Annotated in this window: 51 protein-coding genes (1 of these 51 cut by a window edge); 38 read left to right on the plus strand and 13 right to left on the minus strand. The window is 65.2% G+C overall.

Annotated features, from left to right (window positions below):
- Positions 1 to 85: 85 nt before the first annotated feature.
- Complete coding sequence (gene serB, locus XI04_RS12540) at positions 86 to 991, minus strand: phosphoserine phosphatase SerB (protein ID WP_271610252.1); 906 nt, start codon at positions 989 to 991, stop codon at positions 86 to 88.
- 11 nt (positions 992 to 1,002) lie between these two features.
- Here serB and miaA point away from each other — a divergent pair, with 11 nt between their 5' ends.
- The 9 genes from miaA to XI04_RS12585 all read left to right on the plus strand — a co-directional run bounded on the left by miaA (position 1,003) and on the right by XI04_RS12585 (position 11,103).
- The gene (gene miaA, locus XI04_RS12545; protein ID WP_028145449.1) at positions 1,003 to 1,959 is read left to right on the plus strand and encodes a tRNA (adenosine(37)-N6)-dimethylallyltransferase MiaA; all 957 of its coding nucleotides are present in this window, start codon (positions 1,003 to 1,005) and stop codon (positions 1,957 to 1,959) included.
- A 329-nt stretch (positions 1,960 to 2,288) separates the two neighbouring features.
- Positions 2,289 to 4,064 carry an acetolactate synthase 3 large subunit gene (locus XI04_RS12550; RefSeq protein WP_038947617.1) on the plus strand — a complete coding sequence of 592 codons (1,776 nt, stop codon included), beginning with the start codon at positions 2,289 to 2,291 and terminating at the stop codon, positions 4,062 to 4,064.
- Between the two features lie 25 nt (positions 4,065 to 4,089).
- Complete coding sequence (ilvN, locus tag XI04_RS12555; RefSeq protein WP_028145447.1) at positions 4,090 to 4,632, plus strand: acetolactate synthase small subunit; 543 nt, start codon at positions 4,090 to 4,092, stop codon at positions 4,630 to 4,632.
- Between the two features lie 3 nt (positions 4,633 to 4,635).
- On the plus strand, positions 4,636 to 5,331 hold the full coding sequence (locus XI04_RS12560) for a class I SAM-dependent methyltransferase (RefSeq protein WP_271623703.1): 696 nt from the start codon (positions 4,636 to 4,638) through the stop codon (positions 5,329 to 5,331).
- A gap of 45 nt (positions 5,332 to 5,376) precedes the next feature.
- Complete coding sequence (locus tag XI04_RS12565) at positions 5,377 to 6,267, plus strand: EamA family transporter (protein ID WP_271610251.1); 891 nt, start codon at positions 5,377 to 5,379, stop codon at positions 6,265 to 6,267.
- 7 nt (positions 6,268 to 6,274) lie between these two features.
- Positions 6,275 to 6,877 carry a LysE family translocator gene (locus XI04_RS12570; protein ID WP_271610250.1) on the plus strand — a complete coding sequence of 201 codons (603 nt, stop codon included), beginning with the start codon at positions 6,275 to 6,277 and terminating at the stop codon, positions 6,875 to 6,877.
- Between the two features lie 134 nt (positions 6,878 to 7,011).
- Positions 7,012 to 8,031, plus strand: coding sequence for a ketol-acid reductoisomerase (gene ilvC, locus XI04_RS12575; RefSeq protein WP_028145443.1), 1,020 nt, complete (start codon positions 7,012 to 7,014; stop codon positions 8,029 to 8,031).
- Positions 8,032 to 8,178: 147 nt separating this feature from the next.
- Positions 8,179 to 9,030, plus strand: a complete 852-nt coding sequence (locus XI04_RS12580) for an SDR family oxidoreductase (protein ID WP_095426106.1) — start codon at positions 8,179 to 8,181, stop codon at positions 9,028 to 9,030.
- A gap of 360 nt (positions 9,031 to 9,390) precedes the next feature.
- Entirely contained in the window at positions 9,391 to 11,103 is a 1,713-nt protein-coding gene (locus XI04_RS12585) for a sulfatase-like hydrolase/transferase (protein WP_028145441.1), read from the plus strand.
- A 174-nt stretch (positions 11,104 to 11,277) separates the two neighbouring features.
- Here the strand turns inward: XI04_RS12585 and XI04_RS12590 are convergent, their stop codons facing one another.
- Together XI04_RS12590 and XI04_RS12595 are read right to left on the minus strand one after the other, a co-directional pair.
- Complete coding sequence (locus XI04_RS12590) at positions 11,278 to 12,837, minus strand: ABC transporter permease/substrate-binding protein (RefSeq protein ID WP_271610249.1); 1,560 nt, start codon at positions 12,835 to 12,837, stop codon at positions 11,278 to 11,280.
- Positions 12,834 to 13,616, minus strand: a complete 783-nt coding sequence (locus tag XI04_RS12595) for an ATP-binding cassette domain-containing protein (RefSeq protein WP_028145439.1) — start codon at positions 13,614 to 13,616, stop codon at positions 12,834 to 12,836. The genes XI04_RS12590 and XI04_RS12595 overlap by 4 nt, the downstream gene beginning before the upstream one ends.
- Before the next feature lie 134 nt (positions 13,617 to 13,750).
- On the opposite strand from XI04_RS12595, the gene XI04_RS12600 reads away from it, so the two are divergent.
- Positions 13,751 to 14,569, plus strand: coding sequence for an ABC transporter ATP-binding protein (locus XI04_RS12600; protein WP_038947611.1), 819 nt, complete (start codon positions 13,751 to 13,753; stop codon positions 14,567 to 14,569).
- On the plus strand, positions 14,569 to 15,357 hold the full coding sequence (locus tag XI04_RS12605; protein ID WP_038947610.1) for an ABC transporter permease: 789 nt from the start codon (positions 14,569 to 14,571) through the stop codon (positions 15,355 to 15,357). Before XI04_RS12600 ends, XI04_RS12605 begins: the two co-directional genes overlap by 1 nt.
- A 48-nt stretch (positions 15,358 to 15,405) precedes the next feature.
- Here XI04_RS12605 and XI04_RS12610 read toward each other — a convergent pair whose 3' ends face one another.
- Positions 15,406 to 15,855, minus strand: coding sequence for a cupin domain-containing protein (locus XI04_RS12610; RefSeq protein WP_028145436.1), 450 nt, complete (start codon positions 15,853 to 15,855; stop codon positions 15,406 to 15,408).
- A gap of 138 nt (positions 15,856 to 15,993) precedes the next feature.
- Here XI04_RS12610 and XI04_RS12615 point away from each other — a divergent pair, with 138 nt between their 5' ends.
- From XI04_RS12615 to XI04_RS12705, 19 genes are all read left to right on the plus strand, one after another.
- A complete protein-coding gene (locus XI04_RS12615; protein ID WP_038947609.1) occupies positions 15,994 to 17,019 on the plus strand; it encodes an ABC transporter substrate-binding protein in 1,026 nt (341 codons plus the stop codon).
- Positions 17,020 to 17,049: 30 nt separating this feature from the next.
- Positions 17,050 to 17,754 carry an NUDIX hydrolase gene (locus XI04_RS12620; protein WP_271610248.1) on the plus strand — a complete coding sequence of 235 codons (705 nt, stop codon included), beginning with the start codon at positions 17,050 to 17,052 and terminating at the stop codon, positions 17,752 to 17,754.
- Positions 17,755 to 17,847: 93 nt separating this feature from the next.
- Complete coding sequence (locus XI04_RS12625) at positions 17,848 to 19,158, plus strand: ABC transporter substrate-binding protein (RefSeq protein WP_212428999.1); 1,311 nt, start codon at positions 17,848 to 17,850, stop codon at positions 19,156 to 19,158.
- A 15-nt stretch (positions 19,159 to 19,173) separates the two neighbouring features.
- The gene (locus XI04_RS12630; protein ID WP_028145432.1) at positions 19,174 to 19,941 is read left to right on the plus strand and encodes an ABC transporter ATP-binding protein; all 768 of its coding nucleotides are present in this window, start codon (positions 19,174 to 19,176) and stop codon (positions 19,939 to 19,941) included.
- A gap of 2 nt (positions 19,942 to 19,943) precedes the next feature.
- Entirely contained in the window at positions 19,944 to 20,648 is a 705-nt protein-coding gene (locus XI04_RS12635; RefSeq protein ID WP_028145431.1) for an ABC transporter ATP-binding protein, read from the plus strand.
- A gap of 6 nt (positions 20,649 to 20,654) precedes the next feature.
- On the plus strand, positions 20,655 to 21,536 hold the full coding sequence (locus XI04_RS12640) for a branched-chain amino acid ABC transporter permease (protein WP_028145430.1): 882 nt from the start codon (positions 20,655 to 20,657) through the stop codon (positions 21,534 to 21,536).
- A gap of 11 nt (positions 21,537 to 21,547) precedes the next feature.
- Complete coding sequence (locus XI04_RS12645) at positions 21,548 to 22,567, plus strand: branched-chain amino acid ABC transporter permease (RefSeq protein ID WP_370093429.1); 1,020 nt, start codon at positions 21,548 to 21,550, stop codon at positions 22,565 to 22,567.
- Positions 22,527 to 23,456 carry a polyphosphate kinase 2 family protein gene (locus XI04_RS12650; protein ID WP_028145428.1) on the plus strand — a complete coding sequence of 310 codons (930 nt, stop codon included), beginning with the start codon at positions 22,527 to 22,529 and terminating at the stop codon, positions 23,454 to 23,456. Before XI04_RS12645 ends, XI04_RS12650 begins: the two co-directional genes overlap by 41 nt.
- On the plus strand, positions 23,453 to 24,490 hold the full coding sequence (locus XI04_RS12655; protein WP_028145427.1) for a patatin-like phospholipase family protein: 1,038 nt from the start codon (positions 23,453 to 23,455) through the stop codon (positions 24,488 to 24,490). Before XI04_RS12650 ends, XI04_RS12655 begins: the two co-directional genes overlap by 4 nt.
- An 819-nt stretch (positions 24,491 to 25,309) precedes the next feature.
- Entirely contained in the window at positions 25,310 to 27,649 is a 2,340-nt protein-coding gene (locus XI04_RS12660; RefSeq protein ID WP_028145426.1) for a mechanosensitive ion channel domain-containing protein, read from the plus strand.
- Between the two features lie 101 nt (positions 27,650 to 27,750).
- Positions 27,751 to 28,752 (plus strand): tripartite tricarboxylate transporter substrate-binding protein, encoded by a 1,002-nt coding sequence (locus tag XI04_RS12665; protein ID WP_271610247.1) that lies wholly within the window; start codon positions 27,751 to 27,753, stop codon positions 28,750 to 28,752.
- A 161-nt stretch (positions 28,753 to 28,913) separates the two neighbouring features.
- On the plus strand, positions 28,914 to 30,566 hold the full coding sequence (locus XI04_RS12670) for an NAD-dependent malic enzyme (RefSeq protein WP_080670331.1): 1,653 nt from the start codon (positions 28,914 to 28,916) through the stop codon (positions 30,564 to 30,566).
- Between the two features lie 307 nt (positions 30,567 to 30,873).
- Positions 30,874 to 31,266, plus strand: a complete 393-nt coding sequence (locus XI04_RS12675; RefSeq protein ID WP_028145423.1) for a BlaI/MecI/CopY family transcriptional regulator — start codon at positions 30,874 to 30,876, stop codon at positions 31,264 to 31,266.
- A complete protein-coding gene (locus tag XI04_RS12680; protein WP_152102526.1) occupies positions 31,263 to 33,779 on the plus strand; it encodes a M56 family metallopeptidase in 2,517 nt (838 codons plus the stop codon). The genes XI04_RS12675 and XI04_RS12680 overlap by 4 nt, the downstream gene beginning before the upstream one ends.
- A 119-nt stretch (positions 33,780 to 33,898) precedes the next feature.
- Positions 33,899 to 35,368 (plus strand): DUF1800 domain-containing protein, encoded by a 1,470-nt coding sequence (locus tag XI04_RS12685; RefSeq protein ID WP_271610246.1) that lies wholly within the window; start codon positions 33,899 to 33,901, stop codon positions 35,366 to 35,368.
- 2 nt (positions 35,369 to 35,370) lie between these two features.
- The gene (locus XI04_RS12690; RefSeq protein WP_271610245.1) at positions 35,371 to 36,618 is read left to right on the plus strand and encodes a DUF1501 domain-containing protein; all 1,248 of its coding nucleotides are present in this window, start codon (positions 35,371 to 35,373) and stop codon (positions 36,616 to 36,618) included.
- A 174-nt stretch (positions 36,619 to 36,792) separates the two neighbouring features.
- On the plus strand, positions 36,793 to 37,962 hold the full coding sequence (locus XI04_RS12695) for a serine hydrolase domain-containing protein (protein ID WP_097668389.1): 1,170 nt from the start codon (positions 36,793 to 36,795) through the stop codon (positions 37,960 to 37,962).
- 322 nt (positions 37,963 to 38,284) lie between these two features.
- The gene (locus XI04_RS12700; RefSeq protein ID WP_038947599.1) at positions 38,285 to 38,803 is read left to right on the plus strand and encodes a septal ring lytic transglycosylase RlpA family protein; all 519 of its coding nucleotides are present in this window, start codon (positions 38,285 to 38,287) and stop codon (positions 38,801 to 38,803) included.
- 115 nt (positions 38,804 to 38,918) lie between these two features.
- Positions 38,919 to 39,074 (plus strand): hypothetical protein, encoded by a 156-nt coding sequence (locus tag XI04_RS12705; protein ID WP_018319756.1) that lies wholly within the window; start codon positions 38,919 to 38,921, stop codon positions 39,072 to 39,074.
- A gap of 344 nt (positions 39,075 to 39,418) precedes the next feature.
- Here the strand turns inward: XI04_RS12705 and XI04_RS12710 are convergent, their stop codons facing one another.
- The 3 genes from XI04_RS12710 to XI04_RS12720 all read right to left on the minus strand — a co-directional run bounded on the left by XI04_RS12710 (position 39,419) and on the right by XI04_RS12720 (position 41,142).
- A complete protein-coding gene (locus tag XI04_RS12710; RefSeq protein ID WP_038947598.1) occupies positions 39,419 to 39,724 on the minus strand; it encodes a hypothetical protein in 306 nt (101 codons plus the stop codon).
- Between the two features lie 85 nt (positions 39,725 to 39,809).
- A complete protein-coding gene (locus tag XI04_RS12715; protein ID WP_028145416.1) occupies positions 39,810 to 40,082 on the minus strand; it encodes a hypothetical protein in 273 nt (90 codons plus the stop codon).
- Positions 40,083 to 40,221: 139 nt separating this feature from the next.
- The gene (locus XI04_RS12720; protein WP_271611362.1) at positions 40,222 to 41,142 is read right to left on the minus strand and encodes a LysR substrate-binding domain-containing protein; all 921 of its coding nucleotides are present in this window, start codon (positions 41,140 to 41,142) and stop codon (positions 40,222 to 40,224) included.
- A 9-nt stretch (positions 41,143 to 41,151) separates the two neighbouring features.
- Here XI04_RS12720 and XI04_RS12725 point away from each other — a divergent pair, with 9 nt between their 5' ends.
- Entirely contained in the window at positions 41,152 to 42,636 is a 1,485-nt protein-coding gene (locus XI04_RS12725; RefSeq protein ID WP_271623704.1) for an MFS transporter, read from the plus strand.
- Between the two features lie 87 nt (positions 42,637 to 42,723).
- Here XI04_RS12725 and XI04_RS12730 read toward each other — a convergent pair whose 3' ends face one another.
- Entirely contained in the window at positions 42,724 to 45,411 is a 2,688-nt protein-coding gene (locus XI04_RS12730; RefSeq protein WP_028145415.1) for a flavin-containing monooxygenase, read from the minus strand.
- Between the two features lie 188 nt (positions 45,412 to 45,599).
- Here XI04_RS12730 and XI04_RS12735 point away from each other — a divergent pair, with 188 nt between their 5' ends.
- A complete protein-coding gene (locus XI04_RS12735; protein ID WP_028145414.1) occupies positions 45,600 to 45,848 on the plus strand; it encodes a hypothetical protein in 249 nt (82 codons plus the stop codon).
- A gap of 81 nt (positions 45,849 to 45,929) precedes the next feature.
- Positions 45,930 to 47,432: a carboxylesterase/lipase family protein gene (locus XI04_RS12740; RefSeq protein WP_271596743.1), complete on the plus strand. Its 1,503-nt coding sequence runs from the start codon at positions 45,930 to 45,932 to the stop codon at positions 47,430 to 47,432.
- A gap of 7 nt (positions 47,433 to 47,439) precedes the next feature.
- Here XI04_RS12740 and XI04_RS12745 read toward each other — a convergent pair whose 3' ends face one another.
- Positions 47,440 to 47,619 (minus strand): hypothetical protein, encoded by a 180-nt coding sequence (locus XI04_RS12745; protein WP_028145412.1) that lies wholly within the window; start codon positions 47,617 to 47,619, stop codon positions 47,440 to 47,442.
- Positions 47,620 to 47,769: 150 nt separating this feature from the next.
- Between XI04_RS12745 and XI04_RS12750 the strand changes: the two genes are divergently transcribed.
- Positions 47,770 to 48,564 carry a DODA-type extradiol aromatic ring-opening family dioxygenase gene (locus tag XI04_RS12750; RefSeq protein WP_028145411.1) on the plus strand — a complete coding sequence of 265 codons (795 nt, stop codon included), beginning with the start codon at positions 47,770 to 47,772 and terminating at the stop codon, positions 48,562 to 48,564.
- A gap of 123 nt (positions 48,565 to 48,687) precedes the next feature.
- Here the strand turns inward: XI04_RS12750 and XI04_RS12755 are convergent, their stop codons facing one another.
- The 3 genes from XI04_RS12755 to glgC form a co-directional block, all read right to left on the minus strand.
- A complete protein-coding gene (locus XI04_RS12755; protein WP_028145410.1) occupies positions 48,688 to 48,948 on the minus strand; it encodes a SemiSWEET transporter in 261 nt (86 codons plus the stop codon).
- Between the two features lie 244 nt (positions 48,949 to 49,192).
- The gene (gene glgA, locus XI04_RS12760) at positions 49,193 to 50,647 is read right to left on the minus strand and encodes a glycogen synthase GlgA (RefSeq protein WP_028145409.1); all 1,455 of its coding nucleotides are present in this window, start codon (positions 50,645 to 50,647) and stop codon (positions 49,193 to 49,195) included.
- Positions 50,644 to 51,906 (minus strand): glucose-1-phosphate adenylyltransferase, encoded by a 1,263-nt coding sequence (gene glgC, locus XI04_RS12765; protein WP_028145408.1) that lies wholly within the window; start codon positions 51,904 to 51,906, stop codon positions 50,644 to 50,646. Before glgC ends, glgA begins: the two co-directional genes overlap by 4 nt.
- A 388-nt stretch (positions 51,907 to 52,294) precedes the next feature.
- Here glgC and XI04_RS12770 point away from each other — a divergent pair, with 388 nt between their 5' ends.
- On the plus strand, positions 52,295 to 52,741 hold the full coding sequence (locus tag XI04_RS12770) for a hypothetical protein (protein WP_028145407.1): 447 nt from the start codon (positions 52,295 to 52,297) through the stop codon (positions 52,739 to 52,741).
- A 233-nt stretch (positions 52,742 to 52,974) separates the two neighbouring features.
- Here XI04_RS12770 and XI04_RS12775 read toward each other — a convergent pair whose 3' ends face one another.
- Positions 52,975 to 53,955, minus strand: coding sequence for an ABC transporter substrate-binding protein (locus XI04_RS12775; protein ID WP_038971187.1), 981 nt, complete (start codon positions 53,953 to 53,955; stop codon positions 52,975 to 52,977).
- A 488-nt stretch (positions 53,956 to 54,443) separates the two neighbouring features.
- Here XI04_RS12775 and XI04_RS12780 point away from each other — a divergent pair, with 488 nt between their 5' ends.
- The 3 genes in view from XI04_RS12780 to XI04_RS12790 are tightly spaced (each overlapping or abutting the next) and all read left to right on the plus strand, a layout consistent with a single transcriptional unit that may run on beyond the window.
- Entirely contained in the window at positions 54,444 to 55,544 is a 1,101-nt protein-coding gene (locus XI04_RS12780; protein WP_028145405.1) for an ABC transporter substrate-binding protein, read from the plus strand.
- Positions 55,522 to 56,544 carry an ABC transporter permease gene (locus XI04_RS12785; RefSeq protein ID WP_271610242.1) on the plus strand — a complete coding sequence of 341 codons (1,023 nt, stop codon included), beginning with the start codon at positions 55,522 to 55,524 and terminating at the stop codon, positions 56,542 to 56,544. The genes XI04_RS12780 and XI04_RS12785 overlap by 23 nt, the downstream gene beginning before the upstream one ends.
- Positions 56,538 to 57,046, plus strand: partial view of an ABC transporter ATP-binding protein gene (locus tag XI04_RS12790; RefSeq protein ID WP_028145403.1) — the 5' portion only. 289 nt of this gene lie beyond the right edge of the window; the window shows 509 of its 798 coding nt (coding positions 1–509); the start codon lies at positions 56,538 to 56,540; the stop codon falls past the right edge of the window. The genes XI04_RS12785 and XI04_RS12790 overlap by 7 nt, the downstream gene beginning before the upstream one ends.

Genomic DNA, 57,046 nt, shown 5'->3' on the forward strand with positions numbered 1-57,046 from the left:
GACGGCCGCAAGCACGGCGTCATGCTCGCGGAAATCGGGCGTGCTTTAATGGTTGCTACGGGTGCGGAGTGCGCCGCGAGAAAGGCTACCCCTCCACGAACTCGTCCCGCCGATACCCCTGCGCATACAGCAGCGCGGTGAGATCGCCGTGGTCGATCCGGGCCGCAGCCGCAGCCGCCACGGCCGGCTTGGCGTGATAGGCGACGCCGAGCCCCGCGGCCTGGATCATGGCGAGATCATTGGCGCCGTCGCCGACCACGACCGAGTCGATGTCGTCGAGATCGAACGACTCCATCAGATCCACCAGCGTCGCGAGCTTTGCCGCGCGGCCCAGAATCGGCTCCTTCACCTCGCCGGTGAACTTGCCGTCGCGCACGACGAGCTCGTTGGCGCGGTTCTCCTGGAAGCCGATCTTGGCGGCGACTGCGGTCGTGAACAGCGTGAAGCCGCCGGAGACGAGGCAGGTATAGGCGCCGTGGGCGCGCATGGTCGCGACCAGCTCACGGCCGCCCGGGGTCAGCGTGATGCGCTTGGCCAGCACCTCGTCGACCACGCCGGCGGGCAGGTCCTTCAGCAGCGCCACGCGCTCGCGCAGCGCCGGCTCGAACTCGATCTCGCCGCGCATGGCGCGTTCGGTGATGGCGGCGACGTGGGCCTTCATCCCGACGAGATCGGCGAGCTCGTCGATGCATTCCTGGCCGATCATGGTGGAATCCATGTCGGCGAGAAAAAGCTTCTTGCGCCGGGCGCCGACTGGCTGCACGACGATGTCGACGGGCAGGTCGCCGCGAAGCTCACGGAGCCGCTCCTCGATGGCGTGACGGTCGCCTTCGAGGTTACTGTCGGCGCCGAAGGGAATGTCGACTGCAACCCCGTCGAACAGCCAGTGCGCGGGCGCCGGCTGGGGCAGCACGGCGCGGGCGCCATCGACGATGGTCGAGTCGAGCGCGGGATTGTCGGGGTTGCAGATCAGCGTGGCGACGAGGGACATTTGAGGTTTTCGTGAGCGAGGGGCAAGTCAGCAGAAGCCATGTTGGCAAGGCCGTGCTTATCGCAGGCCCGACCGCCAGCGGCAAGTCGGCGCTGGCGCTGGAGCTTGCCCTCAGCACGGGCGGGGTCGTCATCAATGCCGATTCCATGCAGGTCTATCGCGACCTCCGCATCATCACGGCGCGTCCCACACAATTCGAGGAAGCGCGCGCGCCGCATCGCCTGTACGGTCACATCGATGCAGCCGTGAATTTTTCGGCCGGCGCCTGGGTGAGTGATGCCGCCAAGGCGCTCGACGAGGCGAAAGCGGAAGGCCGTCTGCCGATCTTCATCGGCGGCACCGGGCTTTATTTCAAGGCGCTGACGGCGGGGCTCTCCGTGGTGCCGCCAATTCCTGCCGAGATACGCGAGGACGTGCGCGCGCGGCTGGAACGCAACGGTGCGGAGGCGCTGCATGCGGAACTGGCGCGTCGTGATCCCAGCGCGGCCGGGCGATTGAACCTGCGTGACCGCACCCGGATCGCGCGTGCGCTCGAGGTGGTCGAGGCGACCGGCCGTTCGCTGCTCGACTGGCACCGGGAGGGCCAGCCTCCGCTGCTGGCGAAGGACAGTTTTCGCGCGGTGTTTCTCGCGCCCGAACGGGACGAGCTTTATGCCCGCATCGATGCCCGCTTCGACGCCATGCTGGGCGCCGGCGCGCTGAGGGAGGTCGAGCGGCTCGCCGCCAGGCATCTCGATCCGCTGCTGCCGGCGATGAAGGCTCATGGCGTGCCGGCCCTGATGCGGCATCTGCGCGGCGAGCTCAGCCTGGAGGACGCCGCAGGAATCGGCCGCGCCGACACCCGCCACTATGCCAAGCGGCAATTCACCTGGTTCCGGCACCAATTGCCTGAGTTCGAATGGGTGAAGCCCGGGGAGGCGAGGGGATGGCTCGTCGCTATCGTGAACGCGGCCCGCGACCCCGCCTGAGGCGCTTTTCTGTCCGGGTTCCCGAATTTACCTCTCGCCGAACCCGGGGAACACCGCTACACTTGCAAAATCGCGCGGGAACGGCCGCATCGCCTTGACATCCAGGCTTTGGCCGCTATGTTTCGCGCAACCTTTGGGAAGCCGGGCACCTGCCATGCGTAACATTATTACCAAACTCCTTATCGCCGTCGTACCCAGGCACACCGCCGGGGGTGGCTAGCTGCCATCCACATGACAGGCGGTGTGCATGGGCCCTCTTCGGGGCCTTTTTTATTTCCCGAACCCGACACGAACGAAGCCGCTGACAACAGCGCATCCGGAGCAAGCCAATGAGCGACAAGAGCCACGATCCGAACCAGATGACCGGCGCCGCGATGATCGTCCGCGCGCTCATCGATCACGGCGTGACCGACATTTTCGGCTATCCCGGCGGCGCGGTGCTTCCGATCTACGACGAGATCTTCCAGCAGAGCGAGGTCCAGCACATCCTGGTCCGTCACGAGCAGGGCGCGGGCCATGCCGCCGAAGGTTATGCGCGCTCGACCGGCAAGCCGGGCGTTGCGCTGGTGACCTCCGGCCCCGGCGCCACCAACATGGTGACGCCGCTCACCGACGCGCTGATGGACTCGATCCCGCTGGTCTGCATCTCCGGCCAGGTGCCGACGCATCTGATCGGCAACGACGCGTTCCAGGAATGCGACACCGTCGGCATCACGCGTCCCTGCACCAAGCACAATTGGCTGGTGCGCGACGTCAACGATCTCGCAAAAGTGCTGCACGAGGCGTTCTACGTTGCGACCACGGGCCGTCCCGGCCCCGTCTTAGTCGACGTTCCCAAGGACGTGCAGTTCGCGACCGGCACCTATCATCCGCCGCGCAAGTCCGACGTGCACCGCTCCTACGCGCCGCGCGTCAAGGGCGATGCGACGCAGATTCGCAAGGCCGTGGCGCTGCTCGCCCATGCCAAGCGCCCCGTGATCTACAGCGGCGGCGGCGTCATCAATTCCGGCCCCGAGGCGACCAGGCTGCTGCGCGAGCTGGTCGAGGTCACCGGCTTTCCGATCACCTCGACGCTGATGGGTCTCGGCGCATACCCTGCGTCGGGCAAGAACTGGCTCGGCATGCTCGGCATGCACGGCACCTACGAAGCCAACATGACGATGCATGATTGCGACGTCATGCTGTGCGTCGGCGCGCGTTTCGACGACCGCATCACCGGCCGCGTCGACGCGTTCTCGCCGGGCTCGAAGAAGATCCACATCGACATCGACCCGTCCTCGATCAACAAGAACATCCGCGTCGACGTGCCGATCATCGGCGATTGCGGCAACATCCTCGGCGACATCCTCCAGGTGTTCAAGGCGGAGGCGAAGAAGCCCGACATCAAGGCGTGGTGGCAGCAGATCGCGCAGTGGCGCGCCCGCAACTCGCTCTATTACAAGAAGAGCAACGACATCATCCTGCCGCAGCACGCGATCCAGAGCCTGTTCGAGGCGACGCGCGGCAAGGATACCTACATCACGACGGAAGTGGGCCAGCACCAGATGTGGGCGGCGCAGTTCTTCGGCTTCGAGGAGCCGCATCGCTGGATGACGTCAGGCGGTCTCGGCACCATGGGGTATGGCCTGCCGGCCGCGGTCGGCGTGCAGGTTGCCCATCCCGACAGCCTGGTCATCGACATCGCGGGCGATGCGTCGGTGCAGATGACGATGCAGGAGATGTCGACGGCGGTTCAGTACGAGCTGCCGATCAAGATCTTCATCCTGAACAACCAGTACATGGGCATGGTGCGGCAGTGGCAGCAGCTGCTCCATGGCAACCGGCTGTCGCATTCCTACTCGGAGGCGATGCCGGACTTCGTCAAGCTCGCCGAAGCCTACGGCGGCGTCGGCTTCCAGGTGCACAAGCCCGGCGATCTCGACGGTGCCATCCAGGAGATGATCTCGGTCAAGCGCCCGGTGCTGTTCGACTGCCGCGTCGCGTCGCTGGAAAACTGCTTCCCGATGATTCCGTCCGGCAAGGCGCACAACGAGATGCTGTTGCCGGAGCAGGCCAACGACGAGGCCACCGCCAAGGCTTTCGCCGGCGGCAAGGCGCTGGTGTGACGCGAGACATTTTGAGGGGACGACAATGAACCAGCCCGCATCCGCCTACTTCATCGAAGAGCGCCACGATCCGAATGAGACGCACACGCTTGCCGTGCTCGTGCAGAACGAGCCGGGCGTGCTCGCGCGCGTCATCGGCCTGTTTTCGGGCCGCGGCTACAACATCGAAAGCCTTACGGTCTCCGAAACCGAGGCCCAGAAGCACCTGTCGCGCATCACCATCGTCACCACGGGCACGCCGATGGTGATCGCGCAGATCAAGAACCAGCTCGACCGCATGATTCCGGTCTACCAGGTCGTCGACATGACCCAGACCCGGCGCTCGATCGAGCGGGAGCTGGCGATGGTGAAGGTGCGCGGGCAGGGCGAGCACCGGGTCGAGGCGCTCAGGCTCGCGGATGCGTTCCGCGCCCGCGTGATCGACGCAACGACCGAGAGCTTTGTGTTCGAGATCACAGGCAATACGGACAAGATCAATCAATATATCGACCTGATGCGCCCGCTCGGCCTCGTCGAGGTGTCGCGCACCGGTGTTGCCGCGATCGGCCGCGGGCCCGAAGGGATGTGAACCATGCTGGCGCGCGACTGGTACTATAACGAGCGGAACCGGATGGGGATCGAGCCCGCGGTGGCCTCGATCTACGACGCCCACGACGATGCCGATCTGCGGGCGCGCGCCGCGCTGAAAATGCTGGGAGTCCAGCGCGGCTGGCGCATCGCCGACATCGGCTGCGGCAACGGCGTGCTGGCGACCGAAGCCGCGCTGCTGGGTGCCGAGGTCGACGCCATCGACATCTCGCCGGCGATGCTGGCGCTTGCCGAGATCTACGCGCGTGATCGCAAGGCGCCCGTGCGCACCCAGTCCGCCGGCCTGCTCAGCTTCGCCTATCGGCCGGAATCCTACGATCTGATCGTCAGCGAATTCACGCTGCACCATTTGCCGGATTTCTGGAAGGCGGTCGCGATGTCGCGAATTTTTCGCGCGCTCAAGCCGGGCGCGAGCTTTTATCTGCGCGATATCGTCTATGCCTCCATGCCCGACGCGATCGAGCGCGACGTGGAGCAATGGGCCGACTACCACATCAAGAACCACGATTTTTCGCGCGAGGGCGTGGTGATGCATATGCGCGACGAATATTCCACCTTCGGCTGGGTGATGGAGCGGATGCTGACCGACGTCGGTTTCACGCTGGTCTCGGCCGATTACCACGCACCGATGCACGGCACGTATCGGCTGCGCAAACCAAGAGCCGGCGAGCAAGGCTAGACGACAACAACAGGGCTGCACGACAGGGCAGAACCGAGAACAACAATGAAGCCGGCCGATATCCTCATCGCCATCCTGGTGGCGATCATCTGGGGGCTTGCCTTCGTGGCAAGCCGGATCGCGCTCGACGAGTTTTCGCCGGAACTGATGACCGCGATGCGCTTTTCCATCGCCGCGCTGCCGTGCCTGTTCATCCCCAAGCCGAAAGTCGCATGGTCGCTTCTGATCGCGATCAGCTTCACGTTGTTCCTCGGTCAATTCCTGAGCCAGGCCTATGGTATCGCCCATGGCGTGCCCGTGGGACTGACCAGCGTCGTGGTGCAGAGCCAGGCCCTGTTCACCATCGGATTTGCCGCGATCGCCTTCGGCGAACGGCCGACGCCGGTCCAGACGCTCGGCATCGTCGTCGCGGCGATCGGCCTGCTCATGATCTGCGGCACGGTTGGTTATGATTTCAGTGCCGCTGCATTTGCGGTGCTGATGATCGCTCCGATCTGCTTTGCCGTCGGCAATCTCCTGCTGCGCGGCGCCCGCGGCGCGCCGATGTTCGATTTGTTCGCCTGGCTCTGCCTCACCGCCGCGTTGCCGCTGTTTGCGCTTGCACTGGTCGTCAACGGGCCAATGCCGACCTTCGAGTCGCTGATCCACATGTCGCTGACCGGCTTGATCTGCCTGCTGGTGATCGGCGCCATCTCGACCAGCATCGCCTATTGGCTCTGGGGCCGGCTGCTGCGCGACTATCCCGCTGCGCAAGTGGTGCCGTTCGCGCTGCTGGTGCCGTTCGTCGGCTCGGCCGCCTCCAGCATCGTGTTCGGCGAGCGGTTCGGACCCCTGCGGCTGGCTGGCATGCTGACCGTGATCGGCGGTATCGCGGTGATGGTGCTGGCGAAGCGGCCCAAGGCGTTACCCGAAGAACCGCTGCCGAAGACGGCGTGAGGTGAGCATGTCCCAGTCGCTATTCTACGCCTTCCTGATCTTCATGGTCGTGATGTATTTCACGCCCGGGCCGAACAACATCATGCTGCTGTCTTCGGGCCTGACCTACGGTTTCCGCCGCACCATCCCCCACATTGTCGGCGTCGTCATCGGCTTCGCCTTCATGATCGCCGCCGTCGGCCTCGGGCTCGGCTCGGTGTTCCTGGCCTACCCGATCCTCCAGACTCTCCTGAAATATGCCGGTGCGGCCTATCTCGTTTATCTTGCTGCCGTGATCGCCATGTCCGGCCCGACCAAGCCGGGTGAAGGTGATGGTCGCCGTCCGATGACCTTCTGGGGCGCAGCCATGTTCCAGTGGATCAATGCCAAGGGCTGGGTGATCGTGATCGGCACCATCACCGCCTTTGCGGCCATCGCCCAATTCCCGCTCAACATCGCGATCCAGACCCTGATCAGCCTGCTGGTGGGGTCAGTGTCGTGCGTGGTCTGGGCGCTGTTCGGTACCGCGTTGCGGCCGGTCCTGACCTCCGAGCGGCTGGTCCGCGCCTTCAATATCCTGATGGCGATCCTGCTGCTGGTCTCCCTCTACCCCGTCTTCATGGATGCATGATGCCGCAGTTTTCCATGCAGAAACGGGTTTCCCAGGGGGCTGAAAATGCTCTAGACAGCCCCCGAAATCCGCAAATTTCACTGCCAAGACCTGACCAACGGCCGATTCTGGCCACCTGAACGAGGAAACGACCCATGCGTGTTTATTACGATCGCGACGCCGACCTGAACCTGATCAAGGGCAAGAAGGTCGCCATCGTCGGCTATGGCAGCCAGGGCCACGCCCATGCGCTCAACCTGAAGGATTCCGGCGTCAAGGACGTCGCCATTGCGCTGCGCAAGGACTCGGGCTCGGTCAAGAAGGCGGAAGCCGCCGGCTTCAAGGTGATGGAAGTCGCCGAAGCCGCCAAATGGGCCGACCTCGTCATGATGCTGACCCCGGACGAGCTCCAGGGCGACATCTACCGCGAGCACCTGCACGACAACATGAAGAAGGGCGCCGCCCTGGTGTTCGCGCACGGCCTCAACGTCCACTTCAACCTGCTCGACCCGCGCGCCGATCTCGACGTGCTCATGATCGCGCCGAAGGGCCCCGGCCACACCGTGCGCTCGGAGTATCAGCGCGGCGGCGGCGTGCCCTGCCTGATCGCGATCGCCAAGGACGTCTCGGGCAACGCCCATGACCTCGGCCTGTCCTATGCTTCGGCTGTCGGCGGTGGCCGCGCCGGCATCATCGAGACCACCTTCAAGGAAGAGTGCGAGACCGATCTTTTCGGCGAGCAGGTCGTGCTCTGCGGCGGCCTGGTCGAGCTGATCAAGGGCGGCTACGAGACCCTGGTCGAAGCCGGCTACGCGCCGGAGATGGCCTATTTCGAGTGCCTGCACGAAGTGAAGCTGATCGTCGACCTGATCTATGAAGGCGGCATCGCCAACATGAACTACTCGATCTCCAACACTGCGGAGTATGGCGAGTACGTCACCGGCCCGCGCATCGTCACCGCCGAGACCAAGGCCGAGATGAAGCGCGTTCTCGCCGACATCCAGGGCGGCAAGTTCGCCCGCGACTGGATGCTCGAGAACAAGGTCAACCAGACCTCGTTCAAGGCGACCCGCGCCAAGCTCGCCCAGCACCCGATCGAGGAGGTCGGCGCCAAGTTGCGCGACATGATGCCCTGGATCAAGAAGGGCGCGCTGGTCGACAAGTCGAAGAACTAAGCCGTTGTGCCCCGGACGCAGCGCAGCACTGTGGTGTTGCGCTGCTGATCCGGGGCCCAATGCGGCTCCTGGGTCCCGGCTCGGCGCTTGTCCGGGACATGGGTAAGAATCCAAGGCATGATCGCGTGAACTTCAGGGGAGAAGATCATGCGATCTGTCGTCGTCACCGGTGCGTCCACCGGCATCGGCTGGGCCACAGCAAAATTCCTGATTGAGCGCGGCTTTCGCGTGTTCGGCAGCGTCCGCAAGCAGGCCGATGCCGACAGGCTCAAGGCCGAGCTCGGCGCCAATTTCGCGCCGCTGCTGTTCGACGTCACCGATGAGGCTGCGGTCCTTGCTGCCGCGCGAACAGTCCGCGAGGCGCTGGGCGGCGAGACGCTGGCCGGCCTCGTCAACAATGCCGGCATCGCGGTCGCAGGCCCCGTGCTCGAATTGTCGGCCGATGATTTCCGCCGCCAGATGGACATCAACGTCATCGGCCCTGTGATCGCGACGCAGGCGTTCGGGCCGCTGCTCGGGGCGGACCCGTCGCTGAAGGGGCCGAAGGGGCGGATCGTGATGATCAGCTCGGTCGCGGGCAAGAACGGCAATCCGCTGTCGGCGCCCTACTGCGCCTCCAAGCACGCCGTGGAGGGACTGTCGGAAAGCCTGCGCCGCGAATTGATGCTGTTCGGCATCGACGTCATCATCGTCGCCCCCGGCGCGGTGAAGACGCCGATCTGGAGCAAGGCCGAACAGACAGATCTGTCCGTTTACCAGAACTCGCCCTATCTGCCGGCGTTGAACAAGGTCATGGCCTTCATGATGGACCTCGGCGCGAAGGGCCTGCCGGCCGAGCGGATCGCCGAGATCGTGTTCGAGGCGCTGACAGCGGTAAGCCCCAAGGTGCGCTACCAGATCACGCCCGACCCGCTGCGCCATCTGATCGGCGCCGTACTGCCGAAACGGACGGTCGATCGCATCATCGCCAAGCGGCTCGGGCTGCTGCCGCAGGGGTGACTGACGCTCAGTTCGCCCCGGCCGCAAGCCGCGCGGCCTCCGGCCCGCGGTCGAAGCCCGACCATGCCCCGGCGACCTCCGCCGTGTGCTGATGCGCTGCAGCTTGCACCGGAAGAGCAGGTGGCGGCCCAAGACCCGAGCCGTCCAGCCTGTCCGGCCTGCGGCCCATCGCCGCCCGCGAAACATTAAGCGAAGGTCGGATCACGGCGCGCGTTGCCTGTCCTTGACCGTTCAGTTACAGTTTTATGACACGGTGCAGGCTTTCCGGCTGCGCCGGACGCCCTAGCCGCCCTTATTCCCGCCTTGGGCCGGCCAGACGGCTAGGTATCATTGCGCCGGACCAGCTGTTGCGTGTCGTCGATGGCGTCCGCGCCCAATCCAGGTCCTTCTGCCGCCACCGCCGTCCTCGCCAGCGTCGCCGCGCTCGGCATCTGGCGGCTGCTCGCGGTTGCCGCGCCGCATCTGGCCGCGCTCGCGCTGATGTACCAGACCGAGACCGATTTCGGCTCGCGCCTCTCCTTCGCGCTGGCCTGGGGCATCCTCAATTTTTTCTGGATCACGCTGCTGCGCCGGCCGGCGCTCTCCGGCGCGCTGTCGCTGACCATGGTCGTGGTGCTGGTGCTGCTGTCGCGGCTCAAGCACGACGTCGTCCAGATGACGGTCAACTTCATCGACCTGATGATGATCGACCGCGACACCGTCGCGTTCCTGTTCACGATCTTCCCGAATTTGCGCTGGTCGGTGATCCTGGCCGGCTTCGTCACGCTGCCGCTGATGTATGCGCTGTGGTGGCTCGATCCGTTCCGTATCCGCCGTCTGCCGGCGCTCGCCTGCAAGCTGGCCTGCCTTGCCGCGCTGGTCGGCTATTCGCTCTATCATCCGGACGAAGCCTGGCGCGGCTATTACGACGACGGCTATCTGTCGAAATTCTTCCGCTCCGGCGTCAGCTCCGTCTCCGATTTCGTGCAATACGGCTTCATGGAATCGGCCGCCGCGACCAACGAGCGGCTCAACATGCCGCTGGTCGATTCCTGCCATCCGGCCGGCCGCCGGCCGAACATCATCATGATCCATGATGAATCGAGCTTCGACATCCGCGCCGCCCAGGGCATCAAGGTGCCGCAGGGCTATGGCAGCCACTTCAAATCCTGGGACGGCAGGCAGCGCACGTTCCTGGCCGAGAGCAATGGCGGGCCGAGCTGGTTCACCGAATACAACGTGCTCGCAGGCCTCTCCTCGCGCTCGTTCGGCCGCTTTGCCTATTTCGTGACGCGCATCGCCTCGAACCGCGTCGAGCGCGGCCTGCCGCTAGCGCTGCGCCGTTGCGGCTACGACACGATGTCGCTCTATCCCGCCCATGGCGGCTTCATGGCCGCGCGCAGCTTCCAGATAACGACCGGCATCGAACGCTTCCTCGACGCCAAGGACCTCGGTGCCAAGGACGTCGAGCCTGACGGCTTCTTCTACGACAAGGCGCTCCAGCTGATGGGCCAGCAGCCGCCCAACAAGCCGCTGTTCACCTTCATCTATCTCGGTGCCAATCATTTCCCCTGGGAGACGCGCTTCCGTCCCGACCTGCTGCCGAACTGGCGCGCGCCGGGCAATGTGGCTTCCATCGACGAATATCTGCGCCGGCAGGCGATCAGCGCCGAGCAATACAAGGCGTTCGTCGCGGGCCTGAAGAAGACGTTCCCGGGCGAGCCCTTCCTGATCGTGCGCTATGGCGATCATCAGCCGGAGTTTGCGCCGGGTATCCTCGAGCCCGGGCTCGACGAGGGCGCTCTCGGCAAGAAGCTGGACGCCTACGATCCGCGTCTCTACGCGACCTATTATGCGATCGATGCCGTCAATTTCGAGCCGGTCAGAAGCGAGGCCGTGATGGACACGATCGACGGTCCTTATCTGCCGCTGGTGATCCAGGAGGCCGCCGGCATCCCGCTCGATCCGTCCTTCGCCGAGCAGAAGGAGATCATGCTCCGCTGCAAGGGCGTTTTCTACAGCTGCAAGGACGGCGCTGAAGCGCGGCGGCTGAACCGCCTGCTGATCAATGCGGGGATGATCAGGGGGCTGTAGCCGGCTTGCTTTGGCCGCAAGCGATACTCTTTGACCGTCCACCCTGAGGTGCTCACCAAGCGGCGTCAGATCGTAGGGTGGGCAAAGCGAAGCGTGCCCACCATCCCGTCGCGTGTGTTGAGAGACGGTGGGCACGGCGCTTTCGCGCCTTTGCCCACCCTACGAAATCCGGGCCTACCGCCCGCCTACCTTCTCCCATAGCCATTTCGCCACCGCATCCGGCGAGGAATTCGCGTCGTTGCCGCTGGCGCGTAGATTCGCCTCGCGCATGGTGGCGATGTCGATCTTGCCGAGCAGTGGCTGCAGCGCTGTCTTGAGCCGCTCGTCGCCGGCACGTTTCGGGGCCAGCAGCAGGATGGCGTCGTAGGGCGGGATCGCGTGCCTGGGATCGTCGAGCGCGACGAGATCGTACTTTGCGATCAACCCGTCGCTGGTGTAGCCGGCGATCACGTCGACTTCGCCGCTCGCAACCGCTGCATACATGAAGTCGGGCTGCATCTGGCGCTGGGCGCGGAATGAGAGGCCATAGGCCTTTTGCAGCGCCGCCCATTCCGGGCGCGAGAAGAACTCGTAGTCGCCGGCAATCGATAGCGTCGATGCGTGTGCGGCGAGATCGGCGATGGTGCGGATATGAAGCGCCTCGGCGCGCTTCTTCGGAAGCACCAGCGCATAGGCATTCTCGAAGCCGAGCTCGCCGAGCAGGGTGATGTTGTCCTTTGCCAGGCTTGTCTTCAAATCCGTCAACAGCTCTGCGCGCGGCTTGATCTCGGTGCGATGCAGCTGGTTGGCCCAGAGCGTGCCGGAATAATCGACATAGAGATCGATGTCGCCGGCTTTCAACGCCCCGAAGATCACGCTGGAGCCGAGGCCCGAGCGCGCCGTTGCGGACAGACCGGCGGCCTGGAGGCGGTCCCTCATCAACGCCGACAGCACATATTGCTCGGCGAAGGTCTTGGCGCCGACGACGTAGCCCTGCGACGAGCGCCCCATCGTCGGCACCAGCGTTGCGGCGACCAGCGCTGCGATTCCGGCCGCGCCGAGCGCGGTTCGGGCGCGGCCGCGGCGGCGCAGACCGCTCTCGATCAGGCCGAGCAGCTGATCGACGGCGAGCGCGAGCAGGGCCGAGGCAAAGCAGCCGAACAGCACGAACACCCAGTTCTGGGTTTGAAGCCCGGCGAAGATGTAATTGCCGAGGCTGGTCTGGCCGATCGGCGTCGACAGCGTCGCGGTGCCGATCACCCACACCGCGGCGGTGCGGATGCCCGCCATCATCACCGGCAGCGCCAGCGGCAGCTCGACCATGACCAGCGACTGCCGCGCCGTCATGCCGACGCCCTTGGCGGCCTCGATCAGCGCGGGATCGATACCATTGAGCCCGGTGATGCCGTTGCGCAACACCGGCAGCATCGAATAGAGCGCCAGCGCCAGCATCGCCGGCAGGAAGCCGAACGCCGAGAAGGACACGCCGAACCAGGCCAGCGTCACCGAGGCGGCCAGCAGCAGCAGCGGATAGAACAGCGCGAGCAGCGCCAGGCCCGGCACCGTCTGCACGATGCTGGCGATTGCGAGCAGGATGGCTCGCGGCGCCGGGCGGTTGCGCGTCAGCATCGCCAGCGGCAGGCTGACGGCAAGGCCGAGCGCAAGCGCGGCAAGACTCACCCGCACATGATTGCCGAGATAATCGGGCAGATGCGCCAGCGCCTCGCCCCAGCGTGGATCGGCGAGGAAGCTCATGCCGCACCGCTTTGTGGCAGCAGCGCGTTCAGCCGCTCGACCTGGCGCCGCGGCGTACGCAGCAGCTCCAGCACGTAAGCGTCGCTGCTCTTCGAGAGCGCGGCGGGGGTGCCCTGCGCGAGCAGCTGTCCGCTGTGCATCACCGCGATGCGGTCGGCGAGCAGGATCGCCTCCGTCATGTCATGGGTGATCATCACGGTGGTCAGGCCGAGCTTGCGATGCAGCGAACGATAATCCTCGCCGAGGGCATCGCGGGTCAGGGGATCGAGCGCGCCAAACGGCTCGTCCATCAGCACGATGCGGGGCCTCGCCGCCAGTGCCCGCGCCACGCCGACGCGCTGGCGCTGGCCGCCGGAGAGCGCCTCCGGCAGACGGCTGCGATGCGCGTTGCGGTCGAGCTGCACGAGACCCAGCAGCTCGTCGACACGTGCTGCGATATCGGCCGCCGGCTCGCCCAGCAGTTTCGGCGTGATCCCGATATTGTCGGCGACGCTCAAATGCGGAAACAGCCCGCCGCTCTGGAACACGTAGCCGATCCGCCGCCGCAGCGCGACCGGATCGACGCTTTGCGCGTCCTCGCCTTCGATCGTGATGGTGCCGCCATCGGCCTCGATCAGCCGGTTGGCGAGCCGCAGCAGCGTGGTCTTGCCGGAGCCCGAGCCGCCGACGATCGCCACAAACTCGCCCTCGGCGATGTCGAGCGACAGATCGTCCACGGCCTTGAGCGAGCCGAAGCTCTTGGTGACGTGGGCATAGCCAATCATCGGCCTGGACAGCATCGGGCAGGGGCTCACCTTGCTGACCCGCCCACGGAGGGAGGGAATGAGAAGACCCATGCGTAGCACGCTTGGCGCCTTGATTGAACTTGGCCGCGCGAGCGGCTAAGGCATCGGGCCAAGTTCGGAGGGAACATATGTCAACGCCAACGGCAGTGGCGCTGGAAGATGCCAAGGTTGCGTTCCGGCTCGGGGACGGGCGGGTCTATACGGCGGTGGAGAAGGCGCATCTTGCGGTCGCGCAAGGCGAGTTCGTCGCCATTGTCGGGCCCACGGGCTGTGGGAAGTCCACGCTGCTCAACGTCGCGGCCGGGCTGCTGAAGCCGGCCGCGGGCAGCGTCAGGATATTCGACCGGCCACTCGCCGGGCTGAACCGGGATGCCGGCTACCTGTTCCAGGCCGACGCGCTGTTCCCGTGGAAGACCGCGCTCGACAATGTCGCGATCGGGCTGGAGATCAAGGGCACGCCGCGCGCCGAGGCACTGCCGCGCGCGCAGAAATGGCTGACCTCCGTCGGCCTTGGCGCGTTCGCGGGTCGCTATCCGCACATGCTCTCGGGCGGCCAGCGCAAGCGCGTGGCGCTGGCGCAGGTGCTGATCCGCGATCCAAAAATCCTCTTGATGGACGAGCCGTTCGGGCCGCTGGATGCACAGACCCGCCAGGTGATGGGCAATCTGCTGCTCGATCTCTGGAATGCCGACCGCAAGGCCGTGCTGTTCGTCACCCATGATCTCGAAGAGGCGATCGCGCTCGCCGACCGCGTCGTGATCATGTCGGCGGGGCCATCCTCGCGCATCATCGGCGACTGGCGCGTGAGCCTGCCGCGCCCGCGCGACATCTTCGAGGTGCGGCTGGACAAGGAGTTCCACGCGCTCCACCGCGAAATCTGGAGCGTGCTCAAGGACGAGGTGATGAAGGGCTACGCGCAATCCACCCAAGCGGCGGAGGCGGTCTGATGTCGCGTCCGACGCTGTTCGCGCTCCAAGTCCTGGTCGCGGTCGTCTGCATCGTGCTGTGGCAAGTGCTGTCGACCGTCCCCGTGTTCGGCAAGATCCTGCTGCCGCCGTTCTTCTTCTCCAACCCGCTCGACGTCTTCAGCCAGATCGTGAAATGGTTCGCCTCCGGCGTGATCTGGAAGCATCTCGGCATCACGCTGGCGGAATCGATCCTGGCCTTCGTGATCGGATCGGCCGGTGGTGTGCTGGTCGGCTTCTGGTTCGCGCGCCAGCCGCTGGTCGCAGCTGTATTCGACCCCTATGTCAAGATGGTCAACGCGCTGCCCCGCGTGGTGCTGGCGCCGATCTTCGCGCTGTGGCTGGGGCTCGGCATCTGGTCCAAGGTCGCGCTCGGCGTGACCCTGGTGTTCTTCATCGTGTTCTTCAACGTCTATCAGGGCGTCAAGGAAGTCAGCCGCACCGTGCTCGACAATGGCCGCATGCTCGGCATGAGCGAGCGGCAGCTGATGCGGCACGTCTATTGGCCGTCGGCGCTGTCCTGGATGTTCTCCTCGCTGCACACCTCGGTCGGCTTTGCCGTGGTCGGCGCGGTCGTCGGCGAATATCTGGGTTCGGCGGCGGGCCTTGGCTATCTCATTCAGCAGGCCGAGGGCGTGTTCGACGTCGCCGGCGTGTTCGCCGGCATGTTCGTGCTGTCGGCCTTCGTCATCCTGATCGACTATGGGGTCACGCTGGTGGAGCGGCGCCTGTTGGTGTGGCGGCCGACCGCATCGGATGGGCGGGGCTAGGCGCGAGGCGGGACCCGCGTATCGGCGCGGGCCCCCGGTCGCGAAGCCTCAATCCAGCAGCTTGGTGTCGTCGGGCGCCTGGGGCGGCGTCTTGATTGCGATCGCCTTGACCTGTCCGCTGATCGGCTTGGTGCCGCCATGCGGCGTGCCCTTCGGAATGATGACGAGGTCGCCCGGCTTCACCGTGACCTCCTTGTCGCCGAGCCAGATCGTGCCGGTGCCATCGAGAATGTACTGGATCTCGTTGGTGTTGGGATGCATGTGCTTGGGCACATTGCCGACCTGGATCGAGATCGTGGCGCCGTCGGCACTCGCGAACATTTTTGAGCGGTAGCCGACATTGTTGGCGGCCCCGAGCGCATCGCCTTCCATCTCTCCGGTGTGGATGATCTGCGCGGTGATGTTCTCGGCGGCGAGCGCCGGCCGGAGCAGCTGGTTCGCGCCGCATCCGGCGGCAAAGGCGGCGGCGATCGACAGCCCGATTGCAAGGCGATTCATGGATGATCCTCCCCATCACGAGTTTGTTGTTGTACCCGCATGCTATTGCGCCAAAAGGCCGATGGCCAGTGCCTTAGGCCACGCTTCTCAAGCCCGTCCCGCTGCTCTATGGTGCCGCCGGCCGAACGGAGGAAACCAATGAAGAACACGATTGCCAGGCTCGCCGCGGCACTGCTCGCACTGACGCTCACCACCGGATTTGCCGCGGCGCAAAGCAAGGTCACCATCGCGGTCGGCGGCGGCTCCTGCCTGTGCTATTTGCCGACGGTGCTGGCCAAGCAGCTCGGCGAATACGACAAGGCCGGCCTCGATGTCGAGCTGGTCGACCTCAAGGGCGGCTCGGACGCGCTCAAGGCCGTGCTCGGCGGCAGTGCCGACGTCGTGTCCGGCTATTTCGACCATTGCGTCAATCTGGCTGCCAAGAAGCAGGAGCTCCAGGCTTTCGTGGTCTATGACCGCTATCCCGGCCTCGTGCTCGTGGTGGCGCCCTCGCGCACCAACGATATCAAGTCGGTCAAGGATCTCGCCGGCAAGAAGGTCGGGGTCAGCGCGCCCGGCTCCTCCACCGACTTCTTCCTGAAGTACATGCTCAAGAAGAACGGCATCGATCCGACCAGCGCCGCCGTGATCGGCGTCGGCCTCGGCGCCACCGCGGTCGCCGCGATGGAGCAGGGCCAGATCGACGCGGCCGTGATGCTCGACCCCTCCGTCACCGTGCTCCAGGGCAGCCACAAGGATCTGCGCATCCTGTCCGACACCCGCACGCAGAAGGACACGCTCGAGACCTTCGGTGGCGAATATCCCGGCGGCGCGCTGTACTCGACCGCGGCCTGGGTTGCCAAGCACGAGAAGGAGACCCAGGCGCTCACCAACGCGATCCTCGCCACGCTCGCCTGGATCCATTCGCATTCGCCTGAGGAGATCATGGCGAAGATGCCGGAGGAGACGGTCGGCAAGAACAAGGATCTCTATCTCGCCGCACTGAAGAACACGATCCCGATGTTCTCTGAAACCGGCAAGATGGACCCGAAGGGCGCGGACGCCGTGCTCGCGGTGTTCAGCGTCGGCTCGCCCGAGGTGGCCAACGCCAAGATCGACGTCAGCAAGACCTTCACCAACAGGTACGTCGAGCAGGCCAAGAAGACCACGGGGAACGCCAAATAGCTGACGCGAAGGCGTGATAGTCGCCCCCTCATGACGTCACCGATCATTCATCGCGTCACGACGCTTGCTCTTGCCGTGCGGCCGATCGTCTGGCCGTTCGCCGAGGAGCGTCGCGACGAGATCGCAGCGCATTTCGCCGAGAAGCAGCGCGAACGGCCGAAGATCTGGAACGGCCGCGTCCTGCTCGGGTGCGATCCCGTGTTCACGGGCGGCCATTTCGCCTCGACCTATTTCGAGACCGATTTCGCAAGCTTCCTTGCCTGGCGCGACTGGGGCTTTCCCGGCGCGCCCGTGTTCAACGGGTTTGGCATGGGCGCGCTGCGCACGTCCGACGGCGCCTTCCTGATGGGCGAGATGGCGCAGCACACCGCGAACGCGGGCCGCATCTATTTCCCCTCGGGGACGCCCGATCTCGACGATGTCAGGGATGGGACGCTGGACATTTCCGGCAGCGTCGTGCGCGAAATTCAGGAAGAGACCGGCTTGACGGCGGCGGACTATGAGGCCGAGCCGGACTGGTATTGCGTCGTCAGCGGCCCCGCGATTGCGATGATGCAGGTGCTCAACCTCGATATGCCCGGCGACGAGGCTCGCGCCCGGATCGAAGCCAATCTCGCCCGTGAGGACGAGCCTGAATTGTCGGCCATTCATCTCGTGCGCGGGATGGGTGATCTCACGCCGACCATGCCGCGATTTGTCACGGCCTTTATCGAGCAGCAGTTCGCCTCGCGCTGATGCGCGAGGCTTGACATCCCTGCGCTCTGCCCATGTGATGGGGGCAACCAAAAGCAAGACGAATGCATTGCACAATCGTCCAGGGAGGTTTTGATGCGCCTGCGCATGGCTGCCCGATTGGTACGTGGGCTGGTGATCGCGATATCCGCGACGAGCCTGGCGGTGGCCGCCCAGGCTCAGGACAAGAAGATCAAGATCGGCGTCGTTTTTGATTTGACCGGACCTCTGGCCGGCGGCGGTTCCGAACTCGGCTATATCGGCGCAAAGATCATCCTCGACCATTTCGCCAGGACGGGCGTCGAAGGCTACAAGATCGAGGCGGTCTATGCCGATGCGCAGAGCAAGCCCGACATCGCCATCAATGAATCCGTCCGCCTGCTCGAGCAGGAGAAGGTCGACATGGTGCTTGGCTTCTTCTCCTCGGCGCAGTGCGTGCCGGTGGCCGCTCGCGTCGAGCAGCTCAAGAAGTTCATGTGGATGACGACCTGCATCTCGTCCGCCGTGTTCAACGAGAAGGGCTACAAATACGTTTTCCGCCCACAGGCCAGCGGCGACCAGTTCGGCATGATGACGATGGACTTCATCGCGCAGAACGCCAAGGCGAAGTTCGACAAGGAGCCAAAGGACCTGCGCGTCGCCATCATCCACGAGGACGGCGCCTATGGCGTCGACGTCTCGAAGGGCAACGAAGCAGGCGCGAAGAAAGCCGGCTTCAACGTCGTGATGAAGGAGGGCTATTCGGCGACCGCGCCCGATCTCTCCGCGCTGGTGACCAAGCTGAAGCGCGCCAAGCCCGACGTGATCTTCCACACCGGCTACAACCCTGACATCACGCTGCTGCTCCGCCAGGCCCGCGAGCAGGGCCTGAAGTTCGGCGCGCTGATGGGGCATGGCGCGGGTTACGGCGTCTATGAGAAGTTGAAGGAAGGCATGGGGGCGGATGCCACCTACATCTTCAACACCGACCCGATCTCGATCTGGCTCGCCAACCAGAAGTCCATGGATCCGAAGCTTCCGCCCGTGATCAAGATGGTCGGCGAGGAGTTCGACAAGATCAGGCCCGGGGTTGCCATCCGCTCCGCCCATGTCGGCATCGGCGCGTCCAATACTTACGTGTTCATGGCCGACGTGCTGCCGCGCGCGATCAAGAGGTACGGCGGCGTCGATCCCGAGGCGCTGCGCAAGGCGGCGCTCGACACCGACATCCCCGAAGGCGGCACCATGCTCGGCTTCGGCGTGAAGTTCTACGGCGAGGGCAGCCCCATGGCCGGGCAGAACGAGCGCTCGTTCCCCGTCGTGATCCAGTACATCGACGACAAATCCTCCGTGGTGTGGCCGAAGAGCCAGGCGCAGCGCGAAGCCGTGCTGCCGCTGCCGAAAGGCACCACCTACAGCAACCAATAGCGGCGGAGTGCTCTGGTGCTGGAGGTCAGTGGGCTGGTGAAGCGGTTCGGCGGCTTCACCGCCGTCAACAACGTGTCGTTTCGGGTTGATCAGGGCGAGATCCTCGGCCTGATCGGCCCCAACGGTTCGGGCAAGAGCACGATCTTCAACATGCTCTCCGGCACGCTGGCGCCGACATCGGGCTCGATCGTGTTCGGCGGCTCCGAGATCGCGGGCCTCGCCCCGCACCGGATCATCAACAGCGGCGTCGGCCGCACCTTCCAGATTCCGCGGCCGTTCCGCCGCCTGACCATCTTCGAGAACGTCGCGCTCGCCGGCTTTTACGGCCAGGGCCGCCACAGCCGCGTCAAGGCCGAGGAAGCGGCCGAACGGTCACTCGCGATGGTCGGCCTGCCGACCGATCGCCATGCCAGCGTCGACGGTCTCGGCGCAGCGGGGTTGAAGAAGCTCGAGCTTGCGAAAGCGCTCGCCACGGCGCCGAAGCTGCTGCTGGCCGACGAGAGCCTCGGCGGTCTCGACGAAACCGAGATGGATCAGGCCGCCGACATGTTGCGCAACATCCGCGACGAGCTCGGCATCACCATCATCTGGGTCGAGCACATCATGGGCGTGCTGATGCGCGTCGTCGATCGCGTCATGGTGCTCGATCACGGCGAGAAGATCTCGGAAGGCTTGCCGAGCGCGGTCGCGGGCGATCCGCGCGTGATCGAGGTCTATCTCGGCACCGATGCCGAGACCACGCAGGCCGCGGCCGCCGAAGCGCGCCGCCGCGCGGGAGGCTAGGCATGCTGGAGCTCCGCGCCGTCAATGCCGGCTATGGCACGTTCCAGGCGCTGTTCGATGTCAATCTCGACGTGAAGGCCGGCGAAGCCGTCGGCGTCATCGGCCCCAATGGCGCCGGCAAGACCACCCTGATGCGTGTCATCTCCGGCCTGATCCGGCCCTCGCGCGGGTCGATCCGGATGGAGGGGACCGACGTCGTGGCAACGCCGCCGCACAAGATCGTCAGCCTCGGCATTGCGCATGTGCCGGAGAACCGGCGACTGTTTCCGCAGCTCTCGGTCGACGACAATCTCAAGATGGGGGCCTTCATGAAGGAGGCGCGCAGCCACTATGCCGATCGGCTCGAAGTGGTGTTCGGCCTGTTTCCGCGCCTGAAGGAACGGCGCCACCAGATGGCGGGCACCATGTCCGGCGGCGAGCAGCAGATGTGCGCGATCGGCCGCGCGCTGATGTCCAATCCAAAGATGCTGCTGCTCGACGAGCCCTCGGCGGGGTTGGCGCCGGTCGTGGTGCAGCAGGTGTTCGAGCTGGTGAAGCGGATCCGCGCCAGCGGGCTGACCGTGCTGATCGTGGAGCAGAACGTGCAGCAGGTGCTGAAAGTGGTCGATCGCGCCTATCTGATCGAGGCGGGCACCATCCGGGCATCCGGCACGTCCGCCGAGATGCTGGCGAGCGACACGGTCAAGGAAGCGTATCTCGGGGTGTGAGGGGGCATGCAGGCATTCTTGGACATCTTCGACATCTACCTGCTGGAGGCCGTGATCAACGGCATCCTGCTCGGCGGCGTGCTGGCGCTGCTCGCGCTCGGGCTGAACCTGATCTTCGGCGTCATCGACGTGACCTGGATCTGCTATGCCGAGCTGGTGATGATCGGCATGTACGCCATGTATTTCATGGTGCAGTATTACGGCGTCAGCTATTTCGTCGCCGCCCCCTTCACCATCCTGCTGGTCGCGATCCTCGGCGCGGCCCTGCATTACCTCGTGATCGCGCCGCTGCTGACCGCGCCGCCGATCAACCAGCTGCTTGCCACCGGCGGCGTGCTGTTCGTGCTGCAGAGCTTTGCCACGGTCGCCTTCGGCATCGACTTCCGCAATCTCGGCATCCGCCTGCCGGTGCTCGCCCTCGGCGACATGAACTTTAGTTACGCGCGACTCCTGTCATTTTTGGCGGCGCTGGTCGGCATGGTCGCGGTCTATCTGTTCATGACCCGCACCTTCACCGGCACCGCGATCCGCGCCATCTCCCAGGACCGGCAGATCATGGCGCTGATGGGCGTCGACACCAAGCGGATCTATCTCATCACCTCTGCAATCGGCGGCGGGTTGGCCGGGCTCGCCGCCTGCCTCCTGGTGCTGCAATATGACGTGCATCCCTTCGTCGGCCTCTCCTTCGGGCCGATCACCTTTCTGATCTGCGTGCTCGGTGGACTCGGCAATTTCATCGGCGGCTTCATCGCAGCCTTCGTGTTCGCCGAGATCATCTCGCTCGGCGGCCTGTTCTCCGATCTGGAATGGGGCTATGTGCTCGCCTTCGCCTTCTTCATCGTCATGATGTTCATCCGGCCCGCGGGCCTGCTCGCGAGGCGCCGATGATGGGGCAAGGGATGATCGAGCAACGGCGGCTTGCAGCATGGGGGATTGGGCTGGCGGCGCTGGTCGCGCTGCCCTTCGTCTATCGCGATCCCTATCATCTGCACATCCTGGTGCTGATCCTGATCTGGTCGTTCGCTTATACGTCGTGGTCGATGATGGGGCGGTTCGGCCTCGTCTCGCTCGGCCATGGCGGCTTCATGGGGATCGGCGCCTATGTCACCGCGCTGCTCTGGAACCACCTCGGCGTGTCGCCCTGGATCGGCATTCCCGTCAGCATGGTCGCGGCCGGCGCACTGGCGCTGATCGTCGGCTACCCGTGCTTCCGCTTCCGCATCACCGGACACTATTTCGTTCTGGTGACGCTGGCGCTGTCAGGCATCGTGCTCCAGGTCATCACGGCGACGCGCGACTACACCGGCGGCTCGCTCGGATACACGCCGAATCGTACCTCGGGCAACAAGCTGCTGGCACTGCAGTTCGACGACAAGATCACCTGGTATCTGATTGCGCTCGGGGTCTGGCTGTTCGGCATCGTGGTCTGGCACTGGGTCGACCGCAGCATGAGCCGCTACGCGCTGGAGGCGATCTCGGAGGACGAGGACGCAGCGGCCGCCGCCGGCGTCGACGTCACCGCGGAGAAGCTGAAGATCACGCTGCTCAGTGCCCTGATGACGGCGCTTGCGGGCGCGATCTACTGCCAGTACCAGATGTTCATCACGCCCGACACCGTCAGCGGCATCGCGGTATCGCTCCAGATGGTGTTCGCAGCCATCGTCGGCGGCCTGTTCGTCTCGCTCGGCCCGACCTTCGGCGCCGTGATCACCATCCTGCTGGCGGAAACCCTTCGCATCGGCTTCGGCACCAAGGCGGTCGGCTGGGACAACCTCGTCTATGGCGTGCTGCTGGTCCTTTTCATCATATTCCTTCCCAAGGGCATCCTTGGTAGCGTGCTCGACCGATTGAAGCCGCAACGCAAGGTGCCCCGCGCTCATGAGCAAGAAGCCGTCCAAATCGCTCGCCCAGGAACTTGACCGCTACATCACGCCGTTCCGCTACGACGGCTCGGGCAAGTTTCATCTCAAGGCGCACAAGACCGACGAGAAAGGCGATCTCGACAAGGAGAAGGCGCTGGCGATTCTCGACGCCAACAAGAAGCGGCTGATCGGGTTTCAGGAGAAGCTCTATGCCCAGGACCGCTGGTCGCTGCTGATCGTGTTCCAGGCCATGGACGCCGGCGGCAAGGACAGCGCCATCAAGGCGATCTTCGAGGGCATCAATCCGCAGGGATGCGAGGTCCATGCCTTCAAGGCGCCGAGCAGCAAGGAGCTCGACCACGATTTCCTCTGGCGCCACGCGATCGCGCTGCCCGAGCGTGGCCATATCGGCATCTTCAACCGCTCCCATTACGAGGAATGCCTGGTGACGCGCGTGCACCCGGAGATCCTCGCCAAGGAGAAGCTGCCGCAAAAGCTCGTCACCAAGAACATCTGGAAGGAGCGGTTCGAGGACATCTCGGCGTTCGAGCGCTACCTCTGCCGTAACGGCACCGTGGTGCTGAAGTTCTTCCTCAACGTGTCCAAGGACGAGCAGCGCGAGCGCTTCCTCGATCGGCTGGAGGATCCGGCCAAGCAGTGGAAGTTCTCCATGGACGACATCAAGGAGCGCGCGCTGTGGCCGCGCTACCAGGCGGTCTATCAGGACATCGTCCGGCACACCTCGACGCCTCATGCGCCGTGGTACGTCGTGCCCGCGGACCACAAATGGTTCGCGCGCGTCGTGATCGGCTCGGTGATCAATGCCGCGCTCGAAAAGCTCGACCTGCGTTTCCCCCGCGCCGACAAGGCCTCGGTGACCGAGTTCGAGCAAGTGCGCAAGGCCTTGGAGAAAGAGGGGACGGGAGGCAAGAAGAAAGCAAAGTGACAGCCAATCGGACCGCCGACCGCAAGACCGTCAATTTCGCGCTCCAGGGCGGCGGCGCGCACGGCGCCTTCGTCTGGGGCGTGCTCGACCAGGTGCTCGAAGACGGCAGGCTCGCGATCGAGGCGGTCAGCGCGACCAGTGCCGGTGCCATGAATGCGGTGGCGATGGCTTCCGGCATGGCGCACGGGGGTGCGGAGGCCGCGCGGGAGAGCCTGCACGCATTCTGGTACGAAGTGTCTCGCATGGACATGGCGTACGATTTGATGTCGCCGCTGAACCAGTGGATCCAGGCCCTGAAGCTGCCGCCGGAATATCATCCGGTTCACGCCGTCATCCACACGTTGACGCACACGCTGCCGCCGGGTCTGCTCAATCCCTTTCATTTCAATCCGCTCCGGTCGCTCTTGCAGCGCGTCGTCGATTTCGACCGGCTCAATTCCTCGCCCGAGGCGCCGCAACTGTTCCTCAACGCGACCAACGTCCGCACCGGCAAGATCAAGGTATTTCAGAGCCCGCATCTCACCGCGGAGACCGTACTGGCCTCGGCCTGCCTGCCGCCCTATTTCCAGGCCGTCGAGATCGACGGCGAGCATTATTGGGACGGCGGCTATCTCGGCAATCCCGCGATCTATCCGCTGATCTACCGCAAGGGCAGCCACGACGTCGTCATCGTGCAGGTCACGGCGATCCGGCGCGACGAGCTGCCGACGAGCGCGGCCGACGTCCTCCATCGCATCAACGAGATCAGCTTCAATTCGTCCCTGATGCGCGAGATGCGCGCGATCGCCTTCGCCACACGGCTGATCGATGATGGCGAGCTCGACAGCGGCAAGCACAGCCGCATGTACATGCACTGGATCGGCAACGACCAGCTGATGTCGCAGCTCGGCACGGCCACGCAATTCCATCCCGAATGGGGCCTGTTGTGCCGCCTGCGCGACGAGGGCCGTTCGGCGGCGCGAAGCTGGCTGGCGCGCAACTTCGACCGGGTCGGGATGGCCTCGACGGTGGACCTGGCCGACATGTTTCTCTAGGCCGCAGACAAAAACTACGAAAACGACCCCATGCACAGTAGCCGGGCGCAGCGGAATCAATGGCTTGCCGGCGGGTGTCATATGAATGCTGCTTTTGCGAAATCGAGTTGACGCGGCGGGGCAAAACAGGGACTTGATGTCACCATGCCTATCCAGGGAACCGGCACATTCAAATGTGATCCCTCACATCATTGATCCCGCTTGACAGTGTTGTGGCACAGGAGGACCATGCCGATGGTCGCAACAAGCGACGCGCAACGTCCACCTCATGAGCAAGGGGAGGTCTATGACTCCACCTCCGCAAATCCAGCCGCGTTAAGTGCGATGGAGCTCGTTCGGACTATCGCATAGCGGCGGAAAACCGCGAACGGCACGCCGGGTCAAGGTTTAGCGGGCTGCATCAGTGAGGCATAGCCCCTACCTTCCCGGCGCTGTATTTTGCATCACATCGATCGTGTCCGGATGGCCGTGACGAGGCCGGCCGCGACAGGTGGTTTTGACATCCTGCCTTTCTCCTCCACCTTCCTCCTTGCCGTCATTCCGGGCCGCCTCCCGGAATGACGGAGGGTGTTGCTTGGCAGGTCGGCCGGCCCGAGCGCGCGCCTCAGGATGGCCGCAGCGCAATTGCCAGGCAACTGACCTGCGCCGATGTTGCGGTTCCCGATCTTCGCATTGCGGCAAATGCCAAGAGAATGTCGCCTCAAAGGCCTACTTCCGACACAGGCCCCGGGCGAATAGCTGCGATCCGACATGACGCATGTGCTTCGGCGGTGACGGTCCCGACGCCGCCGGCTCATTCATTTTTTCCAGGGAATCCTCGTGTCGCATAAGCTTGCCCCGGCGGTCCTCGCCGCTCTCTTCCTCGCGATCTTCTCTGTCTCCGGTGTCCGCGCCGACACGCCTCGGCCGGCGACGAATAACGCTGCCGCACTGTCGCCCGACGAAGCCAGGCGCGCGCTGGAGACGCTCCAGGACGACAAGAAGCGCGCGCAGATGATCGATACGCTGCGCGCGATCGCGAGTGCGTCCGGTCAGCAGCAGCCTGCGCCGCCCGCGCCCGAGCAGAAGTCGCCGATCCCGCTCTCGGCCGACGGCCTCGGGGCGCAGCTGCTGCTCTCGGTGTCGGAGGAGATCGGCGAAATTTCGAGCGAGATCGCCAGCGTGGCGCGGACGCTCACGCATTTCCCGGCCTTCTACTACTGGATCGTGCGGACCGCGAACGATCCGGCGGCCTATAATCTCCTGATCGAGATCGCCTGGAAGCTCGCGCTGGTGCTCGGTTGCGCGCTCGCGGCCGAATGGGTGATCTTCCGCCTGATCCGCCGTCCGGTTGCGTTCCTGGAGGGACGCGTGCCCCAGACCGCGCGCCTGCCGGCGCAAGCGCTGCCCATCGCCGATCCGCCGTCATCGGTGACGGATGTCATCGCCGAACCGGAGCTGCACAAGCGCCGCCACAGCCTGGCGCGGGTCTGGCAGGTCATGCTGCGACTGCCTTTCGTGCTGGGGCGCTTCGTCCTTGAACTGCTTCCCGTGGTCCTCTTTGTGGGCGTTGCCACGGCGCTGCTCGGCACCGAGATCGGCGAGCCCACGACGGTTCGCCTCGTGATCCTCGCCGTCGTCAACGCCTACGCATTCTCGCGCGGGCTCATCTGCCTGGTTCGGGCGCTGGCGGGGCCGTTCGGCCTGTTTCCGGTGCGCGCCGAGACCGCGGCCTATATCGAGATCTGGGCGCGCCGCATCGTCGGCGTCGGCGTCTCCGGCATCGCCTTTGCCAATGTGGCGCTGCTGCTCGGTCTGCATCGTGCCGGTTATGCCGCGCTGCTCCGCATGGTGATGCTGGTCGTTCACCTCTTCATCGTCGTCATCATCCTGCAATGTCGCCGGCAGGTCGCCGAGGCCATCCGTGCGCCGGCCGAGCGGCAGGGCATCGCGGCCCGCCTGCGCGACCGCATCGCCGGCGGCTGGCATTATCTCGCCATCGCACTGGATCTTGCGCTGTGGGCGGTGTGGGCGCTCAACATCCGCAACGGCTATTCGCTGCTGCTGCAATATTTCGTCGGCACCATCGTGGTCGCGGTGATCACGCGCGTCGCCATCATGCTGACGCTGAGCCTGATCGACCGCGGCTTCCGCATCAGGCCAGAGATCCTGCAGCGCTTTCCGGGCCTCGAGATCCGCGCCAACCGCTATCTGCCGCTGCTGCGCCGGATCGTCTCCAGCGTGATCGTCTTCATCGGCTTCGTGGCCGTGCTCGAGGTCTGGGGTGTGGACGCCATCGTCTGGTTCTATGGCGGCCAGATCGGCAGCCGGCTGATCTCGGCCGTGGTGACGATCGGCGTCGCCGTCCTGATCGCGGCGGCGACCTGGGAAGCCAGCAACGCACTCTTAGACCGCCAGATCAACACGCTGTCGCGGGACGGGCACTACGCCCGTGCCGCGCGGTTGCGCACCTTCCAGCCGATGCTGCGCACCGCGCTGCTGTGCCTGATCGCCACCGTCGTCGGACTCACCGCGCTGAGCGAGATCGGCGTCAACGTCGCGCCGCTTTTGGCGGGCGCCGGCATCGTCGGCATCGCCATCGGCTTCGGCTCGCAGAAGCTGGTGCAGGACCTCATCACCGGGCTGTTCCTGCTGCTGGAGAACACGGTCCAGGTCGGCGACAATGTCAGCGTGTCGGGGCTGTCTGGCGTGGTCGAGAACGTCTCGATCCGCACCATCCGTCTGCGCGCCGGCGACGGCGCCGTGCACATCGTGCCGTTCAGCGCGGTCACGACCATCACCAATGCCAGCCGCGGCGCCGGCAACGCCTCGGTCAGCGTCAACGTCGCCTACAAGGAAGACACCGACCGCGCCGGCCAGATCCTCAAGGACATCGTCGACGAGATGCGCCGCGAACCGGAATTCCGCCCGCTGATCCGCGGCGACCTCGATCTGTGGGGCATCGACAAGGTCGACGGCGCGATGGTGTCGATCGTCGGCCAGATCCGCTGCACCGAGGCCGGGCGCTGGCCGGTCCAGCGCGAATTCAACCGCCGCATGAAGCTGCGCTTCCAGCAGAACGGCATCGACGTCGCATCCGCCACCCAGACCATCTTGATGCACGTCGTGCCGCCGCTAGATGGCGCGGCCAATCTGACGCCGCGGCGGGCGGCCGGATAGTCGCTCGGTCGAAATTTCCGGCTTGCCTCCGCGCACCCGGCAGCGTTCACTCGGCCTCCAGCCCGCTGCCGACATGCGGGCGATGAAAATGGGTGGGTGGAATGCTACGAGGGCTATGGGCCGCCTTGCGCGGTCACGTGATCGTCTTGTGCGCCGTGGTCGGATGTGGGACGTGGATTGCACCGGGCCATGCCCAGCCGTTTCCCTCACGCCCCACCACCCTCATCGTACCGTTCGCCGCGGGCGGTCCGACCGACACGCTGGCGCGGATCCTGTCCGAGCGGATCGCCGCCGAGCTACGCACCACGGTCGTGGTCGAGAACGTGGCCGGCGCTTCCGGCAGCATCGCCGGTGCGCGCGTGGCGCGTGCGGCCCCTGATGGCACCACCATCACCATCGGCCATTGGGGCACCCATGTGCTGAACGGGGCGATCTTCAAGCTGCCCTATGACGTGGTCGCCGATTTCGAGCCGGTCGCGATGATCGCGATGGGAACGCAGCTCATCGTCGGCAGGAAGTCACTCGAGGCGAACAACCTGAAAGAGATGATCGCCTGGCTGAAGGCCAACCCCGGCAAGGCCACCGCCGGGACGGCCGGGGCCGGCACGGGCGCGCATGTCGCCGGCGTCTTCTTCAAGGACAAGACCGGCACCGACTTCCAGTTCGTGCCCTATCGCGGCGCAGGACCTGCGATGATCGATCTCGTGGCCGGCCAGATCGACATCATGTTCGACCAGGCCTCGAACTCGCTGCCGCACGTCAAGAGCGGTGCGATCAAGGCCTTCGCTGTGACCTCGCCGACGCGGCTCGCATCTGCGCCCGATGTGCCGACCGTCGACGAAGCGGGCCTGCCGGGTCTCTACATCTCCTACTGGCACGGCATCTGGGCACCGAAAGCCACGCCGAAGGACATCGTCACGAAACTCAACGCGGCGATCGTCGCCGTGCTCGCCGAGCCCGCCGTCAAGCAGCGCTTTGCCGAACTGGGGCAGGAGATTCCGCTACCGGCGCAGCAGACGCCCGCAGCGCTTGCGGCGTTCCAGAAGGCCGAGACCGAGAAATGGTGGCCGATCGTGAAGGCTGCCGATATCAAGCCGGAATAGCCGCGGCGTTAACCTTTTCTCGCGTGCAACTGCCTGTCGTTATCGAGAGTCTCGCTGCGGTGCGAGATCACAATCGATGCCTCGGTCGCTACGTCCTTGATCTCGATGGAGCGCTGGCCGACAATGTCCGCGGTTCAATGTGAAGCTTTTTGGGGGAATTCGTGAATAGACCTGCCCGGGTCGTTGCCCAATCGACGTCGTCCGATTCGCCGCAAGGCATGACACTGCTGCGCGATCCCTTGCTCAACAAGGGCACCGCCTTCACGGAAGCCGAGCGCGAGGCCCTGGGCCTGCGCGGCCTGTTGCCGCCTTGCGTGCTGACGATGGAGACGCAGGCTCAGCGCGTCCTCACCAATCTGCGCACGCTGCCGACCGATCTGGAGAAATACGTCGCGCTGAACGCGCTGCATGACCGCAACGAGGCGCTGTTCTTCCGCGTCGTCGTCGACAACATCGACGAGATCCAGCCGATCATCTACACGCCGACGGTCGGGCTTGCCTGCCAGAAATTCGGCCTGATCTTCCAGCGGCCGCGCGGCATGTTCATCTCCTCGCGCGATCGCGGGCAGATCGCCGAGATTCTGAAGAACTGGCCCTATTCGGCCAAGCTGATCGTCGTCACCGACGGCGAGCGCATTTTGGGACTTGGCGATCTCGGCGCCAACGGCATGGGTATTCCTGTCGGCAAGCTCTCGCTCTATTCGGCCTGCGCCGGCGTGCATCCGGAGGCGTGCCTTCCGATCGTGCTCGACGTCGGCACCAACAACGAAGAGCTTTTGAACGATCCCTATTATCTCGGCCTGCGCGAGCGGCGGCTGACGGGCGAGGCCTATGACAGCTTCGTCGACGAATTCATGCAAGCCGCGCGAAAGACCTTCCCGGGCGTGCTGATCCAGTTCGAGGATTTCGCCAATCACTCGGCGTTCAAGCTGCTGCACAAATACCGGGATGAAGCCTGCGTCTTCAACGACGACATCCAGGGCACCGCGGCGGTCGCGCTCGCCGGCCTGTTCTCGGCGCTGCGCGTGAATGGCGGCAAGCTGAAGGATCAGAAGATCCTGTTCTTAGGGGCAGGCGAAGCGGCAACCGGCATCGCCGATCTCGTGGTGTCCGCGATGATGGCGGAGGGCGCCTCGGAAGCCGAAGCACTGCGGCGCAACTGGCTGGTGGATTCCCGCGGCCTCGTCGTCGGCGGCCGCGAAGGCCTCTCCGGCCACAAGCTGCGCTATGCGCACACCGGTCAGGCGCCGATCAGCGACTTCCTCACCGCGATCAAGACGCTGAAGCCGACGGCGATCATCGGGGTTGCCGCGGTCGGCGGCGCCTTCACGCCCGAGGTGCTCGAGGCGATGGCCGAGCTCAACGAGCAGCCGATCGTGTTCGCGCTCTCCAACCCGACCTCGAAGGCCGAATGCTCGGCGGAGGACGCCTATCGCTACACCAAGGGGCGCGCGCTGTTCGCCTGCGGCAGTCCGTATGATCCGGTGACGCTCAACGGCCGCAGCTTCGTGCCGCGCCAGGGCAACAACTCCTACATCTTCCCCGGCGTCGGCCTCGGCGTCATCGCCAGCGGCTCGAAGCTGGTGACCGACGAGATGTTCATGGCGGCGGCCCATACGCTCGCTAATTGCGTCGGCAAGGAGGATCTCGCGCAGGGCAGCCTCTATCCGGCCCTGCCGCGCATCCGCGAAGTCTCGGTCCGCATCGCCGCGGCCGTCGCGGACGTCGCCTATCAACGCGGGCTCGCCGACGGACCCGCGCCCAACGACGTCAAGGCTCTGGTGCAGTCACAGATGTACGAGCCGCATTACTGAGTGCCTCCACACCGTCATGGCCGGGCATAGCCGTCCGAAGGACGGCGTCGCTTCCGCTTGCCTATGTCCCGGGCATCCACGCCGTGCTCCGTGGCACGAAGAACGTGGATGCCCGGGCCTTCGCCTCGCCGAAGCGGCTTCGGCCGCGCAGGCGGGACAAGCCCGGGCATGACGACCTTCTGAATTCAAGCGGCTATTAGGTCAGCCCGGCGCCACCATCACAGGTGGAATCGCCGTTGCCTCGCGCGGCCGCATATGCGACAATCTGTAGCGTTACAAGAAAACTCAATCCGCAAGGTAAGCCGCCATGGACGATCGTTTGCCCGAACTGGGCGACCTCGAGCACGAGGTCATGCAATTGGTTTGGGCCCATGGTCCTGTCACGGCCGAAATCGTGCGCGAGCGGTTGTCCCGGCGTCTGAAGGAATCGACGGTGCGCACGGTGCTGCGTCGGCTCGAAGAAAAGGGCTATGCTAACCACACCGTGGACGGACGCACCTATGTCTACCACGCGGCCGAAGAGCGCTCGCGGGTTGCGGCCAAGGCGGTGCAGCGCATCGTCGACTGGTTCTGCAACGGCTCGATGGAAGAGGTCCTCGTCGGCATGGTGGACAACAAGATGCTCGACCAGCAGCAATTGCGCACGCTGGCCGACCAGGTGGCCAAGGCGAAGAAGGCGAGGGGAGTGAAGAAAGAATGATCGCAACTCTGGCGGAGGCGGCACTGCGCTCCCTTGTGCTGGGAGGCGTCGTCTGGTTCGGTCTCAATCTGTTTCGCGTGCGCAATCCGCACGTTCACATGACGGCGTGGGTCGTCGTGCTGCTGGCGTCGCTGGCGATGCCCTTCGTGATGCACTGGCCGACGCTCACGATCACCCGGCTGCCTTTGCCGGTCGTCGTGCCGAATGATTTTCTGCCGGCCGACATCTCGATGCCGGAGACGCCGCAGCCCGCGCTGCCAGTCGCGCCCGGCATTGCTATCGCGCCGCAAGCCAGAAGCGGGCTCTCGATCAATTGGTGGCTCATTGCCACCATCATCTATGCCGGCATCGCCGGCCTGTTGCTGCTGCGGCTCGCGATCGGGCTCTGCCTGACCTGGCGTCTGGCGCGCGCTGCAAAGCCGATGAATGGCCTGCAGATGATCGCCGCCGACGTGCGCGTCAGCCGCGATGTCGGCGGCCCCGTCACCTTCGGCTCGACCATTCTGGTGCCGCCGCAATTCGCCGGCTGGGACGCGAAGAAGCGCCTCGCGGTGCTCGCGCATGAAGGCGCGCATGTCGCCAATCGCGATTTCTACGTCCTCCTGCTGGCATCGCTCAACCGCGCGGTGTTCTGGTTCAGCCCGCTCTCGTGGTGGCAGCTCGCGCGCCTTGCCGAGCTCGCCGAGATCATCAGCGACGCCGAGGCGATCGAGGTGATCGACGACCGGCTGTCCTATGCGGAAATCCTGCTCGATTTTGCCAGCACAGTGAAACCACGGCCGGTCGAGCTAGCGATGGCGCGGGCCTCGACCGTGCGCGCCCGTGTCGAGCGCATCATCGCGGCTGCCGCGATGCCCGTCGCGGTCAGCTGGCGCAAGCGGCTGTGGATCGCGGCTGCGATCGTTCCGGTGGTGATCGTGTCCGCCGGCATGATCGCCTATCGCACGCCGGACGCGGTGCCACTGGCCGCGGATGCCGGCGAGGTGCCTGCCCAGCATTACCGCCCGTTCGTCAATTTCTACGCCATGGGTCCGGCCTCGGTGTTCGCCATCTTCCGCGAGGGCGACGAGGTCTATGGCCAGCTCACCGGCCAGCGCAGGCTGCGCCTGACGGTCGGCAATGACGGCACGGCCACCTACGCGGCCTCGTCCGGCGAGATCACCTTCGCGCTCGATGCGGAGCGCCGCTCGTCCGAGCTGACGCTGCGCATGAACGGCCGCGACATTCGTGCGGTTCGTGTCGCCGAGATGCCGGCGGCGGTAGCCGAGCCGGTATCGCTCGATCCGTATGTCGGTTGGTACAGGATTGCGCCAAACCGCGTGCTCACCGTGCGCCGCGACGGCGACCGTCTCTCATTGCGGGAGACCGGCCAGGACGCAACGCAGGTGCTCCCCGAGGGCACCGACGCCTTCTCCTTCCGCGGCGATCATCTCGTGATCTTCCTGCGCGACGAGCAGGCGAAAGTGTCGCGCCTGCTGGTGCAGAGCGCCATCTTCGGTGCCCGCCTGGGAGCCCGCGTCGACCCGGCGGTGGCCCAGGCGGTCGAGGCGGATTTCGCGCGCCGCCTCGCGAAGGTCTCCGACAGATTCAGGGAGCAGGTGCCGGCGGCCGGCAGTAAGGAGATGGTCTTGGCCGGCATCGAGGATCTTCGCCGCGGCACGCCGGACTATGATCGCATGAGCGCGTCGCTCGCGGCCAAGGTCCACCGCTATCTCGCCGAAATGCAAACGACTTTCGTGGCGCTCGGCGCGGTGGAATCGATCTTCTTCCGCGGCGTCGGGCCCGGCGGCTATGACATCTATGGTGTGAAGTTCGCGAACGGCAGCGCGGAATTTCGCCTGATGATCGAGCCGGACGGCAAGGCCGGCGACGTGTTCTTCCGCGCCGACGGCAATGACGAGATCGGCGGCATGGTGTCTTGCGCGGAGGAGGCGAGCGTCCGCGGCCGCGCCGGCACCTCGCCGATCAGGATCATGCTCTATAACGAGTTGGCCGACGACATCCAGGTCTTCAATCTCGATGCGGACGGCAATCGCAAGGCGCAGATCGTCAGGCCCAACATGACCTGGTTCACCACCACCACCGTGAACAATCCCTGGATGATCGCCGACAAGTCCGGACGGTGTCTGGAGATCGTGATGCCGGGGCGGCAGACCCGCTTCCACAATGTCGAAGCCTCGGCTATCGGCGCGCGTCCGGGCCGCGCCGCGCGCCGCGCCGTTCCGATCGCCAATGGCGAGGAGATGCTGCGCCGTTATATCGAGGGCGTCGGCAGGGGGCAGCCGGACTACGCGCACATGACGTCGGAAGTGGCCGACATCACGCGCCAGCAATTGCCGTTCGACCAGGCGATCCTGGCGCGGCTCGGCGCGCTGCGCGCGGTGTCCTTCCGCGGCGTCACCGCGCTCGACAGCGACATCTACATCGCCCAGTTCGCCAACGGTTCGGCGGAATGGCGCATCGGCGTCAGGAACGACACCATCACGAAGATTGCGCTCGGGCCGAATTTCTAGGGACGCCGGCGGCTCCCGATGTCGTGACGGAGGTGCTGCAATCTCCGCTTGTCGGCCAGTGCCTTGAATGCTACGGTCAGTAGCATTACAAATCGTAGCTTAGAGCCGGAACATTCGCCATGAGCAATTCCGCAAGGGCCGAAGCCGTGCTGGCTCTGCATCGTTTCGGGATGGGGCCGCGGCCGGGATCGATCGCCGCCGTCGGGAGCGACCCGCGCGGCGCGCTGATCGCCGAGCTCGACCGCCCGCTCGCGCTCACCGCGGCGAGCGCTCTGCCCCCCAGTGCGAAAGCCTATCGCACCGTGGCCGATGCCAATGCGCGGCGAGCCGCGCGGGCCAAGCAGGCGCAGCAGCAGGCCAAGAAGCAGCAGATGGCGTCGGTTGGCTCGGGCGATCAGGCCGAGGCGCGGCCCGAGGGGCAGGCACAGGGCTATGCCCAGGAAAAGGATGCGGCCGAGATGGCGGCGAAGCAGGCGGCCGACGCCATTCCCGATCCAGGGCGTCCGATCTACCTGCAGGAAGCCAAGCTCCGCACGGAAGCCGCGCTCACGGCCGATATCGGTTTTGCCGAGCGGCTGGTCTGGTTCTGGTCCAACCATTTCTGCATCTCGGCCAACAAGATCCAGAGCATGTCCGGTGCCTATGAGCGCGAGGCGGTTCGCGCCAACGCGCTCGGCCGCTTCGTCGATCTCCTGCTGGCCGTCGAAGGCCATCCGGCCATGCTGTTCTATCTCGACAATCTGGAATCGATGGGCGCCAACTCGACGGCCGGCATCAATCGCAACCGCGGCCTCAACGAGAACATCGCGCGCGAGATCATGGAGCTGCATACGCTCGGCGTGCGCACCGGCTACACCCAGGACGACGTCATCAGCTTCGCCAACGTGATGACCGGCTGGACGCTGGTGCCGCCCGGCGCCGATCCCCAACATGGCGGCGAGTTCACCTTCAATCCGCGGCTGCACGAGCCCGGCGGACAGACCGTGCTCGGTAAGCGCTACGAGCAGGAGGATGTCGAGCAGGGCCGTGCCGTGCTGCGCGATCTCGCCGCGCATCCGGCGACCGCGACCCATGTCGCGACCAAGCTCGCGCGCCACTTCGTCACCGACGCGCCGCCGCCCACTCTGGTCGAGCAGATGACGAAGAGTTTTCGTGAGACCGATGGCGATCTCAAGCAGATCGCGATCGCGATGGTGTCGTCCGACGAGGCGTGGCGCGCGCCGCCGGCAAAGCTCAAGCGTCCGAGCGAATGGGTCGTCGGCATGGTGCGTGCGACCGGCATCACGCAGGTCGATCCCGTCCTCTACACCGGCGGCCAGCAGCTGCTCGGCGAGCCGCTATGGCGTCCGTCCGCGCCCAAGGGATATCCGGATGACGAAGCGAGCTGGATCGACGGCGTCGGCCGCCGGCTCGACGTCGCCAACAATTTTGCCGAGCGCATATCCGGCATGGCCGATCCGCAAGCCATCGTCGAGGACGTCTTTGCATCCGAGATCGCGGCCGAGGTGAAGCAGGCGGTCGGCCGCGCGGAGAGCCGGCAGCAGGCGCTGGCGCTGCTGTTCATGTCGGTGGATTTTCAGAGGAGGTGAGCATGGGCGTCAATCATCTGCCCACGCGGCGCGAGCTTCTGGTCGGCTCCGGTGCGCTGTTCGCATGGAGCCAGATGCCCAGGATCGCGCGCGCCGAAGGCCGCGACCCGCGCCTGCTCGTCATCGTGCTGCGCGGCGCGCTCGACGGCCTCGGTGCCGTCGCGCCGGTCGGCGATCCCGACTGGATCTCCTTGCGCGGCGATCGCGCGCTGCTGCTGGACGGCAAGCCGCCGGCGCTGCCGCTCGACGCCTTCTTCGCGCTCAACCCGGCGATGCCGAATTTGCACCGGCTCTACAGGAGCGGCAAGGCGGCGATCGTCCATGCCGTTGCGACGCCCTATCGCGAGCGTTCGCATTTCGACGGCCAGGACGTGCTGGAGAGCGGGCTTGTCAAGCCCGGTATGACCAGCTCGGGATGGCTCAACCGCGCGCTGCTCGCGCTGGAATCGGGCGGCCGCGTCGATTCGCGCGGCAGCCGTGCGCTCGGGATCGGCTCGGTGACGCCGCTGGTGGTGCGCGGCTCCGCGCCTGTGATGACGTGGGTGCCGCAAAGGCTCTTGCCGGCGAGCGAGGACACGCAGAGCCGCCTGCTCGATCTCTACCAGCACACCGACCCGAAGCTCGCGACCGTGCTGCAGGCGCGCATGAAGCTCGCTTCGCTCAGCGGGGCGCCGGGCACGGGCGAGGCGATGTCTGACGATCCAACCCTGGCGCCGCCGGGCATCGCACGCGTGCGCGCCTACTTCTCCGACGCCGCCGGCACGGCCGCGCGCTATCTCGCCAAGCCCGACGGCCCCCGCGTCGGCGCCATGGGCTTCGTCGGCTGGGATACGCATATCGCGGAAGGCGCGGCCTCGGGCCAGCTCTACAATCTGCTCGGTGCGCTCGACGGCGCCTTCGCCGCGATCGAGAGCAACATGGGCGAAGCCTGGAAGGAGACGGTGGTGGCCGTCGTCACCGAGTTCGGCCGCACCGCCCGCATCAACGGCACGCAGGGCACCGATCACGGCACCGGCACGGTCGCCTTCCTGATCGGCGGCGGGCTCGCCGGCGGCCGCGTGATCGCGGACTGGCCGGGGCTGAAGCCGGCGCAATTGTTCGAGGATCGCGATCTCAAGCCGACCACCGATCTGCGCGCCGTGCTCAAGGGCCTGCTGAGGGATCATTTGCGCGTCGAGGAGACAGTGCTGGCGGAAACGGTCTTTCCCGGCAGCGCAGACATCAAGCCGATGGGGGGCCTTGTGGCCTGAAGCGCGATGTGCACGCTGACGCAACGAGAGCTCGATTTTCTCGCCAGCTTGAAGACGACTTGGCGACGGCTCTATTGGCGTGAGTTCGCGCGTCTTCTCGAGGAGGGGGCAGAGTCCGGCGAGACTCGTGTCGATATTTGCCCCGCCTCGCAAAGGACATGAGGAGAAGCCTGGATGAGACGCCGCCGGTTCATTTCACTTCTCGGGGCAACCGCGTTGGCGTCGCTCTCCGCTCCGCCAGTATCTGCGGAGCCATCTGGCGGCTGCGGTGTTCCGCTTGCGCGAGATGATGGCTGGCCTGCCGGCTCCGTCAACGACGATGGGCTCGTCAACCGCGACGTGCTGTGCAGGATGGGGGATCGGCTCGCATCAAGCGATGCCAACATTCATGCAGTTCTGGTCGCCCGCGACGGCAAGCTGGCGTTCGAACGTTACTTCAAGGGCGCCGACGAGATACCCGGCTACATCTACGGCCGCCGGGTCGAAACCATCGCCTTCGATGCCGATACGTTGCACAACATGAAGTCTGTTTCGAAGAGCGTTGCATCTCTCGTCGTCGGGATTGCGATCGATCGCGGGCTGATACGCGGCGTCGACGAGCCGATCTTCAGCTTCTTCCCCGAGCTGTCCGACTTGCGTTCTCCCGAAAAGGACCGCATCCGGCTGGCGCATGTGCTCACCATGTCGATGGGCCTGAAGTGGGTCGAGGCGACACCCGCGACGGGAGACGACGACAATGACGAGACGCGGATGCATATGGCATGGGATCCGTGTCGCTACGTTCTCGGTCTTCCCGTGACCGCCGCGGCGGGGCAGGAGTTCTTCTACAACACCGGCGCGCTCACGCTTGTGTCGGCCATCATCCGCAAGGCGACTGGACGTCCCCTCGACGAATTTGCGCGCGAGAATTTGTTCGAACCTCTGGGTATCACCGGCACGGCGTGGGGCCGGTACAGGGGGGATACCGATGCCGGAGGAGGATTGCGCCTGCGGCCGCGCGACATGGCCAAGATCGGCCAACTCGTGCTTGCGGGCGGTCGCTGGAACGACCGCCAGATCGTTTCCAAGGCATGGATCGAGGCTTCGACGGCGGAGAAGATCAAGGCGACGGACGATCAATCCTACGGATATCTGTGGTGGCGCGGCCAAGCGCGCCTCAATGACCGGAAGGTCGCCTGGGTCGGCGCGCTGGGGCGCGGCGGGCAGTCGATCCGCATCGTGCCGGAGCTCGATCTCGTCGTCGCAGTGACTGCGGGTTACTATCAGGACTACAGCCCGAAAGCGTTTCAACTCCAGTTCGGTATATTCAGGGACGTCCTGCGCGCGATCCCGCCTCCGGCCTGAGCTGGAGCCGGCCACCGTCAGGGCAATCGCATATGGCATTTCCGCCAGCTGAGCGCGCGCCTCGTCCTTCGAGACGACGCGCTTCGCGGTCTCCTCATCAGGATGAGGCTAAGCGGCATCGGTGCCCGTCATGACTGCTGCCGCACACTCCGTCCTCATCCTGAGGGCCCGCCAGCGGCGGGCTGTCCCGATTCAGGACGCGTCACTGTGGTCGAATCGTCACAGCTGACGCGAAACGGCGGCGGCCCCACGCCCGCTTTTGTTCCGACAAGGTTCTGCCCTCATTGCCCACCGAAATTCCGGGCAGTTCGGAGGGCGCATCATGTCTCGCATTGCACGTGCCGAAACTGCCCGGATTTCGCTGGCAACCTCGAGCCGGCTGCTGCTGGCCATCGTCGGGGCCGCCTCGCTCGCCGCCTGCGCGCAATCGCCGGTCGGCCGCCAGAAGGCCGATCTCGCGGCCACCGGCCGGCAGGCCGCGGTCGAGCGGCCGCACCGGGTGGCGGCGCTGCATCCAAGGCCGGTCAGCCGGGTGCGCATTCCCGATGGCGATGCAAAGCAAGCGACCTCGCACGGCGTTGCCAGCTTCTATTCGGATACGGAGACTGCGAGCGGCGAGAAGTTCGACAAGAACGAATTGACCGCGGCCCATCCGACCCTGCCATTCGGCACCAAGCTGCGCGTCACCGACGTTTCCTCCGGCCGCTTCGTGACCGTCAGGGTCAACGATCGCGGTCCCTATATCCGCGGACGCGTCGTCGACGTCTCGCCTTCCGCGGCCGAGGCGCTCGGCATGGTCGATAGGGGCATCACCAATGTCCGGCTCGACGTCGTGCAATGAGGCCCGGCCCGTCGAGATCGACCCGCGCACTTAACCGGCTGTTAGCTGCTCTGTCGCACCATGGGTGTCCAACAAGTCGGGGCTCCAGGTTCGGAGCCTTCTGGGGAGGCGGCGCTTGAACACGATCCAGTATCTCGAAGATCAGGCTGCGCGCGCCGAGCGGCTCGCCAAACGGATCACGGATACGCTGACGATCGAAAGGCTGCTGACCTTCGCGGGCGAGCGCCGCCGCGAGATCGAGGTCATCGCCGGCAAGCACCGCCGCGCTTAACTCCCGCATCCATGCGCTGAACGCATTCGCCCTCGCTGAGAGGCGCGGAACTTCTTCCTTTTTCCTGCGTCATGACAGTGATTGAAGAGGAGGACGTCATGGGTTTTGGACGAGGTGCTTTGCTTTGGTTGCTTGGCGTGCCGCTGCCGATCGTTCTGCTGCTGGCATTGTTCTGGCACCACTAAAGCATGATCCGGACCCGGAGGGCCGCGTTCGCGCGAAGCGCGAAGCGGTTGTCCGAAGAGATCATGCTCGACTGAAAATGTTGCCGCACGAAAAGCGCCGCGGAAGCGGCGCTTTTTTTGTTCCTGCGAGCCGAGGCAATCGATGAGGTGGATGTGTCCTCAGCTATGGCTGTCGACGAAGTCGCTGAGATAGTCGGGCAGCTCTATGCCATAGATGTCGCAGCGTGCCTTTATCGCGCCGGCGACGTCGGTCGAGATGTCCTTCATCCAATGTTCGAGCGTGTTGAACGAAATCACCTTGATGGGGTCGTTGAAGCAGCCGGCGACGAACTCGCCGATCGTGGCTTCGAGATCGCTCCGCTCGATGCGAATCTCAGTCGCCTGGTCGAGGCGGTCGATCACCACGAACAGGGTCTTGTCTGCGCCATAGGGCACGACCGGGGGTAGTACGCCAGCTGCAAGCATGTGAGGCACTCACGCCTTGACTTCCGATCTCCCCTAACGGGAAGAACCGGCAGAAAGTTCCTACGCGCCTGCATGTGAAGCGCCGTCAGAGAAATTCTCTCCAGCGCGAGAGCTCGATGACGTGTTCGGGCGAGAGGATGCCGGTCACGAGCGGCGGCTGTGCCGCTGTCCGGATCTCATAGAGATGCCGGGTCGTGGCCGGCTTCCCCATGAACGCCGAGATGCACTCGTCCAGAGTGCCTTCCGTTATCGGGTATGATTCCCGGTCCGGCCGGCGCTGGTTTGCGAGCGACGGCCATTTATGCAGGGCCGCAAGCGCACCGAAATCGACCTTTGACTCCGCAACCGCGTCCCCCATCGTCCCACCTCACGCAAAAAAAATCCCAGCACGCGGATTTGCGTACCGGGGCCCATACCTGTCGCTAAATCTCATGCCGCAAGCACCCCAACGCGATGACCCAGGAAATAGTTCCCGGCAATCCGCTACGGCGTAAGGCTCAATCGTTGGGAATTTTCGGAATTTGCAATATCCAGCTGACAAACGCCTTCACGCGGGGATCTTTGGCCATTGCCGGCGGCCAGCGCACGATTTGACCCTTGCTCAACGGCAAGTCCCACGATTGCGGAAGCACCCGTACCAGCCTCCCGTCCTTGAGCGCATCCTGGACCAGCAGCGAGCGCGCGAGCACGATCCCGTTGCCGGCGAGGGCGGCGGCTATGGCGGTAGCTATCGTTGCAAAACGTATCTCGGCGGGTGGCGGGCGGCCGAGGCCCAATCGTTCGAACCAGGTGATCCATGACCACTCGGCCCCACGGTCTTCGCCAGCCCGGCCTTTGTGCAGGAGCGGCAACGATTTGAGGCGCGTCACGTCGGTCAATGGTCGCTGGCCGGGCAGCAGGCGTGGGTGGCAGACGGGGTAAACATGCTCGCGAAATAGCAAACGCTGCGTAGACGTTGGCCTCAAGCCCGCGGCTGGTTGCCACAGCACTGCAACGTCAAGATCGGTCGACCTCGCGTGTGCATCGGCTTCACGTATGGCCAGCTCAACCGATATGCCGGGATGCGTCTGCGCAAAATCGGGCAAGCGGCGCACGAGCCAATAGTCGGCAAGCGCTGCTCCGACGCCGACTTTCAAGGCCGGAGGCGGAGCGGCGGCGCGACAAAGCGCACGAAAATCCGCCATCCTGTCCAGCAAGCCTGCCAACTCGTTCGAGAGAGCAATACCTGAGGGCGTGGCGCATAAGCCGCTCGGCTGTCGAATGAGGAGGGGCGTCCCGACGAAGTCCTCGAGTTTGCGAAGCCGATGACTGACCGCGCTCTGCGTGAGCCCGAGCTCTGCGGAGGCGCGCGTGACGCTCGCATGTCTCAAGGCGGCCTCGAACGCAATCAGCCCGTCGAAGGGAGGAAATGAGCGCATTGCATCATCATGAAGTATTTTCATGCCGATGTGAATACATCGCATTGGCGCGGGCCTCGCCCTGGGATGCATATCGGTATCAGACGCTTTCACCACGAGACAACGATGATCACGCCTGAACCCGATATGCAGCCCCGAAGCCGTTGGCACGACCTGCTGCCAGCGATGGTGCTCGGCATGGCGGCCTTTCTGACGCAATTCGACGTGACCGCCGTTGTTGTCGCGATGCCGGTTATGGCCGCCGAACTCGATTTCGGCGGCGCTGCCTATGCCTGGGTGATGGATGCCTATAGTCTGGCATTTACCGGTGGGCTGCTCGCTGCCGGCGCGCTGGCCGACAAGTATGGACGTCGACGCGCTCTGCTTGGCGGCAACGTCGTGTTCCTGGTCGGATCGATCATTTGCGGCTTTGCGGCGGGCGGTCCAATGCTGTGGGCGGCGCGTGCAATTCAAGGCCTTGGCGCGGCGTTCGTTATCACTGGAGGCATCGCGCTGCTTGCGAGTGCCTATGCTCGGCCTGACGAGCGCGCCCGCGCCTTTGCGTTCATGGGCGTGCTCTCAGGCATCGCCATGGCGCTCGGACCAACGCTCGGGGGACTTGTCTCAGCCTGGTTCGGATGGCGCTGGATCTTCCTGGCCAATATTCCGCTTTGTCTGCTCACGCTTCTCGCCGTTCCGCGGCTGGTCGCAGAGTCGCGTGATCCTGACGGCCGCCCGCTGGACTGGAGCGGCGTCGTGCTTCTCACGTTTGCGCTTGGAATTGCGATCGAGAGCCTGCTGACGGGAGGTGCAATGCCGGCCCGGATTGCAGCGGGCCTCGGGCTGAGCGGGTGTCTGCTCGCCATCTTCGTGATGCAGCAGCGGCGCCGGCCCGTGCCGATTTTCGACCCCGCTGTGTTCATTCGGCCGGTCATGGTCGGCATTTCCTCGCTGCTGATTGCTGTTTCCGTTGGATACTGGGCGGTTCTCGTCTATCTGCCTCCGTTCCTGAGCGCAGCGTTCGGCTGGGCAGGCCCGTCCGTTGGCTTCGCGATGCTCTTTGCGACGTTGCCGATGCTTCTGCTGCCGCCCTATGGTGCTCGCCTGGCAAGACGCTGGGGCTGGCGCCGGCTGTTCGCGACGGCGATGCTGGCGCTGCTGGCAGGCGATCTCATTCTGGTGCTGGCGGCGAGCGGCTGGCTCCCGAACGCGCAAGTCGTTCTCGCTGCGGCGGCAACCGGAATGCTGTTGACCGGGATTGGCGCAGTCCTCGCGCATCCGCAACTGTCGAGCGCGGTCGTTGCGTTGGTGCCTCCGGCCCAAGCGGGTATGGCCTCGGCGGTCACCGTGGTCATGAGGCAGGCCGGATTCGCACTCGGCGTCGCAACGCTCGGTGCGATGCTATCGGGCGACGGAACGGCTGCCGGTTACGCGTGGCCCTGGCTTGTTGCCGCTTTTGGATCAGCAGGCGGCCTCATCGCCGCATCGATGTTGCTGCCTGACCATCAGCCGTAGCTGTAGCTGGCCGATACAAGAGCCGGCCGCCGGGCCACACCAATCGCCACGCCGGCCGGGAAAAGGTTCCCGGCCGCGGTGTCATGATCAGCTCGCCGCCGCCGCGATTCTCTGCCCCGGGCTGGCTAGCCCGTGGCAGTGCTCGTCACCGCGGCTGACCTCCGGCGGCAGCCCGGCGAAGCGCCGCAAGGCTTCCGCCATCTGCACCCGGCCCGAGACGCCCGTGATCACCACATCGACCATGGTGAAGGACGAGTGGAAATGGCCGTGCGCCTTGAGCTGCTCGACCGGGACGCCTGCGGCCGCCATCGCCTCGGCATAAGCGATGCCTTCGTCGCGCAGCGGATCGAACTCGCAGGTCGTCACGAAGGCCGGCGGCAGCCTTTCGACCTTGCCGCGGAGTGGCGAGGCGCGCGGATCGGTGCGGTCCGCCGGCGAGCAGTAGAGGTCCCAGAACCAGTACATCAGCGAGCGCGTCAGGAAGTAGCCGGTCGCATTGTCGTTATAGGACGGGCGATCGAAGGTGCAGTCGGTGACCGGGCAGATCAGGAGCTGACCGGCGATCTCCGGCCCGCCGCGGTCGCGTGCGAGCTGGCAGGTGACGGCGGCGATGTTGCCGCCGGCGCTCCAGCCCGCAACCAGCACCGGGCCCGGCTTGCCGCCGAGCTCAGTGGCGTGCTCGGCGATCCAGCGCGTGGCCGCATAGCCGTCTTCGGCAGCGGTCGGGAAGCGATGCTCCGGCGCGTGACGATAGCCGACGCTGACGAACATCATGCCGGTCCGCCGCACCATGTCGCGGCAGAACGGCTCGTCCGACTGCTCGTCGCCGAGCACCCAGCCGCCGCCGTGGAAATAGACCACGACCGGATGCGGTCCCGGCGTTGCCGGCTTGTAGACGCGGTATGGCAGCGCGCCATCGGTGACGGGGAGGGTGCCATCGACGATATCGCCGATCGGCCGCCCGGCGGGACGGCCCTTGTTGAACTCGTTCACGAACTCGCGCGCGCCGAGCGCGCCCATCGACTCGATCTGCGGCAGGTTCAGCGATGCGAGCAGGTTCAGCACCAGCCGCACATCCGGCTGCAGCCGCACCACCTCGCCGTCATTGCATTGCTCTGCACCGCCAGGGCCGGTGAGCTTGAAACCGAGCATGCCGCGGCTGACCACCTCGTCGCAGATGCTGCGATAGGGGCCGACGCCGCCGGTATAGGGCATCAGGCCCTGCACCTTGCCGGGGACGTTGGCGCCCGTGTACCAGGTGTTGGCGAGCCGATGCAGCGTCACCATCGAGCAGTCCGCCATGTGCCGGCCCCAGCCGGCCTGCGCCGTCTCGGTCGGCTCGATCGTGGTGAAGCCGGCATCGCGCAATGCGGCGAGCCGGTCGACCACCCAGTCGACATGCTGCTCGATCGACACCGCCATGTTCGACAGCACCGACGGGCTGCCGGGCCCGGTGATCATGAAAAAGTTGGGAAAGCCTTCGACGGTGAGCCCGAGATAGGTCTGCGGCCCCTGCGCCCAGACATCTGTCAGCGACTTGCCGCCGCGCCCGGTGATCGGATGCACGGCGCGGATTGCGCCGGTCATGGCGTCGAACCCGGTCGCGAATACGATGATTTCGACGTCGACGCTGCGGCCGTTCGTGGAGATGCCACTCGCCGTGATCGCCTTGATCGGCTCCTGGCGCAGATTGACCAGCGTGACGTTCGGCCGGTTGTAAGTGGCGTAATAATTGGTGTCGAGGCAGGGACGCTTTGCGCCGAAGGGATGATCGTGCGGCGTGAGCGCCGCCGCTGTCTCGGGGTCCTTGACCGCCGCCCGGATCTTCTCGCGGATCAGGTCCTGGACGATCTTGTTGCCGTCGACGTCGACGGCCTGATCGGCCCAGAGCTGGGTCAGGATGTGGACGAGGTCGCCGGCGGCCCAGGCACGTTCGAATCGCTCGCGACGCTCGGCATCGCTCAATTGCCAGCTCACGACCGTCTGCTGCGGATAGGGCACGCCCGCCATCGACTGGCGCGCCTGCTCGCGATAGGCCGGGCGATCGGACTGCAGCAGGCTCATGCGGTCCGATGGCGCCGGCCCGTTATGCGCAGGCAGCGCGAAGTTCGGCGTGCGCTGGAACACGGTCAGATGCGCGGCCTGCTCGGCGATCAGCGGGATCGACTGGATGGCGGACGAGCCGGTGCCGATCACGGCGACGCGTTTTCCCGCGAGATTGACGCCGCCATGCGGCCAGCGTCCGGTGAAATAGACCTCGCCCTTGAAATCCTTGACGCCGTCGATCTCCGGCGGCTTCGGCGCCGAGAGGCAGCCGGTGGCCATGATGTAGTGGCGGCAGGAGACAGGTGGGCCATTGTCCGTGGTCAGCTGCCAGCGCTCGGCCTTCTCGTCCCACTTGGCTTCGGTGACCTTGGTCCTGAAGCGGATGTCGCCCCTGAGGTCGTAGCGGTCGGCGACGAAGCCGAGATAACGCAGGATTTCGGGCTGGGTCGCGTATTTCTCCGACCAGGTCCAGGCCGTCTCGAGCTCTGGATCGAAGGTGTAGCTGTAGTCGATGGTCTGGATGTCGCAGCGCGCGCCCGGATAGCGGTTCCAGTACCAGGTGCCGCCGACGTCGCCGGCCTCTTCGAGCCCGACCGCCGAGAGGCCGGCCTTGCGCAGGCGATGAAGGAGATAGAGGCCGGCAAAGCCGGCGCCGACCACGGCGACATCGACCTGCTGAGCGGTTCCGCGCTCATCGGAGGCACGTGTGGCAACCATCGCATCAGGCATGACATCCTCCCGTATGTTTTGTTTTGCCGGCAGGCTATAGCCACATGCACGGCTTGTCATCACAGCAAGTGCAATCTTCGGTAGGCGTTTGCGGCGTCACCGTGGCGCGTGAATGTTGCGGCACTACACGCACCGCGATGCACAATGGCCGTGATTGCCCGGGCTAATCATGCCCGATCCGCCTGTGTATGCTTGCGGTTACAAGCCACGCGTACCGGCCGGGCGTCATGACAGAGTTGAGTGAGCGGACCAAAGCGAACATGGACGTCGTCCTGGAGGAGACGTGTAGGCAATTGCCGCATGGCGGCGATCACGACAGCCGCAGGTTCATCGCCGAACGCCTGATCGAAGCCGCGCGGGCCGGGCACTCCACGCTCGGCGAGCTCGGCATCGTCGCGCGGCACGCACTGGCGGCGATTCTCGCAAAGCGCGGTTAGTGTGAGCCGGCAGGCTTGCTCCGCCGACGGCCGCGGACGTAACCTGCAGGAAACCGTTCCGCGCATCGAGATGCACCGAAGATGCGATCCCTGCTCGCGCTTCTTGCGGCCTCCATTGTCCTGTGTTGCGCTGGCTCGGCCGTGGCGCAGCCGGTCGGACAGTTTCCGTTCGCGCTGACGCGTGAAGGACAGATTCTCGGCGCCGTCGAGGGTGAGGTGGCCTCGTTCAAGGGACTGGCCTATGCGGCGCCGCCGGTCGGCGCACTGCGGTGGCGACCGCCGCAGCCGACGCCCGAAAGTTCGGAGATGCACACCGCCTACGATTACGGCGCGCCGTGCCTTCAGCCGTCCTTGCCTGATGCGGGCGAGGATTGCCTGACGCTGAACGTGTTCCGTCCCTTCGGGGTCGACGGCCCGCTGCCGGTGATGATGTTCATCCATGGCGGCGGCTTCATCGGCGGCACCGCGAATGAGCGGCTGTTCGACGGTGCCAGGCTGGCGCAGGCCGGCCTCATCGTGGTCACCGCAAATTATCGCCTTGGCGTGCTCGGCTGGCTCACTGATCCTGCGCTGACGGACGGCGGCTCCGGCAATTACGGCCTGATGGACCAGATCGCCGCGCTGCATTGGGTTCATGACAACATCGCCGCCTTCGGCGGTGATCCGCACAATGTCACCTTGTTCGGCAGCGATTCAGGCGCGACATCGATCGCGCTTCTGATGCTGTCCGCGCAGTCGCGCGATCTGTTCCAGAAGGCCATTCTGCAATCGGTGCCCGCTCGCGCGCCCCTGCGCTCGGCGCAGGATGCGCAGGCGATGGGCCGGCAGTTCGTGGCGGCGCTCGGACCGCAGGCGGATTTGCGTGCCGCCGGACCGCGACGCCTGCTTGCCGCCGAAAGCCGTCTGCTGGAGCAATCGCGGTACGGCTTCGCGCCGATGATGGACGGAGCTCTGGTGACCGAGGATATCGCGGCAGGCTTTGCGGCCGGACACCAAAGCCGCATTCCCCTGATCATCGGCTCGAACGACGACGAGACGGGTTTCGACGGCGAGTTCGATGTCAAGGAGGAGCTTGCAGCGTCAGGCCTCACAAGCGATGAGCTGCGCAAGCTCTATCCTGATCTCGCCAAGCCTTCTCTCGCCAAGCCTTCTCTTGTTAAGCCTTCGGATGTTGCGGCACGATTCTACACCGACAAGGTCTTTTCCGAGCCCGCAAGACTGCTGGCGCGCCTGCATGCCGCAAGCGGCGCGGCGACCTTTCGCTATCGCTTCGCCTATGTGCCCGAGGCGCGTCGCGCCAATCCTGGGCCTGGGCATGGGCGCGAGCTGCAGTTCATCTTCGGTGCAGAAGGCGTGCCGGGAGCGGGCATCTTCTCGCGGGCTGATCGCGAGGTCGCAAGCCGCATGCGGTCCTATTGGATCAACTTCGCCAGAAGCGGCGATCCCAACGGTCCCGGTCTGCCGCATTGGGATTCCGTCGCTGGCCGCGATCGCCTGCTGCTGATCGCGAACGATCACATCGCGAGCGGAGACGACCCCTGGTCGGAGCGTCTCGACCGTATCGCAGGCGAGAGCAAGAAATGAGCTGGACTTAAGCGGCGAGCTCGACGCGGGGCGCCGGCGTCAGCCGGCCTTCCTCCAGATAGTCCATCGCGCCGTCCTTCTCGACGGCATAGAACTGCTGGCCTTCGCGCGACTTGAAGGCGGCGCGAACGATGCCGCGGCGGCCCTTGTCACTGTTGACGACGTCCCCCAGCGCAAACTTCTTCATCTCACGTCTCACTTGTCTTCAGGCCGACTGCTTCGGCCACGCCGGGGATTTTGGGCGGCAAATCGTTAACGACTTGCTAACCATGCCGGTTTGCCTATGCTCGCCGCCGGACGCGCGGGCACGCGCAGAGTGCCGATGAGACGAAGCCCCATGACGCGATTTCCGACCCTGTTCCTGTCGCATGGCGGCGGCCCCTGGCCCTTCATGGAGGACCGGCGGGTGCAATATGCCAGAACCGCCGAAGAGTTCGGCCGGTTGCCGCAGCTTCTCCCGGAGAGACCAAAGGCCGTGCTCGTCATCACTGGCCATTGGGAGGCCGATGCCTTCACCGTCTCGACCTCGGCGCAGCCGCCGATGGTGTACGACTATTACGGTTTCCCCGAGCATACCTATCATCTCAAATATCCGGCGCCGGGCCGGCCCGAACTGGCGACCGAGGTGAAGGCGCTGCTCACGCGGGCCGGCCTGGAATGCCGGGAAGATCCCAACCAGGGTTTTGATCACGGCACCTTCGTGCCGCTCGGCCTGATGTATCCGAACGCCGATATGCCGATCGTGCTGCTGTCGCTGAAGTCTGCTTACGATGCGGCCGAGCACATCAGGGTCGGCGAGGCGATTGCCTCGCTCCGCGATGAAGGCATCCTGATCGTCGGCAGCGGGCTGACCTATCACAACATGCGTGGCTTCAACCGGCCCGAGTCCAAGCCGGTCTCGTATGACTTCGAGGCCTATCTGAACGAGGCGATCAGCAACCCGGATCCGGCCCGCCGCAACGCGATGCTGGTGGATTGGGAGAATGCACCGAGCGCGCGTCTGGCGCATCCGCGCGAGGACCATCTGCTGCCGCTGATGGTGGCCGCCGGCGCCGCCGGCAGCGATATCGGCAAGCGCGTCTTCGTCGACGAGGTCGCAGGCGTGGCGATGGCGTCGTATGTGTTTGGATGAATTCGTAGGGCGGATTAGCCCGCGGCTGCGCGAAGCGCAGTCCGCCGGCGTAATCCGCCGTCGTGCGGCATTAAGGTGGCGGATTACGCCTTCGGCTAATCCGCCCTACGGCATCCCGCGACCTCATCCGTATTTCAGCTTCATGAACAAAATGCCGCCGGCGAGCAGCATGGTGATGGCGTTGGCGGCGACCAGCGGCGCATCGCCCGAGAGCAGGCCGTAGATCAGCCAGAGCGCGAGGCCCAGCACCATGACCAGGAACATGCCGAGCGAGATGTCTCCGGTGGAGCGGGTCTTCCACACCTTGATGGCTTGCGGCGCGTAGGCCACGGTGGTGCAGGTTGCGGCGGCAAAGCCGATCAGCTTGATCACGAACGGGTCCATGCCGGCTCTATAGCATGGATTCGACGACGGTCATGCTTCCGGAGCGGCCATCCAGGCGGCAGTCTGCGCGCGCGCCTCGTCCTTCGAGACGGCGCTTACGCGCCTCCTCAGGATGAGGCTAAGCAGCGCCGGTGCTGCCGACTTCGTTGCCGTGTACTCCGCCCTCATCCTGAGGAGCCCGCGAAAGCGGGCGTCTCGAAGGATGCGCCGCAGGGTGGTTTTCTACATACGATAGTTTTGCGCCTCAGGCACGCTCCGCCGTGAGCCCACGATAGAGCGCGGCATAGTCGCCGGCGCGGTTGCGCCAGGAGACGTCGGTCGCAAGGCCGTGTCGTTGCAGTTGGCGCCAGGTCGGCTTGTCGTGGAAGGCGGTGTTGGCCTTGCGTAAGCTGCCGGCAAGGGCCTCCGCCGTCACGGGTGCGAACTTGAAGCCGGTGGCATCGCGGTCGGCGGCGTCGGCCTCTCCGATGTCGACGATGGTGTCCTCGAGCCCGCCGACGCGTGAGACGATCGGGACGGCGCCGTAGCGTAGCGCGCAGAGCTGGGTCAGGCCGCACGGCTCGAAGCGCGAGGGCACGATCAGCGCGTCCGAGCCGGCCTGGAGCAGGTGCGCCAGGATCTCGTCATAGCCGATCACGACGCCGATCCGTCCGGGATTGGCGCGGGCCGCGGCCTGATAGCGATCCTGGAGATCGCGGTCGCCGCTGCCGAGCAGCGCGAGCTGCATGCCTTCGGCCAGAATGGTCGGAATGGCCTCGAGCAGCAGATCGAGCCCCTTCTGCCAGGACAGCCGGCTGATGACGCCGAGCAGCGGCGCTTCGTCGGAGGAGTCGAGATTGAACTGCTGCTGAAGCACCGCCTTGTTCGCGGCCCGGAAGGTGAGGTCCTCCGCGCCGTAGCGGTAGGCGATGTGCGGATCGTCCTGCGGATTCCACACCGAGACGTCGATGCCGTTGAGGATGCCGCTCAGCACGTTTGCGCGTGCGCGCAACAGGCCACCGAATCCCATGCCGCCTTCGTCGCTCTGGATCTCCTGTGCGTAGGTCGGCGACACCGTCGTGATGCGATCGGCGAATTGCAGGCCCGCCTTCAAAAAGCTGATGCCGCCGAAATATTCGATCTCATTGACGTTGAACGCGTGCCAGGGCAGGCCGATCGCACCGATCAGCTCGGGAGCGAACTTGCCCTGATAGGCCATGTTATGGATGGTCATCACGGTGCCGGGTCGCGGGCGATTGTCATAGTGCAGATAGGCTGGCGCGAGCCCGGCCTGCCAGTCATGGGCGTGCACGACATCGGGTACGAAGGCGGGGACGAGGCCGTGGCCGATATCGGCGGCGATGCGCGACAGCGCCGCGAAGCGCACGCCATTGTCCGGCCAGTCGACACCCTCGGTGGTGACATAGGGATTGCCCGGCCGCGCATAGAGATGTGGCACGTCGAGCACGAACAAGTCGAGCCCGTCGTGAGAGCCCGCGAGCAGCCGGCCCGGTCCGCCGAAATAATCCGGCCAGCTCCGGATTTCCTCTGCGTTCGACACGATCCGCGTCACGTCGGGATAACCCGGCATCAAGGTGCGCATCTCGACGCCATGCGCCTTCAGCGCAATCGGCAGCGCGCCGGCGACATCCGCGAGGCCGCCGGTCTTGACGATGGGATAGACTTCAGAAGCGACCGCGAGGACGCGAACAGGCCTCATGTATTGAGCCTGTCGATCATCGGCTGAGTGACGAGCGAAATCCCCTGCTCGGTGGTGCGGAAGCGCTTGGCATCGAACGCCGGGTCCTCGCCGATCACGAGTCCTTCCGGAATCTCGACGCCGCGGTCGATCACGACGTTCTTCAGGCGAGCGCCGCGGCCGACACTGACATAGGGCATGATCACGGCGTTCTCGACATTGGCGTATGAGTTGATGCGCACGCCGGTGAACAGCAGCGATCGGCGCAGCGAGGCGCCGGAGATGATGCAGCCGCCCGAGACCAGCGAGCTCACGGCCTGGCCGCGCCGGCTCTCCTCGTCATGAACGAATTTCGCCGGCGGCGTGATCTCCGCATAGGACCAGATCGGCCAGGAGCTGTCGAACAGGTCGAGCTCGGGCACGACGTCAGTGAGGTCGATATTGGCGGCCCAATAGGCATCGACCGTGCCGACGTCGCGCCAATAGGCGCGGGGGTCGCTGCCGGAACGCACGCAGGAGGTGGAATATTGGTGCGCCATCGCGCGGCCGTTCTTGACGAGGTAGGGAATGATGTCCTTGCCGAAATCGTGGTTCGAGTTCGGGTCCTCGGCGTCGCGCTTGAGCTCCTCGAACAGGAACTTCGCGTCGAACACGTAGATGCCCATGCTGGCGAGCGAGACGTCCGGCTTGCCCGGCATCGGCGGCGGATCCTTCGGCTTCTCCAGGAACTCCTGAATCCAGCCGTTCTCGTCGATATGCATGATGCCGAAGCCCGAAGATTCCGTCCGCGGCATCTCCAGGCAACCGACCGTGACGTCGGCGCCGCTGTCGACGTGCTGGCGCAGCATCACCTCGTAGTCCATCTTGTAGATGTGGTCGCCGGCCAGCACCACGATGAAGCGGCAGGCGTGGGATTCGATGATGTCGATGTTCTGGTAGACCGCATCCGCCGTGCCGACGTACCACATGTTCTCGGAGACGCGCTGGCTCGCGGGGAGGATGTCGAAGCTCTCGTTTCGCTCCGGGCGAAAGAAGTTCCAGCCCATCTGAAGGTGCCGGATCAGGCTGTGCGCCTTGTATTGGGTGGCGACTGCGATGCGGCGGATGCCCGAATTGACGGCATTCGACAGCGCGAAATCGATGATGCGGGACTTGCCGCCGAAATAGACGGCTGGCTTGGCGCGGCGGTCGGTCAGTTCCAGGAGCCGGCTGCCACGTCCGCCGGCCAGGACGAACGCCAGCGCCTGACGGGCAAGCGGCTCGGGTCTCGCGGCACTCATGTCGTCCTCCCCACTCACGCCCGGCGCAGGCCGAGGCTATTTGTCGCGAGAAGCCTCGCGCCATTGGAACCGATAGTAACGGTACGAATAGTCAATCGTGAAGTAGGTTGTTGGTTGCGCAGGCGAGAAGCTTAATGCTTTGCCTTGGCCGCGGGGCTCCGGCATCGCCCCGGTGTCACGTCGGGCAGAGCGGGGCACGTTGGTCGCCTCGCATGCCGGCAGCCGGCTCGCAGCGAGGCATGGACCAGGCTTGGACGAGGCTTGGACGAGGCTTGTGCGCCGCACGCAAATCCGGGCTTGAAAATCCGGGCTTTGACTTGGCGCAAAGATGCCCGATCATGCCGCTGCGATCCTTTTCCAAGCAAGACGTCAGACAGGGAGCAAGTCGATGAGGATCTGGAAAACGGCAATTGCTTGTTCGGTCGCCGGCGTGGTCATCGCCGGCCAAATTCAACAGGCGGCAGCGGCACCGCTGCCGACAAACGTCGCGACCATGAAGGCCGCTGTCGGTGACGATGTCGCGCAGGTGCATTGGCGCGGTCGTGGCTGGGGATGGGGCGGAGGTGGCCTCCTCGCCGGCGCGATCATCGGCAGCGCCATCGCCAGCAGCGCGCCTTATGGCTACGGCTATTACGGCGGCGGTCCGTATTACGGCGGCTATGGCTATGGTTATGCGCCCGCCTATTATGGCGGCTATGGACCGGGTTACGCCTATGGTCCGGGTTACGGTTATGGATATCGTTCCTATTACCGTCCCCGTCCGTACTACGGCTACCGCTATGGCTATTACCGGCCGCGCGCGTACTACCGGCCTTATTATCGCGGATACTGGTGATCGCCCGAAGCTACAGCGAGAGCCACACGATCAGGCTCATGCAGGCGAAATGCGTGAGCACGATAGCGGCGAGATGCAGCCGGCCGGCCTTGAGGCGAGGCCGTCTCCATTCTGAGCGCGAAGGATTGAAGTCGAATTGAGTTCGGACAACAGCAGCGCTCTCTCCGCTCCCTCCCCCACAAGGGGGGAGGGAGCGCACCTTTGTTGGGGTGTCAAGTGTCATCCGCTGGAAGTTAATTCGATCCCGCCGCCGCAGCCGTGAAGCGGCGGTCGACGGCTTTGCTGACGTCGAGCTTCTTGGGCAGGATGCCGTAACGCGTCGAGCGATCGGAGGCTTCCTGCACCTCCTTCACCACGTTCTCGTCGATTACGATCGGGCTGGTACGTTGCGCTGTGTAGGCTGACAGCAGCACGTCTTCCGGCAATTTGGTCAGCTCGGCGGTGTTCCTGGCATATTCGGAAACGTGATCCAGCGACCACAGCCGCGCCTTGTTCAGCCGCTGCACCAGGTCCTGCACCGCCGCGCGCTTGGTGGCGATGGCGTTGTCGGAGGCGACAATGAAGGTGATGGTCGGCGTCAGGCCCTCGCCGTCGGCGATCACCCGCGCCTTGTCCTTCAGCGTCGCGAACGACACGTAAGGCTCCCACACCGCCCAGGCGTCGATCGAGCCGGCGACCAGCGCGATCTTGGCATCGACGGGGCCGAGCGGCGCGAAGGTCGCATCCTCGAGCTTGATCTGCGCCTTCTCCAGCGTCGCGTCGATCAGGAACTGACCCCAGCCGCCGCGCGTGCCGGCGAGGCGTTTACCCCTAAGGTCGGCGGCCGATTTGATCGGCGAGTCCTGACGCACCAGGATGGCTTGCGTCTTCGCATCCGACCTGGTGCCGCCGATCGCCTTGATCGGCGCGCCCGCGGCGTAGACCGAGAGGAAGGAGAGATCGCCGGTGTAGCCGACGTCGAGCGCGCCGGCGTTGAGCGCTTCCAGGATCGGCGCCGCGGCGGGGAATTCCGACCATTCGATTCTGTAGGGCAGGTCCTTCGCATAGCCGGAGATCTCGAGCAGCGAGCGGTTGCCGCCCTTCTGGTCGCCGACGCGCAGCACGACGGTGTCCGCGGCAAACGACGCGGCAGTCGCCGATAGCGTGATGGCGGCGGCGAATAGCGAAGCGGCGAGCCGGCGGGTGATGGAATGATCGTGGGAGTTGATGCTCATATAGCCTGTCTTGTTGCGTGCTTGTGACTTTGGCTCACGACGCGTGAGCGAGCGATGCAGCGAGACGATCGAGTCTATGACCGAGCGAAGTGCAGTCAATGAAATGGCCAACCGTATTGCGCGCGCATCGGGCAAGGACGTTTCATTGAATCCTTGCGCGCGAGAACACGATGGTCCTGCGGGAGAAAGATGCATGGGATCTAGGCAGATGCGCGCTTGTGGCGATCGCCGGGAGCAACCGCATTCACGAAAATCGTTTCATCGTTCCCGCGCGCGCTGATGGAGAGAATGACCCTGCTTCGCATCACATTCGAAATTCCATTTCATTGACGATGCGGCGAGCGCGCCGCATGATTTGCGTATCGCATCAACGCGGCGCGACAAACGCCGGCGGAATAATTTTCTCTCAACGCAGCTCCGTACGGACCATGCGCAACGTGAAGCGTTGCGCTAAGGGCGGAGTCGTGCCAGCGCAGGAGTGGGGACTGATGAACAACGACGACAAGCGCGGCGGACGGGGGCTCGACCGGCGCCATCTGCTCCAGGCGGGGCTTGCGGCAGCTTTCGCTGCGCCGCTCGGCGCGCTGGGCGCGCAGGCTTTTGCGCCGCGCGGCATCGCATCCGGCATCGATTTCTCGGAGTTTCCGCTGTGCCGGACGGCGTCCGATGCGCCCGCGCTCACCGGCGCGCCGCGCAAGCTGAAACTGTCGTGGAATGCCGGCGCCGTCTGCCTCGCGCCGGTGCCTGTTGCCATCGAGCATGGCTTCTTCCAGAAGCACAATCTCGACGTCGAGCTCGTCAACTATTCCGGCTCGACTGATCAACTGCTCGAGGCGATCGCGACGGGAAAGAGCGATGCCGGTCTCGGCATGGCGCTGCGCTGGCTGAAGCCGCTGGAGCAGGGCTTTGACGTCAAGATCGCCGCCGGCACCCATGGCGGCTGCATGCGCGTGCTGTCGCGCGCCGATTCCGGTGTTGCCAAGCTCGCCGATCTCAAGGGCAAGATCGTCGCGGTCGGCGATCTCGCCGGTCCCGACAAGAACTTCTTCTCAATCCAATTGGCAAAGCTCGGCATCGATCCGAACAAGGACGTCGACTGGCGCGCCTATCCCGGCAACCTCCTTAACGTCGCCGTCGAGAAGGGCGAGGTGCAGGCGTTCCTGTCCTCCGATCCGCTGGCCTATCTCTGGCTCAAGGACACCCAGTACAAGGAGGTCGCCTCCAATCTCGACGGTGAATTCCGTGAAAAGAGCTGCTGCATCCTCGGCCTGCGCGGCAGCCTGGTGCGGGAGGAGCCGCAGGTCGCGCGCGCCATCACACAGGCGCTGCTCGATGCCGCGATGTTCAGCTCGCAGAATGCGACGGCCGCCGCAAAATCGTTCCAGCCCTACGCGCCGAAGGCGGCCACGCTCGCCGATATCGAGGGCATGGTGCGCTACCACACCCACCATCATCATCCCGTCGGCGATGTGCTGAAGCGCGAGCTCAAGGCCTATGCCGACGATCTCAAGAGCGTGCAGGTCTTCAAGCCGAGCACCGACACGGCCAAATTCGCGGAGCGCATCTATGTCGACGTATTCGCTGTCTGACGGCCTTGCCTCCGGCGCGCCGCGCCTCTCGCGCGCGCCGTTGCTGGCGAACTGGGCGAAGGAATCCGGCGTCGGTGTGCTCGCCAGCATCGCCTGGATCGCCTTCGGCCTGTCCTGCCTGTGGTGGGCGGATGTCGGCGACTGGTCGCGCACGCATTCGCTCGGCATCGCCGCCTTCGTCATCGCGGCCATCGCGCTGTTCGGCACCATCGGTGCCGATTATCTGGGATCGGCGGGCAAGGCCCTGCACAAGCGCGCGCCCTGGCTGGTCGCGCTCGGCGCCTTCCTGACGCTGTGGGAGGTCGCGACGGCAAAGTTCGCCTGGCTGCCGCTGCCGTTCTTCCCGCCGCCGCAGTCGATCATCGAGGTCTATACCGACGATTTGCCAAAGCTGCTCGACAGCGTGTTCGCCTCGGTCAAGCTTCAGCTCGGCGGCTATCTGATCGGCGCCACGGTCGGCTTCCTGACCGGCGTCTCGATCGGCTGGTCGCGCGCGGTCGGCTATTGGGTGCATCCGGTGCTACGCTTCATCGGCCCGCTGCCGGCAACGGCCTGGCTGCCGATCGCCTTCTTCACCTTCCCGTCGAGCTGGAGCGCCTCGACCTTCCTGATCGCGCTGGCAACGGGCTTTCCCGTCACCGTGCTGACCTGGTCGGGTGTCGCGAGCGTCAGCAATGCCTATTACGACGTCGCGCGCACGCTCGGCGCCAAGCCGTCCTTCCTGGTGCTGAAGGCCGCGATCCCCGCGGCGTTGCCGCACGTCTTCGTCGGCCTGTTCATGGGGCTCGGCTCGTCCTTCGCCGTGCTCGTCGTTGCCGAGATGATCGGCGTCAAGGCCGGGCTCGGCTGGTACCTGCAATGGGCGCAGGGCTGGGCGGCCTACGCCAACATGTATGCGGCGCTGATCGTGATGTCGCTGCTCTGCTCCGGTGCGATCACGCTGCTGTTTGCGATCCGCGATCGTCTCTTGGTCTGGCAGAAGGGGACTGTGAAATGGTAGCCGCAGCTTTGGCTGAAGCGGTCACGCATCCGGCCGCCGGCGCCGCGCTCGACATTGAGCAGGTCAGCCACGCCTTCGACATCGACGGCGCAGAGTTGCCGGTGCTCAGCGACGTCAGCCTCTCGGTCGAGCCAGGCGAGTTCGTCGCGCTGCTCGGCCCCTCCGGCTGCGGCAAGTCGACCTTGCTGCGCCTCGTCGCCGGCCTCGACAAACCCAGGGCTGGACGATTGCGCGAGGACGAGGAGCGCATCAGGAGTCCACATCCCTCGCGCGTGGTCGTGTTCCAGGATCCGACGCTGTTTCCCTGGCGGTCGGTCTGGGACAACGTCGCCCTGGGCCTCGAGGCCCAGGGCATTCTCAAGAGCCAGCGTCATCGTGTCGATGCCGCGCTCGATCTGGTTGGACTGGCGTCGTTCCGCAACGCCTATCCGCACCAGCTCTCCGGCGGCATGGCGCAGCGTGTCGCGCTGGCGCGTGCATTGGTCAACGATCCCAAGATCCT

Origin of the sequence: Bradyrhizobium sp. CCBAU 11430 (genome assembly GCF_028128855.1) — a bacterium.
GTDB classification, from domain to species: Bacteria; Pseudomonadota; Alphaproteobacteria; order Rhizobiales; family Xanthobacteraceae; genus Bradyrhizobium; species Bradyrhizobium ottawaense.

Coding starts and splice junctions, on each gene's coding strand:
- serB (WP_271610252.1), bottom strand. CDS start 991: ATGTCCCTCGTCGCCACGCTGATCTGCAACCCCGACAATCCCGCGCTC.
- XI04_RS12550 (WP_038947617.1), top strand. CDS start 2,289: ATGAGCGACAAGAGCCACGATCCGAACCAGATGACCGGCGCCGCGATG.
- ilvN (WP_028145447.1), top strand. CDS start 4,090: ATGAACCAGCCCGCATCCGCCTACTTCATCGAAGAGCGCCACGATCCG.
- XI04_RS12560 (WP_271623703.1), top strand. CDS start 4,636: ATGCTGGCGCGCGACTGGTACTATAACGAGCGGAACCGGATGGGGATC.
- XI04_RS12565 (WP_271610251.1), top strand. CDS start 5,377: ATGAAGCCGGCCGATATCCTCATCGCCATCCTGGTGGCGATCATCTGG.
- XI04_RS12570 (WP_271610250.1), top strand. CDS start 6,275: ATGTCCCAGTCGCTATTCTACGCCTTCCTGATCTTCATGGTCGTGATG.
- ilvC (WP_028145443.1), top strand. CDS start 7,012: ATGCGTGTTTATTACGATCGCGACGCCGACCTGAACCTGATCAAGGGC.
- XI04_RS12580 (WP_095426106.1), top strand. CDS start 8,179: ATGCGATCTGTCGTCGTCACCGGTGCGTCCACCGGCATCGGCTGGGCC.
- XI04_RS12585 (WP_028145441.1), top strand. CDS start 9,391: ATGGCGTCCGCGCCCAATCCAGGTCCTTCTGCCGCCACCGCCGTCCTC.
- XI04_RS12590 (WP_271610249.1), bottom strand. CDS start 12,837: ATGAGCTTCCTCGCCGATCCACGCTGGGGCGAGGCGCTGGCGCATCTG.
- XI04_RS12595 (WP_028145439.1), bottom strand. CDS start 13,616: ATGCTGTCCAGGCCGATGATTGGCTATGCCCACGTCACCAAGAGCTTC.
- XI04_RS12600 (WP_038947611.1), top strand. CDS start 13,751: ATGTCAACGCCAACGGCAGTGGCGCTGGAAGATGCCAAGGTTGCGTTC.
- XI04_RS12605 (WP_038947610.1), top strand. CDS start 14,569: ATGTCGCGTCCGACGCTGTTCGCGCTCCAAGTCCTGGTCGCGGTCGTC.
- XI04_RS12610 (WP_028145436.1), bottom strand. CDS start 15,855: ATGAATCGCCTTGCAATCGGGCTGTCGATCGCCGCCGCCTTTGCCGCC.
- XI04_RS12615 (WP_038947609.1), top strand. CDS start 15,994: ATGAAGAACACGATTGCCAGGCTCGCCGCGGCACTGCTCGCACTGACG.
- XI04_RS12620 (WP_271610248.1), top strand. CDS start 17,050: ATGACGTCACCGATCATTCATCGCGTCACGACGCTTGCTCTTGCCGTG.
- XI04_RS12625 (WP_212428999.1), top strand. CDS start 17,848: ATGCGCCTGCGCATGGCTGCCCGATTGGTACGTGGGCTGGTGATCGCG.
- XI04_RS12635 (WP_028145431.1), top strand. CDS start 19,944: ATGCTGGAGCTCCGCGCCGTCAATGCCGGCTATGGCACGTTCCAGGCG.
- XI04_RS12640 (WP_028145430.1), top strand. CDS start 20,655: ATGCAGGCATTCTTGGACATCTTCGACATCTACCTGCTGGAGGCCGTG.
- XI04_RS12645 (WP_370093429.1), top strand. CDS start 21,548: ATGATCGAGCAACGGCGGCTTGCAGCATGGGGGATTGGGCTGGCGGCG.
- XI04_RS12650 (WP_028145428.1), top strand. CDS start 22,527: ATGAGCAAGAAGCCGTCCAAATCGCTCGCCCAGGAACTTGACCGCTAC.
- XI04_RS12665 (WP_271610247.1), top strand. CDS start 27,751: ATGCTACGAGGGCTATGGGCCGCCTTGCGCGGTCACGTGATCGTCTTG.
- XI04_RS12675 (WP_028145423.1), top strand. CDS start 30,874: ATGGACGATCGTTTGCCCGAACTGGGCGACCTCGAGCACGAGGTCATG.
- XI04_RS12680 (WP_152102526.1), top strand. CDS start 31,263: ATGATCGCAACTCTGGCGGAGGCGGCACTGCGCTCCCTTGTGCTGGGA.
- XI04_RS12685 (WP_271610246.1), top strand. CDS start 33,899: ATGAGCAATTCCGCAAGGGCCGAAGCCGTGCTGGCTCTGCATCGTTTC.
- XI04_RS12690 (WP_271610245.1), top strand. CDS start 35,371: ATGGGCGTCAATCATCTGCCCACGCGGCGCGAGCTTCTGGTCGGCTCC.
- XI04_RS12695 (WP_097668389.1), top strand. CDS start 36,793: ATGAGACGCCGCCGGTTCATTTCACTTCTCGGGGCAACCGCGTTGGCG.
- XI04_RS12700 (WP_038947599.1), top strand. CDS start 38,285: ATGTCTCGCATTGCACGTGCCGAAACTGCCCGGATTTCGCTGGCAACC.
- XI04_RS12710 (WP_038947598.1), bottom strand. CDS start 39,724: ATGCTTGCAGCTGGCGTACTACCCCCGGTCGTGCCCTATGGCGCAGAC.
- XI04_RS12715 (WP_028145416.1), bottom strand. CDS start 40,082: ATGGGGGACGCGGTTGCGGAGTCAAAGGTCGATTTCGGTGCGCTTGCG.
- XI04_RS12720 (WP_271611362.1), bottom strand. CDS start 41,142: ATGCGCTCATTTCCTCCCTTCGACGGGCTGATTGCGTTCGAGGCCGCC.
- XI04_RS12725 (WP_271623704.1), top strand. CDS start 41,152: ATGAAGTATTTTCATGCCGATGTGAATACATCGCATTGGCGCGGGCCT.
- XI04_RS12730 (WP_028145415.1), bottom strand. CDS start 45,411: ATGCCTGATGCGATGGTTGCCACACGTGCCTCCGATGAGCGCGGAACC.
- XI04_RS12735 (WP_028145414.1), top strand. CDS start 45,600: ATGCTTGCGGTTACAAGCCACGCGTACCGGCCGGGCGTCATGACAGAG.
- XI04_RS12740 (WP_271596743.1), top strand. CDS start 45,930: ATGCGATCCCTGCTCGCGCTTCTTGCGGCCTCCATTGTCCTGTGTTGC.
- XI04_RS12745 (WP_028145412.1), bottom strand. CDS start 47,619: ATGAAGAAGTTTGCGCTGGGGGACGTCGTCAACAGTGACAAGGGCCGC.
- XI04_RS12750 (WP_028145411.1), top strand. CDS start 47,770: ATGACGCGATTTCCGACCCTGTTCCTGTCGCATGGCGGCGGCCCCTGG.
- XI04_RS12755 (WP_028145410.1), bottom strand. CDS start 48,948: ATGGACCCGTTCGTGATCAAGCTGATCGGCTTTGCCGCCGCAACCTGC.
- glgA (WP_028145409.1), bottom strand. CDS start 50,647: ATGAGGCCTGTTCGCGTCCTCGCGGTCGCTTCTGAAGTCTATCCCATC.
- glgC (WP_028145408.1), bottom strand. CDS start 51,906: ATGAGTGCCGCGAGACCCGAGCCGCTTGCCCGTCAGGCGCTGGCGTTC.
- XI04_RS12770 (WP_028145407.1), top strand. CDS start 52,295: ATGAGGATCTGGAAAACGGCAATTGCTTGTTCGGTCGCCGGCGTGGTC.
- XI04_RS12775 (WP_038971187.1), bottom strand. CDS start 53,955: ATGAGCATCAACTCCCACGATCATTCCATCACCCGCCGGCTCGCCGCT.
- XI04_RS12780 (WP_028145405.1), top strand. CDS start 54,444: ATGAACAACGACGACAAGCGCGGCGGACGGGGGCTCGACCGGCGCCAT.
- XI04_RS12785 (WP_271610242.1), top strand. CDS start 55,522: ATGTCGACGTATTCGCTGTCTGACGGCCTTGCCTCCGGCGCGCCGCGC.